The following is a 57,671-nucleotide window of genomic DNA, read 5'->3' as shown; positions in this document are numbered from 1 at the left end:
TCTATTCTTGTAGCAGGCCTAATTTATCTTATACTTCTCATCCTACTCAGGGTTGATGAGATAAGAGAAATTTTAAAACTTGTCCTTAAAAAGTAGAAATTTATTAAGGACCTTTCCTTTTTCTCTTTATTAGTGTAAAATATTATCTAATAAGGAGTGATACATATGAAGGTAATTTTTCACGTAGTAGAACAAGACAAGTGGACTTCTGTAATATCAAACGTAAGAGACTTGTTAGACAACTTTGATGACATCCAAGTAGAAATAATTGCAATGTCAAAAGCAGCTGCATTATTTAACAGGTACTCTGGAGTGGACTTCCAAGGTGTTATTGGTAATCCAAAGGTTAATATTACAATAGGAAAGAAAGCATTAGAAGAAAATAGACTTAAAAAAGAACTAATTCCTTCAGAAATCGAGATCGAAGACTTAGTTATAACAAAAATCGTAAGACTTCAAAACGAAGGTTACGCTTATATTAGACTTTAAAAAGAATTCTGCCTTTTGGCAGGATTTTTTTATTTAAAAACCTTGCAAAGTGTCAGCGGTAATGATAAAATACCTATTTGCATAATAATAATTAGAGTGGTGATTTGTACTCTAATTGGATACACTCATTTGAAAGGCTAGGGTGAGAAAATTAATGGTACATCCTGTTAAATATGGGAAACGTGAGAGAATGAGTTTTTCTCGTGTAGATGAAGTTATGTCACTTCCAAATCTTCTTGACGTGCAGACTTCTTCATACAAATGGTTGATTGAAGAAGGATTGAAAGAAGTTTTTGATGACGTATCTCCTATTGAGGATTACTCTGGAAATTTAATTTTAGAATTTGTGGACTATCATTTATCTGATGAAATCAAATATGATATAGACGAATCTAAACAGAGAGACACAAATTACTCTGCGCCATTAAAGGCAAAGGTAAGACTTATCAATAGTGAAACTGGCGAAGTAAAGGAACAGGAAGTCTTTATGGGCGACCTTCCACTTATGACACCAACTGGCACATTTGTAATAAATGGGGCAGAGCGTGTAGTTGTTTCACAACTTGTAAGAAGTCCTGGAGCATATTATAAGGAAGAAAGAGACAAGACAGGTAAGAAAATCTATTCGGCAACACTTATACCAAATAGGGGAGCTTGGCTTGAATTTGAAACTGATGCTCAAGGCGTTATCAATGTAAGAATTGATAGGACAAGAAAAATTCCTATTACTGTCTTATTAAGAGCTATTGGTGTTGAATCTAACCAAGAAATCATGGACGTAATTGGAGAAAGTGAAGCTGTATTAAAGACTCTTGAAAAAGATATTACTACTAACAAGAATGAAGCTTTACTTGAAATTTATAAAAAATTGAGACCAGGTGAACCACCTACTATTGATTCAGCTCAATCACTTTTTGAGAATATGTTTTTCGATGATAGAAGATATGACCTTGCAAAAGTTGGTAGATACAAGTTCAACAAAAAGCTTGGCATTTCTGCAAGACTTGAAGGTAATATTCCTGCTGAAGACATAGTTGACCCAATGACTGGGGAAATCTTGGCAGAAGCTGGCGAACTATTAAATAGGGCAAAGGCTGAAAAGATTGAAGCAGCTGGGGTAAATCAAGTTCTACTAAAAACTGACGAAAACTACGAACACGCAAGTGAAAACACAATAGTAATTGGAAACAACTTCTCCTTTGTTGATGCCTATGAATTAGACTTCGACATGGAAGAACTTGGTTTTAAAGAAAAAGTATATAGACCACTTTTCGATGAACTTTATGAAGAATATTCTGAAGACACAGAAAAGTTTAAGGAAGAGCTTGTAAAGGCTCATAGAGAACTATCTCCAAAGAATATTTTAATCGACGATATCATCGCTGGTATAAATTATGAATTTGGACTTATGAATAACGTGGGATCCGTTGACGATATCGACCACCTTGGAAACAGAAGAATTAGATCTGTTGGAGAACTTCTTCAAAACCAATTTAGGATTGGTATTTCAAGAATGGAAAGAGTTATCCGTGAAAGGATGACTGTCCAAGATGTTGATGCAACAACTCCACAATCACTGATAAATATTAGACCTGTGACAGCTGCGATAAAAGAATTTTTCGGTTCTTCCCAACTTTCACAATTTATGGACCAAAATAATCCTCTATCAGAATTAACTCACAAGAGAAGGTTATCTGCACTAGGACCTGGTGGGTTGAGTAGAGATAGGGCTGGATTTGAAGTGCGTGACGTCCATAACTCACATTACGGAAGAATGTGTCCTATTGAGACACCAGAAGGTCCAAACATTGGACTTATCACATCCCTTACAACTTACGCAAGAATCAACGACTATGGCTTTATTGAAACTCCATATAGGAAGGTTGTTGACGGAGTTGTAACTGATCAAATAGATTATCTAACTGCCGATGTTGAGTACGAACAAATCATTGCTCAAGCTGACGAAAGACTTGATGAAAATAATAAATTCGTTGAAGATAGGATTGCTGCCAGAGGTCATGGCGGTAATGCCGATATTTTCGACATAAGAGACGTAAACTACATGGACGTTTCTCCACAACAAATTGTTGCTGTAGGTACATCCATGATTCCTTTCTTGGAAAATGACGACGCCAACAGGGCCCTAATGGGTGCCAACATGCAGCGTCAAGCAGTACCACTATTAAAGACTGAGGCTCCTGTTGTTGGAACTGGTATTGAATACAGGGCAGCAAAGGACTCAGGTGTTGTAATTGTTTCTAAGAACAAGGGTAAAATTAAAAAAGTTGACTCTGTCCATATTGAAGTGGAAAGAGAATCTGACAAGGGAATCGACTCCTATAAACTTCACAAGTTTATGGGTGGTAACCAAGGAACTACAATTAACCAAAGACCTATTGTCAAGGAAGGCGATCTTGTAGAAGCAGGAGAAATCATTGCTGATGGTCCATCAACTGACCAAGGTGAAATGGCCCTTGGTAAAAATATCCTAATAGCCTTTATGAACTGGGAAGGATATAACTACGAAGATGCCATGCTTGTAAGTCAAGAGCTTGTTATTGACGATGTATTAACTTCACTTCACATTGAAGAATATGAATCAGAAGCAAGAGATACAAAACTTGGACCTGAAGAAATCACAAGAGACATACCTAATGTTGGGGAAGACATGCTAAAAGACCTTGACGACAGGGGTATTATAAGAATTGGTGCAGAAGTAAAACCAGGAGATATCCTAGTTGGTAAGGTAACTCCAAAGGGAGAAACTGAACTTTCTGCAGAAGAAAGACTTCTTCGTTCAATCTTTGGTGAAAAGGCAAGAGAAGTAAGAGATACTTCCCTTAGACTTCCTCATGGTGAACATGGAATTGTTGTTGATGTTAAAACATTTAATAGGTCTGAAGGAGACGAACTCCAACCAGGTGTCAACGAAATGGTAAGAGTCTTTGTAGCTACAAAGAGAAAGATTCAAGTAGGGGACAAGATGTGTGGTCGTCACGGAAACAAAGGTGTTATCTCTAGGGTTATGCCTAAGGAAGACATGCCTTACATGCCAGACGGTACACCAATCCAAATTGTTCTTAACCCACTAGGGGTTCCATCTCGTATGAACCTTGGACAAGTACTTGAAGTTCACTTGGGACTTGCAGCCAAAAAACTTGGATGGCACGTTGCAACACCAGTATTTGACGGTGCTAATGAAAATGACATTTTCGACACACTTGAAGAAGCTGGATATTCTAGAGATGGAAAAATTCAACTAAGAGATGGTAGAACTGGAGAAGAATTTGACCACCCTGTAACTGTTGGTTACATGTATATGTTAAAGCTTCACCACTTGGTTGATGAAAAGATCCACGCTCGTTCTACTGGACCTTACTCACTTGTTACACAACAACCTCTTGGAGGTAAGGCACAATTCGGTGGACAAAGATTTGGAGAGATGGAAGTTTGGGCTCTTGAAGCATATGGTGCTAGCCATACCCTACAAGAAATGCTTACAGTTAAGTCTGACGATATTGTTGGTCGTGTTAAGACTTACGAAGCTATTGTTAAGGGCGAAAACATTCCACAACCAGGAGTTCCTGAATCCTTTAAGGTTCTAATAAAAGAACTTCAAGCGCTAGCTCTTGAAATTCAAGTTCTTGATGACAAGGGCAATGAAGTTGACCTTGAAGTTGACGAAGATGAACTAACAAAGATTGATAACATCGATGATAAAAATACAAAATCAGATGAAGATGAATTAAAGGAACTTATCGAACAAACTGGAACTGCAAATATTGGAATCAGAACAATTTCAAATGATGAAGTTGAGTCTTTTGAAAAAAGTCACATCTATGAAGATGAAGACGGCGAGTACGAAGACGACGATGAATCCGATGAATCTGAAGATTAATTATTGTTTTAATTAATATGAAAGGAGAAGTGCTCCTTGAGCGAACATGAATTATTCCATTCAATAAAAATTGGACTAGCTTCACCTCAAAAGATCAGATCTTGGTCTTATGGAGAAGTTAAAAAACCGGAAACTATAAATTACAGGACATTAAAGCCTGAAAAAGAAGGTCTATTTTGTGAAAAAATATTTGGACCTACTAAGGATTGGGAATGTTCCTGTGGAAAATATAAAAGAGTAAGATACAAGGGAGTAGTCTGCGAAAAATGTGGCGTTGAAGTCACAAAGGCTAAGGTTCGTCGTGAAAGAATGGGTCATATTGAACTTGCTGCTCCAGTATCACACATTTGGTACTTCAAGGGTATCCCTTCAAGAATGGGTCTTGTTTTAGACATGAGCCCTAGGGCCCTTGAAAAGGTACTTTACTTTGCATCTTATGTAGTAACTTATGTTGAACCAGGCGAAACAACTCTTTATGAAAAACAACTATTATCAGAAATTGAGTATAGGGAATTCAAGAGAGAATATGGTGACAAGTTCACTGCAAAGATGGGTGCAGAAGCTATTAGGGACCTTCTAGAAAAAGTTGACCTTCAAAGGGAAAATGACGAACTTACAGAAGAGCTCCAAGATGCAACTGGACAAAAGAAAATTAGAATAACAAGAAGACTTGAAGTTATTGATGCCTTTATCCAATCAGACAACAAGCCTGAATGGATGATCCTTGATGCAATCCCTGTTATACCACCTGATCTAAGACCAATGGTACAACTTGACGGTGGCAGATTTGCAACAAGTGACTTAAACGACTTATACAGAAGAATTGTAAATAGAAACAACAGACTTAAGAAATTAATGGACATCAATGCTCCAGACATTATCGTTAGAAATGAAAAGAGAATGCTACAAGAATCTGTAGATGCTCTTATTGACAACGGTAGACGTGGAAGACCTGTTACGGGACCAGGAAATAGACCACTTAAATCCTTATCAGAAATGTTAAAGGGTAAACAAGGTCGTTTCCGTCAAAACTTACTTGGTAAGAGAGTTGACTACTCTGGCCGTTCTGTAATCGTAGTTGGACCAGAGCTTAAATTCTACCAATGTGGACTTCCAAAAAATATGGCGCTTGAATTATTCAAGCCTTTCGTAATGAAAGAACTTGTTTCTCGTGGCCTAACTTATAACATTAAATCTGCAAAGAGAATGGTTGAAAGAGGAAAGGAAGAAGTTTGGGATGTACTTGAAGAAGTTATCCAAGACCACCCAGTTCTTCTTAACCGTGCACCGACACTTCACAGACTTGGTATCCAAGCCTTTGAACCTGTCCTAGTAGAAGGTAAGGCTATTAAGCTTCACCCACTTTCTTGTACAGCATACAACGCCGACTTTGATGGTGACCAAATGGCAGTCCATTTACCACTATCTACTGAAGCACAAGCTGAAGCAAGACTACTAATGCTTTCAACTAACAATATCTTGGCCCTAAAGGACGGTAAGCCAATTACTACTCCTACACAAGATATGGTTCTTGGTTCATATTATCTAACTCTTATGAGAGAAAACAAGCTAAAGGGCGACGGATCAATTTATAGAAACTATGATGAAATGTTCCACGCTTATGAATCAGGATTCTTACACCTTCAATCTAAGGTATCTATTAGAAGATATGCAGATGAAAATGACAAGAGGGGAAAAATTGTATCATCAACTGTTGGTAGATTTTTAATGAACGAATTTATCCCACAAGACCTTGGATTTGTTAACAGGGATGAAGACAAGTATTCACTTGAAATCGACCAAGTTGTAGATAAGAAACTTCTTGGAAAAATAATTGAAAAAACTTACAAAAAACATGGAAATATAAAAACTGCTGAACTTCTTGACAACATCAAGGCAACAGGATATCACTACTCAACTATTGGAGCAGTATCAATTTCAATGGGTGACGTACAAATTCCTGCATCTAAACCAGAAATTTTAGCAGCAGCTGAAAAAGAAGTAGCTAAGTATGAAAAAGCCTTTAGAAGAGGTCTTATATCTGATGAAGAAAGATATGAAAAGGTAATTGAAATTTGGAACAAGGCCACAGATGACTTAACTGACGATGTAATGGACGGCTTTGATGCCCTAAACAACATCTACATCATGGCAGACTCTGGAGCCAGAGGTTCTAAGAACCAAATCAGACAACTTGCAGGTATGCGTGGACTTATGGCATCACCTTCAGGTAGGACAATAGAAGTTCCAATCACTTCAAACTTTAGGGAAGGTCTATCAGTACTTGAATTCTACATGTCAGCCCACGGTTCTAGAAAGGGTCTTGCCGATACAGCCCTAAGGACTGCCGACTCTGGTTACTTGACAAGAAGGCTAGTAGATGTTTCACAACAAGTAATCATTTCTGAAGAAGACTGTGGCACAGATGAATATCTTGTAGCTAAGGCCTTCAAAGATGGAAAAGAACTAATAGAATCTCTTGCAGATAGAATCGAAGGAAGATATTCCTTTGAAGATATTGTAAATCCAGAAACTGGAGAACTAATAGTTGGAGCTAACGAAACAATCACTGATGATGACGCAGTCCTAATTGAATCTCTAGGTATAGAAGAAGTTAAGGTTAGATCAATCCTTGGCTGTAAGAGTAAAAATGGAGTTTGTGCCCACTGCTATGGTAGAAACCTTGCAACAGGCTCCCACGTTGGTATTGGAGAAGCAGTTGGTGTAATTGCTGCCCAATCAATTGGTGAACCGGGTACACAACTTACAATGAGAACTTTCCACACTGGTGGTGTAGCGGCAGCTGCCGATATCACTCAAGGTCTTCCAAGAGTTGAAGAACTTTTCGAAGCAAGAAAGCCAAAGGGTCTTGCAGTAATTGCAGAACGTGCTGGTGTAGTTGACATTAAGGAAACTAACAAGAAGAGAGAAGTTCTTATTACAGCTGAAGATGGAACAGTTGACTCCTATAACATCGTTTATGGCTCAAGACTAAAGGTTAAAGCAGGCGATGAAGTTGAAGCAGGAGATGAACTTACACAAGGTTCTGTATATCCACAAGACTTACTACGTGTTAAGGGCGAAAAGGGTGTACAAGAATATATTGTAAAAGAAGTTCAAAGAGTTTATAGACTTCAAGGGGTAGACATTAACGACAAGCACATTGAAATCATTGTTAGACAAATGCTATCAAAGTGCAAGATAGAAGATGCAGGAGACACAGATTTACTTCCAGGATCTCTTGTAAATGTTGTTGACTACAAAAAAGCAAATAAGGACGCAATAGATGCAGGTAAAGAACCAGCAATTGGTCAAATTAATTTACTTGGTATCACAAAGGCTTCCCTTGCAACAGAATCCTTCTTATCAGCAGCATCCTTCCAAGAAACTACAAGAGTTCTTACAGATGCAGCAATCAAGGGTAAGGAAGATAAACTTGAAGGTCTAAAGGAAAATATTATAATTGGACAACTTATACCAGCAGGTACAGGAGCTCGTATTAATTCCAAGGTTCAAATTGGAATCGACGAAAGCTTGAAGGAAGATTACAATATCCTAGAAGACTCTGAAGTTATCACAAGTGATGATGTAAAAATTGAACTTGAAACAGTTGAAGAAGAATAAAATATTATAAATTAAGAGTAGGCTTAGAGATGAGCCTACTTTTTTTGTACAATTTTTTAAGGATGATTTTCTTATATGTTTTGTGAATAAAAATATTAATGAAAATTTAAAATTTTTAAAGATTCAAAAATTTTGCAAGTCTTAAGTTAATTATGATTTTGTGAAAAATTAAGACTTTTTAGTTAACTAGGTGCTTGTAAAAAATCATGACCTTCTAATAAACTTTGAGATTCGAAAAAACTATGAGTTTGTAATAAATTTTGGCTTTCTAAAAAAGAACGACCTTGTAATAAACTATGACCTTCTGAAAGATTATGACCTTGTAATAAGTTATGAACTTCTGAAAGATTATGACCTTGTAATAAATTATAAACTTCTGAAAAATTATGAACTTGTAAAAAATTATGACTTTATAAAAAACCATGACTTTTTATTAAATTATGACTTTATAAAAAACTTTAAGCTTCTTAATAATCATGACTTTATAAAAAGTTTTGACCTTCAAGTAAACTATGAGCTTGTAAAAAAATGACGCTGATTAAAAGTTTTTAAAATTAGATATAAAAGGACCTTTTAAAATTCAATTAAAGAATAGGTAATATGGTTAAAATAAAAAAATTTATTAAGTCTTGAGATAAATTATTTGGATTTTAAGTTTATAAAAATTTTAATTAATTATAGATTGTGAAAGGGACTACAAGAAAATTAAAAATTAGAAGTTTTATAACAATGATTCTTAATTAAAAAAATTTATTTAAACTCTCAAGCTAAATTATTTTTATTTTGAATTTCTAAGCAAAGTCTTTTTTTAATTTCAAAATAAATTCCTATTATCATATTTTGTGGAAGGGAGTAGAAGAAGCATAAAATTAAAAATTTTATAATAAAGAAATCAAAATCAAAAATCAAATAAAAAACTAAGAAATAATAAATTTTACATAAACTTTAATATTTATTTAACAAAAACAAATATTGCTGTTTTATAATATAAAAACCGGGTAACCTATTAGTAAGATGAAGTAATAAATTTTTTTAATTCTAATATTTGGGGAGGATAATATGACAATGAATTACAATGCTTGGAATGACATGTTCAAGATAAGCCAAGATATGATGAAAGCATGGGTGGATGCTCTGCCAAAGAGAGACCCTGAAAATAAAGAATCTGAAGATAATGCCTTTGATTTTACAAAATATCAAGATTGGGCAAAATTTCAACAAGCTTGGATGAGAAGTTGGGAAGATATGATGAAAAATGCAGGCCCACAAAATGTATTTTCCAATAATACTTACGAAGCTTGGACAAAAATGATGGAATTATACAATCCTCTTGATGCCAGCAAAATGATGGGGGCGGGTACAAGAGATGTCTTCGAAAAAATTCTAAATTCTAACAAATTGTATCTTGGAGCTTATGAACAATGGAAAAAATTTAATGACGACATTTTAAAGCCAGGAACTGATACTTATAAAGAAAACCTTGAACAACTAGTAAAGCAATTTAATGAAATATTCACAAATAATCTGATTCCACTTTTACCTAAAGAGATGCAAGGTTTGATGGTTAATTCTCAAAGCTATTTTAATACCTATTTAAAAACTTTAGAAAATTTCCTTGGCCCATGGTCTTTTGCTTACCAAAATATAGCTGAGATATATATGGAATCTATTTATAAGGATCCAATGAAGTTATCAGATGCCTTAAAAGAATGGAAGGATGCTTATAATAAGACTTTTGGAGTTTTAGTAAAGTCTCCTGTAGTGGGAAGTTCTAGAGAATTACTGGAACAAAATAACAGGGCTGTAGACTCTATGGTTGATATGCTTATTTCTGTTTCAGAATTTATAACAAAGGCCTTATCAGTTGGATACAAAAATTCTCAAGAAGTTTTTGAAGAATACTTCGACTCAGTTGATAAGGGCGAAGATCCAAAAACTTTCAATGAGTTTTATAAGATGTGGTCAAAACATGTTGAAAATGCCATTGAAAAGTACTTCTACACTGATGAATTCTCAAAGCTTATTGCCAAAGCAGCAGATTCATATATGATTTTTAAAATAGAATACGACAAGTTAATAGAAAAATCTCTTAGCGATTCTCCAATTGTTACAAAATCAGAAGTAGACAATGTTTATAAAAATGTTTACGAATTGAGACGTGAAGTTAGGGCTCTTAAAAAAGAATTGGAAGAACTTAGGGGAAAAGAAGACTTAAAAAGTGACAAATAATTATTTCCTATAATTTTGAAATAGTTAATTAAGGGAGGCAAAAATATGTATAATGATTTTTTCGATATAAAGACATCTATTGAGGAAGGAATAAAGGCTCAGGAAAAATTCCTAAAGAGTTATGAAAGTATGATTAGTGCAACTAATGATCATGCAAATCAAACTCCTAGAGAGGTTGTTTTTCAGGAAGATAAATTAAAACTTTATAACTATAAAAAGTCTACAAGAAGTGTAAGCAAGGTTCCGACACTAATTGTTTATGCCCTTGTTAACACTCCTTCTATGATGGATATTGGCCAAGACAAGTCTTTTATTAAAAAGTTAGTGGATAGTGGTCTTGATTTATATTTAATCGAATGGGGATTTCCAACTGCTGATGATAAATATATAAGTCTTGATGATTATATAAATATTTATATTGACGATTGTGTCGACCACATTAGAAAGGAAAAGGGAGTAGACAAGATAAATATTCTAGGCGTTTGCCAAGGTGGTACTTTTAGTTTAATGTACACATCTCTTCATCCAGAAAAAATTAAGAACCTAGTGACTATGGTTACACCTGTCGACTTTTCAACAGATGATGGACTTCTTTTCAAATGGGGGAAATATTTAAATCCAGATAGGATGGTAGAAGCCTATGGAGTTGTGCCAGGAGACTTTATGAATACTGGTTTCCTAACTTTGAAACCTCTTTCTTTAATGGTCAATAAATATGTAGATGTTATAAATGACTTAGATGATCCTGAACATCTTTCAAGCTTTATGACTATGGAAAAATGGATTTTTGACAGTCCAGGACAAGTTGGAATGGCATACAAGGAATTTTTAAATGCAATGTATAGGGAAAATCGCCTAATGAAGGGTGAAATGGAAATTGCTGGTAAAAAAGTAGATTTAAAGAAGATTACTCAACCAGTCCTAAACCTTTATGCAGAAAGAGACAATCAAGTTCCAAATGCTGCGTCAATTCCTATTGGAGATTGTGTAGGAAGCGATGACTACACAGCTAAATCTTTCCCTACAGGACACATTGGAATGTTTGTTAGTAGAAGAAGTCAAGAAGAAGTAGCGCCAACAGTAGTAGATTGGCTAAAGAAACGTTCAAAATAAATAGAGAAGGGATAGTGACTTATGGATAATACAAAGGGGAAAACTATTGATGAATTAAAAGTAGGACAAAGTGCTTGTTTTACAAAAACAGTTTCTGAGGCAGACGTTTATAACTATATCGGTGTATCTGGTGACTTTAACCCTGCCCATATAAACGAAGAATTTGCGAAAAAGACAAGATTTAAAAAACGTATTGCCCACGGTATGATTAGTGCAGGATTCATTTCTTCAGTACTAGGAACTCAATTACCTGGTCCAGGAACTATTTATTTGAATCAAGATCTTAAATTTACTCACCCAGTTCACTTTGGTGATACTATTACTGCAACTTGTACTGTTGAAGAATTATTCCCTGACACAAATAGGGTAATATTAAGTACAGTCTGCGAAAATCAACATGGACAAACTGTAATTGAGGGAAGGGCTTTAGTCTTAGCTCCTCTTCCAGATTAAAATAATAATAAAAATGATAGGGCGACCTTATATGAGGGTCGCTTTTTTATATTCAAAAAATTATTCTATTGGATAGAAAAATAAAATAAGATATTTTATCCTTGTGAAATTGAAAAATATTTTGATAAAAAAGAATTGCTTTTAAATTTAATCGCTTAATTTGCTCTTGAATAAATACGAAGAATTAAAATAGAGAGATAAAATAAAGTTTTTATTGGTCTTGTTTTTGATAAATGATATCAGAAACCCTATTTTAAGAATGACTAGATTTGAATGATGATAAAGATTTCCCAAAATGAATTTTTTCAGTAGAATAATGTACTTTAATAAAATTTAGTGTTATAATTATAACAAATGGTAAAAATATAGGCTAAAGCCAAATAAGGGGTGAAGTTTTATGAGTTCAAGAAATCTCACTTTTTCCGTAGGTGGAGTTCATATGGACGAACACAAAACTTTGACAGAAAAAATCGCAATTGAGAGGATGCCAAGTCCAAAGATTGCTTACATACCTATGTCACAACATATTGGAGCACCATGCTCACCTGTTGTTTCAAAGGGCGACTCTGTTAAAGTTGGCCAAATTGTTGGGAATTCTGATGCTTTTATTTCAGCAGCTATACACTCTTCTGTATCAGGTACAGTTAAAGAGATTAAAAAAATGTATACAGCTGATGGAAGGTATTGTGATTGCGTCGTTATAGAAAACGATGGCAAAGATGAAATGATTGAGGACCTTAAATCTTTCAAGGATTATAAGGATCATCCTATTGACGACTTAATTCCTTTTATTAAGGAAAAGGGAATCGTAGGAATGGGTGGAGCTGGTTTCCCTCTTCATGCAAAACTTAAGGGTGAAGATCCAGTTCTAGACGAATGTATAATCAATGGTGCAGAATGTGAGCCTTTCCTTACATGTGACCATAGAATTATGCTAGAAAAAACTGAAGAAATATTAGAAGGTTTAGATATCTTCTCACATTTTTACAATAAGGAAGCTTCTTACATGGCAATTGAGGAAAACAAACCTGATGCAATTGCTAAGATGGAAGAAGTTATAGGAAAAAATCCTAATTGGAATCACTTAAAGGTTGTTGGATGTCAAACTAAGTATCCACAAGGTGATTCAAAGAGACTTTCTGAAGCCGTAGTTGGTAGAATTGTTCCACAAAATGGTGTAACAAATGATGTTGGAGTTTTCCTAACTAATGTTGGTACAACTCTAGCTTTCTATGAAGCTATGATTGAAGGAAAGCCTTCTTATGAAAGAGTTATAACTGTTTCTGGTTCTGGTATTAAGGAACCTAAGAATATTCTCGTTAAAATAGGTACTCCTGTGGGAGATATCCTAGATTTCTGTGGCGGTCTTAAAGACAACTTCAAAGAAATCATCTGTGGTGGTCCTATGACTGGTAAGTCAGTATTTAATCTTGACTCTCCAATTACTAAGACTACTTCTGGTATTTTGGTTTTCACTGAAGAAGAAGTTACAGAAAGAATTGAATCTCCATGTATTAGATGTTCAAGATGTGTAGACCATTGTCCAGCCAATATAAATCCAACTGATATTAATCATGCGATTTTAAAGGGCGATGTAGACTTATGTATGGATCTTCACGCTGACCAATGTATGGAATGTGGTATATGTTCCTTTGTTTGTCCAGCCAAGAGACATCTTACAGCATCTGTTAAATTAGCTAAACGAGAAATCAGAGCTAATCAAAAGAGATAGGAGGGATCAATTTGGAAAATAATAAAATTAATAAGGATCCGATGACAGTAAATGAGGCACGCTTTGTTTCACTAGCTCCTCATATTAGGTCAAATGATACTGTTAGAAAGATTATGCTTGATGTTATTATCGCACTTGCTCCTGCAATGATTGCTTCTGTATATTTCTTTGGAACAAGGGCCATAGCACTTTTAGCAGTATGTATTGGTGCTTGTGTATTTACTGAACTTATTACACAAAAATGCCTAAAGAAAACTGTTCAAATAGCTGACTTATCTGCTGTTGTTACTGGAATTTTGATTGCACTTAATATGCCTGAGTCTTTTCCACTATGGATGGCAGCTTTCGGATCAGTTTTTGCAATATTAGTAGTTAAAGAATGTTTTGGTGGTATTGGTTTTAACTTTATGAATCCAGCTCTTGCAGCAAGACTTGTACTTATGACATCTTGGCCAAAACAAATTACAGATTATATTTCACCAGAATTGTTGAAGCAAGGTCTTACAACATCATCTGCAGCTATGGATGGTCTATCTTATGCAACACCTCTTCAAGTTATTGCATCTGGTGATCTTGCAAATCTTACTTCAATGGGAGATATGTTTATGGGAAATATTGGTGGTGTAATAGGAGAAACTTCTGCAATTGCACTTCTAATTGGATTTGTTTACTTAGTAGCAAGAAAGGTAATTTCTTGGGAAATCCCAGTAATTTATGTTGCATCAACTGCAATATGTCTATTTGTTCTTGGAATCCCAATGGAACTTATTCCTTATGAACTACTTGCAGGTGGTTTGTTACTTGGTGCTATCTTTATGGCAACTGACTACACTACAAACCCAATAAACAGAAAGGGAAGAATTATTTTTGCTCTTGGCTGTGGTATCTTAACTGCAGTAATTAGGGTTAAGGCATCTCTTCCTGAAGGTGTTTCATACGCAATATGTCTTATGAACCTCGCAACACCATTAATTGACAAACTTACTATATCAAGTGCATATGGGGAGGCGAAGTAAATGAAAGAACCAGTAAAATTTGGAATAATACTTTTAGTATTCTGTGCCCTATCAGCAGGTCTTCTTGCAGCTGTAAATAGTTTTACGGCTCCAGTAATTGCTGAAACTGAACTTAAAAATACACTTGCATCCTATGAAGTTATTTTTGGTGATGCTGCTGATAGTTTCGAAGAATACGATCAAGCTAAATTAGATTCAATAAAAGAAAAATATCCAAACATAGAAAAAATCTTCGTAGCCAAAAAAGGTGAGGATGTTGTTGGATATGGTGTAAACGTAAAATCAAATGGTTATGGTGGAGCTATGACCAACGCCCTTGGTTTCCTACTTGAAGGCGATACAATCGCTGGATTTAGAAATATCTCCAATGGAGAAACAAGTGGATTTGGTTCTAGAATCACTACTGATGAATATTATCCTTCCTATGAAGGAAAGTCTGCTGCTGGTCCACTAGAACTTTCTAAGGAACCTAAGGCTGAAAATGAAGTTATGTGGTTGACATCAGCTACAATCTCTTCTAAGGCAGCTCTTGCAGGCTCAAATGATGCCATTCAAGTTTACAACGAAGTTCTAAAGAATGAATAAGGGGGTTTAAAATGAAATTATCTAAAGTATTTTTAGACGGTGCTTTCAAAAACAATCCTGTATTCATGCAACTTATAGGTCTTTGTTCAGTACTGGCTATCACAAACAGCTTAACTAACTCACTAGCAATGGGTATGGCAGTTACTTTTGTACTTATAATGAGTAACACAGTAGTATCTGCTCTTAGAAATGTAATTCCTGATAAAATAAGAATTCCTTGTTTTATAGTAGTAATTGCAACTTTCGTAACTTTAGTACAAATGATCCTTCAAGCATATTTTCAATCAATTTATGCAGCACTTGGTATTTTCTTACCACTAATCGTAGTTAACTGCTGTATCCTTGGAGAAGCAGAAGGTTTCGCTTACAAGAACAAACTTGTTCCATCAATAGTAGATGGACTTGGAACAGGAGTTGGCTATACAATAGCAGTTCTTTCCATGGGTCTTGTGCGTGAATTTTTCGGCTACGGAACATTATTTGAAAAACAAGTCCTACCAGAATCCTATCCAGGAATTGGACTTATGGGAGCGCCAGCAGGTGCCTTCATACTTCTAGGATTCTTAATTGCAGGATTTAAACTACTACTTAATAGGAGGGCAGACTAATGTTAGAGAGTATTTTAACAATTTTAATTTCAACAATACTTGTAAATAACTATATATTTGCTCAGTTCTTAGGAATTTGTCCCTTCTTAGGTGTATCTTCCAAAACAGAAACTGCCCTTGGAATGGGAGTTGCCGTTACCTTTGTAGTTGTACTTGCATCTGCAATAACATGGCTAATTCAAAATTTCGTATTAAATAAATTTGGACTTGAGTACTTACAAACAATTGCCTTTATACTTGTAATTGCATCACTAGTACAATTTGTAGAAATGTTTATAAAGAAGTCATCACCTTCACTTTACCAAGCTATGGGTGTTTATCTTCCACTTATCACTACAAACTGTGTTGTACTTGGTGTAACAGTATTAAACGTGCAAAACGGATATAACTTAATAGAAACAATCTTTAGTGGATTTGGAGCTTCTCTAGGCTTTACACTAGCTTTAGTATTAATCGCAGCCCTAAGAGAAAAACTTATGCTTGCAGATGTACCTAAGGCACTTCAAGGTGTTCCTATTGCGCTTGTGAGTGCTGGTCTTATGGCCATAGCATTCTCAGGTTTCGGCGGATTGGTATAGGAGGTAATTATGGAAATTAGTGCAATACTTACCCCAATGGTGTTTTTGGGAATAGCGGGAGCTTTTTTCGGAATAATACTTTCCATTGCATCAAAGGTTTTTTATGTAGAAGTTGATCCAAAGGTAGCTGAAGTAAGAGATGCCCTTCCAGGAGCAAACTGTGGAGCTTGTGGTTTCCCAGGTTGTGATGGACTTGCAGAAGCAATTGCCAATGGTACATCACCAGTTAATGGTTGTGTTATTGGTGGTGCAGAAACTGCTGAAAAAGTCAGCCAAGTAATGGGTGTCAATGCAGAAAATGTTGATAGAAATGTTGCCGTAGTTCACTGTCAAGGTGACTGCGACAAGGCAAAAAATAAATATGACTACAATGACCTAGTTGACTGTAGACTTATAGCTGACTACCAACAAGGTGCAAAAGCTTGTAACTATGGTTGCTGTGGTGGTGGAACTTGCGTAAGCGTATGTGAATTTGACGCCATCCACATGGTTAATGGAGTTGCAGTCGTAGACAAGGAAAAATGCGTAGCTTGTATGAAGTGTATCAACATTTGTCCTAAGAAAATTATTTCACTTAGACCTTACAAATCAAAAACAGTTGTTGAATGTAAATCACTTGATTCAGGAAAAGTTGTTAGAAATAATTGTAGCATTGGTTGTATAGGATGTGGAATCTGTGAAAAGAACTGTCCTAAGGATGCAATCCATGTAGAAAATAACTTAGCATCAATTGATTACGACAAGTGTATCAACTGTGGAATCTGTGTTTCAAAATGTCCAACAGGAGCTATCTATTGTGAATATCCTGAAAGAGTGGAAAAGATGAAACAAAAGGAAAAAGAAAAGAAAGAAAAAGAAAGACAAGCAAAAATCGCAGAAGCTCAAGCTAAAAAAGCAGCTGCAGAAAAGACTAATGCTTAATCTTAAACTTTAAATCAAAACTGTCGCTTAAGGCGGCAGTTTTTTCTTGTACATTTTTTATAAAAAATACATAAAAACTATATTAAGATTTATTCAAGCTCTCTAAAATGTTTAAAACTTTTACAATATTTTGCACTTACATTTTCTTAATAATGTGATATTCTATTAATAGAATAAATTAAAGATAGTGCAAAAATTTAGAAGGAGGCTCTATTATGAAAAGAAAGTTTTATAATAAGATTGCTTATGCCTTACTTATAATGGTCCTATTAACTTCTTGTAAGTCTAAGGAGAAAGTAAGTGTTGAAAATACTTCCAATGGAAAAGAAGTAAGCCAAGAAAATGTAGACAAAGAAAAAAGGGCTGATACTAAAGATAGGGAACTCTTTGTGGAAAAAGAAAATCCAAGAATTGTTGCCATGTCAGTTAAGGCTGCAAAGGCATTAAAATTTTTGGCTTATGAAAATGTAGTAGGAGTTCCTAGTGGAGCAGAAGCTCTTTATCCTGATGCCAGCCTCATAGGTGATGAAATGGATCCTGATTTTAAGCTGGTAAAAAATCTTAATCCAGAATGTTTACTTACAGATTCAAGTGTGACTTATGATAAGTCTCTAGGACTAAAGGTGGAAGGCATGACATATGCTTCAGCTTCTTTTGAGACTTTAGAGGACACAAAAAATGGTCTTAAGTTCTTTGCCAAGGGTTTGGGTCTAGATGATGATTTGCTTGAAGAAAAAATAGATTCACTTACAGAAAATATTTAGTTTGATTTTTTGAATTTTATTTATGTTAAAAAAATTTCAAAAAAGTATTTGACAAGTTGATTTTTATTTCTTATAATAACATGCAAATCATAATTTTATTAATAAAAAATATTGGAAAAAACGAGTAGGTTTATTAAAGTTTTCAGAGAGTAGGCGTTTGGTGAAAGCCTATAATGGAGATAAATTCGAAAATCCTTTTTCTTATGCAAATCTGAACCTTAGTAAGATTTGCCGCTTTAGTAGGCGTTATCTATACTCGGCATTGATTGATGCTTGTTAAGAGAGCTTACATATTCGTAAGAACTAAGGTGGTAACGCGATAATTCGTCCTTTGTCTATTATTTAGACAAGGGACTTTTTTTATTTATAAAATTAAAAATTAGGAGGAAAGTATGAAAAAATTATCAAGAAGTCAGTTTACTCAAGTGAGCATAATGCTCTTTGGATTGTTCTTTGGAGCTGGAAATTTAATTTTCCCTCCATTTTTAGGAAACCAAGCAGGGAATAAGACTATTATTTCACTTTTGGCTTTTTCTGTTACCGCAATTATCTTCCCAGTCCTTGGAGCTATAGCCGTTGGCAAGACTGATGGACTTAAAAACTTATCTTCAAGAGTTGGAGAAAAGTTCGCCCTAGTTTTTACTACTGCAATATACCTTTCCATAGGACCTGGACTTGGAATACCAAGAGCAGGGTCAGTTCCCTTTGAAATGGCAATTGCACCCTACGTGCCTGAAAGCTTTAACCTATCACTTGCCAGATTAATTTATACATTTTTATTCTTTACAGTTGCAATGCTTGTTTGCTTAAAACCAAATAAGTTAGTCGCAAGAGTTGGAAAGTATTTAACCCCAACACTTTTGCTCTTAATACTTGTAATGTTTGCCAAGGTAATGACTTTACCAAAAGATTTAGCAGTGGCAAGTGGAAATTATAAGGACGCTCCAGTAGTTGCTGGTTTCCTAGCAGGTTATGACACAATGGATGCTGTTGCAGCACTTAACTTTGGTTTTGTTGTCACTCTTGCCATAAGGAGGTTTGGAGTTGAAGATAAGAAGCTTGTGACATCTTACACTGCTAAGGCTGGTCTAGTTGCAGGTTCAGTTTTATTTCTTGTCTACCTAATGCTTTCAACAATGGGTATGGTGACATCAGGGGCTTTTGCTGGAGCAGAAAATGGTGCAGTAGTTCTTACAGAAGCTGTTAAGCTTGTCTTTGGCAATGCAGGATTGGTTTTATTGGCATCAATATTTACTCTTGCTTGTTTAACAACTTGCATAGGTTTAATATCAAGTGGTTCAGAATATTTTTGTACACTATTTAACCACAAGATGTCCTATGGCAGATGGGTTTTCCTTTGGACCTTCTTCTCCTTTGTTATGGCAAATTTTGGACTTAATAAACTTCTTGCCCTATCAGTTCCACTACTAACTGTTATATATCCAGTTGCCTTAGTCTTAATAGTTTTAGGATTTACTCATGATTTTGTAGGCTACTCTAAGTATTCTTACAAGGCATCAGCTTTCTTTGCAGTAGGTCTACCACTTGTGGCAGTTGCAAAATCAAAGTTTAATTTAAACTTGCCACTTTTAACAAATCTTGAGGCAAGTTTGCCTATGGCATCAAGTGGTTTATCCTGGGTCCTACCAAGTCTTTGTGCTGTAGTTTTAGTTGAAGCCTACTCAAGACTTCTATCACCATCAAAGGCTAGTGTGAAAGCAGAAAATTATATGTAAGAAAAATTAGAAATTTTAAAACAGTCTCACGTGATGAATGTGGGACTGTTTTTTTTATGCTTTTTTGCAAATAAGTTATATAAAAATTTTGGAAGTTTGCGAATGAAAGAAAAAAATATGGCAAATAAATTCTAATTGAATATAATTTAAAAATTTTTTTGAATAGAAAAGTATTTTTGTTAAGAAATTAAGAAAAAGAAATATTATAATAATATCGATAATTGTTATCAGTTATTTTTTATTTAATAAAGAGAGGTGTTATATTTTGAAATTATACAAAAAATTATTTTCCTACATACCTGAGAGAAAACTTCACGGTATTCTTGCATGTCTACTTACAACGGTGGGCATTGTTTTAGAATTTTATGCTTATTATTTAATTTGGATTTTGCTAAAGAATGTTTTTAGTGGTGGGGTCTTGTCAGAAGGAAGAAGTCTTGCTATAAAAATTTTATTTTTATTTATCGCCTATGGTATTTTATACTTTATGGGACTATGGATGAGTCACTTGGCAGGATTTAGGCTTGAAACACGTCTTCGTGAAAGAGGTATAAGGCACCTTCTTGGGGCATCTAATACTTTTTTTGACCTACATAATTCTGGAGAAGTGAGAAAAATAATTGACAACAATGTGGAGCAAACTCACATGATTGTAGCTCATTTAATTCCAGATCAAACAGCTGCATTTTTGACTCCTATACTTATGATTATCTTGACCTTTGTATTGGATTTATACCTTGGAATATTTTTTATTGTCATTGTCCTAATAAGTTTAGTCCTTGTAAAAAATATGATGGGTGATCAGTCCTTTATGAAGAAGTATATGGATATGCTTGACGAAATGAATGCAGGTGCAGTTGAGTATGTAAGGGCCATGCCTGTAGTAAAGATTTTTAATGCACCCTTAATCGGTTTTAAAAAACTTTATGATTCGATTCTTGTTTATAAGGAGATGGTCTATAAGTATTCTATGTCTTGCAGGGTTCCCTATGTCATATTCCAATGGCTTTTAAATATTTTTATAATTACGCCAATATTTTTGGGAATCTTTATGGTTAATAGGGGAGCTGATCCTGGTCTTTGGGCGGCAAAAATTTTATTTTTTACTCTGTTCATGGGGATATTCTTTTCTAACACAATGAAAATTATGTATGTATCTATGTTTGTCTTCCAGGCAAATTCTGCTGTGGATAATCTTGAAAATTTGTTCAAGGAGATGAAGGCGAAGGAAATAGAATTTGGAAGCCAAAGGGAATTCTTAAACAAGAATATTGAATTTAAGAATGTAGACTTCTCCTATGACGGAGAAAATAAAATTTTAGATAACTTTTCTCTAAGTCTTGAAGAAGATAAGGTCTATGCCTTGGTGGGTAGTTCAGGCTCAGGTAAGTCAACTATTGCAAAATTAATTTCTGGTCTGTACCCTGTTGACTCAGGAGAAATTTTAATTGGAAACAAAAATATTTCTTCCTATGACAAGGAAAGTCTTATGAAAAACATAGGAATTGTTTTTCAAAACCCACAGCTCTTCCAGGGTATCTCCATTTTTGAAAATGTCAAGCTTGGGAAGAGTGATGCAAGTGATGAAGAAGTATTAAGGGCATTAAAACTTGCAAGGTGTGACGAGTTTATAGACAAATTCAAAGAAGGTTATGATGTAGTGATTGGAGCAGAAGGTGTAAATCTTTCTGGTGGAGAAAAGCAAAGGGTAAGTATTGCTAGGATTTTCTTAAAGGATCCAAAAATTATTATTATGGACGAAGCTTCAGCAGCTGCTGATCCTGAAAACGAGTATGAATTACAAATTGCCTTTAAGGAACTTATAAAGAACAGGACTACAATTATGATTGCCCACAGACTTACTTCTATAAGAGGAGTAGATGAAATTCTTCTAATTGAAGATGGAAGGCTAGCTGAAAGAGGAAGCCACGATAAACTTTACAATGAAGATAGCAAGTATAAGAAGTTTGTGGAAATGTATATGAAGGCAAATGAATGGAGGGTTGACTGATGAAAAATTATTTAAAAAATCACTTTGGACTAACTGACAAGGGGGCAGAGGGTGCCCTAGTTGCAATAAGATATTCCAGCCTAAAGACCCTTTCTTATATGCTTCCAATGTTTCTTCTTATGTATGTAATGCAAGGCTTGTTAAACTTAGGAGACTTTAGTCCAAGTATTTCAGTTATCGCCTATGTAATAATTGCCCTTCTTATGATTTTTGTAATTAATAGGGACTACATTACAACCTACAACGAAACCTATAAGGAGTCTGCAAATCTAAGGATAGAAATTTCTGAAATAATTAAGGACTTGCCTCTTAGCTTTTATTCAAGCAGAGATTTAACAGATCTTTCTCAAACAATAATGAAGGATGTAGAGGCAATTGAGCATGGACTTTCTCATGCAGTTCCAGGCTTTTATGGTTTTATAATAAATCTATTCATTATTTCGATTTTGTTACTAATTGGGAATTTAAAACTTGGGCTTGCAGTTATAGTGCCAATTTATATTTCTGCTATTTTGAATTTGCTTTCCAGCAAGATGCAAAAGAAGGGCGTAAGGTCTTACTACAAGGAGCAAAGGAAGTCCTCAAAGATGTTCCAAGAACTCATTGACCTATCTACAGAGATTAAGTCCTATAACTTGACTGAAGAAAAGGAAAAAAATGGAATTGACTTTGTTAGGTCCTTAGAAAAAAACCACATTAAGTCAGAACTGGGACAAGTTATACCCATTGTTTCTGCAACGGTTGTGGCAAACTTATCGCTTGCCCTTGCGATATATGTTGGATTAAATAGCTTGATAGATGGGGAAATAAATATTTTGTATTTTGCAGGCTATTTATTTGCTTCAGCAAGATTAATTGATGGCGTTGCTGCCTTCAACCAATTTTATGGAGAGTTAATGTATATTGATTCGCCAGTTGAAAAGATAAAGGCCCTAAGAAATGAAAAAATTCAAAGGGGAGATAGAGCAGACTTAAGATCCTTTGACATTAAGGGAGATAGGGTTTCCTTTTCTTATCTCGATGATAAAAAAGTTATAGATAATATTTCCTTTAAGGCTTTGCAGGGGAAGACTACTGCCCTTGTTGGTCCATCTGGTTGCGGTAAGTCTACCCTAATAAAATTAGTGGCAAGGCTATATGATTATGACTCTGGAAAAATTACAATTGATGGCAAGGAAATAAAAAACATTGGTACAAAAGACTTGTTCAAACACATTTCCATGGTCTTTCAAGATGTGACCCTATTCAATGGGTCAGTGATGGAAAATATTAGGCTGGGCAGGTCCAGTGCCAGTGACGAAGAAGTCCTTGAAGCGGCAAGACTTGCCAACTGCGATGACTTTGTAAAGAAATTGCCAAGGGGATATGAAACAGAAATCGGCGAAAATGGTTCAAACTTATCTGGAGGAGAAAGGCAAAGAATTTCCATAGCAAGAGCCTTCTTAAAGGATGCAGAAATAATTCTTTTAGATGAAATTGCCGCATCACTTGATGTGGAAAATGAAAAGTACATCCAGGAATCTTTGAATAAATTAACAAAGAATAAAACTGTCATAATAATATCCCACAGGATGAAGTCAATAGAAAATGTAGACCAAATAATTGTTATGAAGGACGGAAAGATCGAAGACTTTGGAAGACATGACGAACTACTAAAAAGAAGCAAGACTTACAAGAACATGATTGAGTCATCAAAGAAGTCAGAAGAATTTGTATATTAGGAGGAGATAAGATGAAAAAATTTGGAATACGGGATTTAGTAAATGCCGGTGTATTTTCGCTTTTAACTGTAATGGCAACTTGGTGTGGAGGTATGATAGGTTTTATACCTGTCCTTATGCCCCTAGTTCCCTTTGCTTGTGGTTTGGTTTCGGGGCCAGTCTTTATGCTTTATTCAACAAAGATAGATAAGTTTGGAATGGTCTTAATAATGGGAATAGTTTTTGGACTTGTATTTTCAATGTCAGGTCATGGGGCAATAGTTCTTCCTGCCATAATTGTCTTGTCTTTAATTTGCGAGATGATATTAAAAAAAGGTGGTTACAAGTCAATAAAAACTGCAAGACTAACTTATACAGTATTTATGATTTTTGCAGCTGCAAATTTAATACCAGTGTATTTTGCCAGAGATGCCTTTGTTCAATCTTTAATCGACCAAGATTACGGAGCAGAATATGCAGAAAAACTATTATCTGTTATGCCAACTTGGTCCTTTATACCTGTAGTCCTAGTAGGCATGTTAGGGGGATATTTAGGCTGTACTATTGGAATTAAAATCCTAAATAAGCACTTCAAAAAAGCAGGAATGGCTTAATGAAAATTGACTTTAGGACAAAAATATTTTTAACAAATGTAATAGGGATTGCTGCCATTGAGGGTTCTCTTGGAAGAAGATATTATTATCTTGGAATTTTGATAGCAATCTTTCCCTACTTACTTGCACTATTTGATAGAAAGTGGTCCCTTTTAATTAAGGGACTTTTATATACTTCTGTGGCAATCTTAGGGCAAGGTCTTTTGCTTAAGCTTCCGCAAAATTTCTTGACAATGATTTTAAACCTTTATGTTGGAATAATTATAAGAATCTTGCCTGGGGTTATGATGGGTTATTATGCTCTTGTTACAACAAAAATGAGTGATCTTGTTTATTCTTTGCAGAAAATACACTTGCCAAATTTTTTGATCATTCCAGTTTCTGTAATGTTTAGATTTTTTTATTCAATAAAGGAAGATTACAAGAAAATAAATGAGGCCATGTATATGCATGGACTAAGTATAAAAAATTTTTTCAAAGAGCCTGCTAAGATTTTGGAATATAAGTTTGTTCCACTTTTAATGATTACATCACAGACTGCTGATGATGTTGCCATATCAGCTATGACAAGGGGAATGAGAGTGGATGGAGAGAGGTCATCTATTTCTGATGCAAGCTTGAAGTTGCAAGATTATGTCTTAATAGCTTTTGGAATTTTTATAATTGTTTTATTCATCAGGGTGAAAATATGTTAGAGTTTAAAAATTTTTCCTTGGCCTATGAAAATTATGAGGGCAAAGAAAATACAATATTTGAAAATATTAATCTATCCTTTGAAGGGGGCAGTGTAAATGTAATAAGTGGCCAGTCAGGTTCAGGCAAGTCAACTTTTATAAAGCTAATTAATGGTATAATTCCAGAGGTAAATAATGCGAAAATTTCGGGCCAGCTTTTATTTAAGGGAAAAAATTTATTTGACCAGAGCATAAGCGATAGGAGTCAATATATTTCCACAGTTTTTCAAAATCCCAAAAATCAATTTTACTGCATCAATTCAAGTGATGAGGTGGCCTTTGCTCTTGAAAACAGAAATGTAAAAAGAGAGGAGATATTAAGTAAAATAGATTATTATACAAGGATTTTTGGGACAGATAAATTACTTGATAGAGATTTATTCAAATTATCGGGTGGGGAGAAACAACTTGTGGCTATTACATCTGTTGCCCTAATGGATAATGAAATTTATATTTTTGATGAACCCTCTGCCTCTCTTGATAATAACTCCATTGAAAGATTAAAAAATATTATTGAGATATTAAAGGAAAAGAAAAAAATTATAATCATTGCAGAGCATAGGCTCTACTACCTAAGGGACATAATGGATAAGCTCTTTGTCATTGAGGACAAAAAAATAAAGTCCTACGAAAGAGAAGAGCTTAATGATGAATTCATAAGAAATCATAAGCTGAGAAGCCTAAAGGAAATAAAAAAGGAAGATTTGAATAAGGATAAATACATAAAAAAATCTTTTTTTGATAAAAATTTTGATCATGACAAAATAATGGAGTGTCGAAACTTTTTTTGCAAGTATAGGGGAAGTGAGAAGGTAATTTTTGACTTCAACCTATCCTTTGACAGGGGAATTTATTTTATAATTGGAGCAAATGGAATAGGAAAGACCTCTTTTATAAGAAATATTTGTGGACTTAATAAGGGACAAAGGGGAGACTTATATTATGGGTCTGAGAAAATAAAGAGATCCTATGAAAAAATTTCTCTTGTAATGCAAGATGTGAACTATCAATTATTTACAGATTCAGTTTACTCAGAAATTTCAATAGTATCAGATGATGACCTCCTAAAGGAAAAAATCTTACGTGATTTAGGACTCTGGGACAAGAAGGGCAGACACCCCCAAGCCTTATCTGGAGGAGAGAAGCAAAGACTTGCCCTTGGACTAGCCCTTGCCAGCAAGAAGGAAATAGTTTTGTTAGACGAACCAACTTCTGGCTTGTGCCTAAAGAATATGACAAAATTAATTAGCTTCTTAAAGGAAATGAAAAAGCAAAATAAAACAATTATTATAATCACACACGATTATGAATTTATTAAGAGTGCAGATGAAAATATTTTGGAGTTTGTAAATGAAAAATAATAATTATTTAGCTTCCTGGGACTTTGAGGTCGTCGATGATAATGATGATTTTATAGAGTATCAAGGGATATGCCATCCTAAAAATAAAATGAAAAATTATAAACTTTTCCCAGGACTTATGCTAATGTATATTGACTTAAGAGAAAGGTATCAAGTGAAAGCTTCTGATAGCAAGGGAAATAAGGGCTATAGGATTTCCTATAGCTATGAAGGTAATTACTTTACCTATATCAATGATACAAAAATTTTAATAACGAGAGAAATTTTTATTGGCAAGGCCCTTCCCTATGCAAGAGAATCTTATACAACCAAGGACAGGGTTCAAGCTTTTAACTTTTTTATTGTTGAAGACCAGATAGATAAGGATTCTTTTCATGGTAAAATTTTAGGAGAATTTTTGAAAAAAATAAATTCCATAAAGGATATGGGTTTTGTTTATAAAAATGAAAGACTAATTCAAAGGGCCAATGAACTTATCCAAGTCCTAAAAAGTGAAGATATCTTGGGGATTTCTATAAAGGCTTTGGATTTTATTTACGATATTACAAGAGAAAAAACTTCTGAAATAAGAAAATCTTATCAGAAGGAAGAGGGAAGTGAGGAAATTATTTTAATTGAAGAGTTTATTAAAAATAATTTAGACAAGGATATTACTTTAGATTTGCTTACAAAAAAATTTAAGATTTCTAAGTCAAACTTAAACAATAAATTCATTAGAAAATTTCAGTACACTCCTATAAAGTATTTAAATAATTTGAGGATGATGAAGGCAGAAGAAATTTTAACTAATACAGATAAAAACATAACAGAAATTTCTATGGAACTTGGTTTCACAAGTCCATCAAATTTCACAAGGTCCTTTAAAAAATTTACGGGACTAAGTCCAAGTGAATACAGAAAAAAAGAAGCTCTAAGTGAATGAGCTTCTTTTTAATGTTTAAATTTTATAAAGTAAAGGAACCAATGTAATAATATTTGCCATAGTCCTTTAGGTCGATTGTCCATTTCTTTTCGATTCCCATAGTCTTTAGCATTTCTTCCATGTAGAAAAGGATAACGCCCATGTCTATTAGTGATCTTGAGTCTTCGTCAGATTTTAACATGTAAGCTTCAACAACTGATCCCTTTAGAACAAATCTCCAAGGTTGGAAGTTCTTGTGGCTTGGTGCATATCTAACAGATGAGAAGACATCAAAGACTCCGTAATTTTCTAGAGTTTCAATGGAAATTGGATTTCCTAATGTGTCAGCAAATACAATTTCATCTACATTAAGTCTTGAGCTTGTAACTTCTGGATCAAATAATTTTTTCTTTTGTCCGTAGCCAATTGCTATAAGATAGTCGATTCCTATTCCATTTTCGCCAAAGATTGCCTTCTTAGTTTCTGCATCAACATCATCTACTGTTATCCAGCAAGTATCTAAATCAAGGTCGACTATTTTTGTGTTTAGCTTTTCAAGGCAGTAGCCACCCTTTAAGATGTTAAGTGGTTTGTCGTTTGTGATGTCTAGTGCAATGTAGTGTGGAGCTTCGATCATAACTCCAGAATAACCAGCCTTGCCCCTTAGACCTTCTGCTACGATTTTTCCGTTTTCGTAAAGTGAAAAATTTATTTCTCCTTCTTCTTGGTCTAGTTCATCCATAAGTAATTTTATATTTTCTAAAGAATCCCTTGGTACTGTATCCTTCTTAAAATTTCTCACTGATTTTCTCTTTTGTAAAAAGTTTGTCATTAACATAGTAATCCCCCTTAAAGCTCTTTCATACTAAGATTATACCATAATGAAGAGCTTAAAAATAGATTTAAAATAATCGGCCTATAGTTTAAACTATAGGAGGAGGGATAAAGTGAATTTAACACCAAGTCAATTAAAAGCTGTAGACCACTTTGAGGGTCCTGCCATCGTATTGGCAGTTCCTGGAGCGGGAAAAACTACTATGATCCTTTACAGGACAAAAAAATTAATAGAGAGGGGAGTGGACCCAAAGAGCATCTTAACCATTACTTTTTCAAAGGCCCAAGCAGTGGATATAAAAAATCGTTTTGTAGGAATGGATGGGGACAGGACTGTCCACTTCTCCACTATCCATGCCTTTTGCTACTCAATTGTAAGGGATTATTCCAAAAAGTATGGCAAGTCCCTTAGCTTAATTGATTCTAATATGAAAAAGAAGTACGAGATCCTAAGAGACATCTACAGGTCTGTTAATAATTCTTATCCCACAGAAGAGCGAATTGAGACTGCAATCTCAGAAGTTGGCTATTGCAAGAATATGATGATGTCGCCCCAGTCTTTTGCCAAGACCAAGAGGTGTGACACAGATAATTTTGTGAAATTCTTTGAGACTTATGAGAAGTTTAAAAAAGACAAGAACTTAATAGACTTTGATGATATGATAAATCTTTCTTACTATGTCTTAAAAAATGACCCGGCAATAATGAAGAAGTACAGGGACAGGTTTAAGTTTATCCAACTTGATGAGGGACAAGACACTTCTAGGAGCCAATTTATGGTTTTAAAGCTCCTTGCCAAGCCTAGCAACAATTTATTTGTTGTTGCCGATGACGATCAGTCTATCTATGGCTTTAGGGGAGCCAATACAGAGGAACTTTTTAAGCTTCAAGATGAATTCGATGACATCAAGACTTTTTATATGGAAGACAACTTCCGTTCCACAAAAAATATCGTAAATATTGCAAATATTTTTATTGCTCAAAATGAAAAGAGGTTTGAAAAAACCCTTGTGACAGAAAATCCCTTTGACAAGCCTGTCAATATAATTAAGGTCAAGGAGCCAAGGGACCAGTACGCCCTAATAGAAGAGGAACTAAAGAAAGAAGATGGTGACATAGCCGTCCTCTATAGGAATAATCTATCAAGCATTGGCCTTGTGGAGTATTTTGAGAGAAAAAATTATGAATTTAATATTAAGGACAAGAAGACCAAGTTTTTCTCCCATTTTATAACACGTGACATCTTGGATATTTTAAATTTTGCCCAAGATTTGTCAGATATAGACCTTTATGAAAAATTTTATTTTAAGTTGAAGGGTTATATTTCAAAGAGACATATTGAATACCTAAAGAGACATAGGGGGAAAAATGTATTCAACATCCTAAAGGACTATCCAGACCTTCCTCCTTATTACAATAAAAATATCAATGGTCTACTTGTTGGCTTTAAAAAGATTGCAAGGATAAGTGTCTATGAAGCTATAGATTATATTGACAAGGAAATGGGCTATGGTGATTATCTAAGAGAAAATGCCAAGAGGTTTATGGAAACGGAATCCACATTAAATGAATACCTCTATTATTTAAAGATGATTGCCAAGTCAGCTAAGTCCTTAGACTTATTCATTGGAAGACTAAAGGAGTTGGAATATGACCTCTTAAAGGCCAGGGACACTGATGAAAGGCTTACCTTCTCCACAATCCACTCAGCCAAGGGGCTTGAATTCTCCAAAGTCTTTGTTGTAGACTTATATGAGGGAACTCTGCCCTCCACTTCAAGCATTGAGGACCTAAGAGAAGATCCAGACCTCTATGAAGAGGAGAGACGCCTATTTTATGTGGCCATGACCAGGGCAAAGAGGGAGCTCTTCCTCATGTATTCCCACTACACTAATGGAAAGAAAAATGAAATTTCTTCCTTTGTGACAGATTTAGAAACTTTAGCAGGAGGAAAAAGTGAACATAATAGATGAAATAAAAAATATAATTTTAGAAAGAGATGAGATAAAAGCAAATGAGCTCTTTGATGAATATCATCCAGTTGATATATCTCTAGAGCTAGAAGAATATGAAGACGATGAACTTGAAGTTTTTGTAAAATTACTAAACAAGGAAAATCTTGGACTCTTGTTAGAGTCATCTGAAGAAGATTTGGCAGTAGATATAATGAAGTTTTTCACCAATGAAGAACTTATTGAGGCCTTTGCCTTTATAGAAAATTCTATAGTGGCAGACCTTCTTGGATTTCTTTCAACAGTTAGGAGAAAGGAAATCTTGTCTAAGTTAAAAAGTGATAAACAAAATGTCCTAAAGATGATTCTCTCCTTTGATGAGGAATCTGCAGGTTCAATTATGGCTACAAATTTTATAGCCCTTAAGGAATATTTAACTGCTGACCAGGCTGTTAAGAAATTAATTGCAATTTCCCCAAAGACAGAAATTATAGACAAGATTTTTGTGACAGATGATAAGCACAGACTCAAGGGTATTGTAACAATGAGGGACCTCTTAGTTTGCCATGCAGATGCTCTTTTAAAGGATCTTATGGAAGGCTGCGATTTCTATGTCTATGGGACAGACGACCAAGAAGTTGCAGCCAATCTCTTCTCCAAATACGAGTTAGATATACTTCCAGTTGTAAATAATAACATGGCAATCCTTGGTGTTATTACATCAGACGACATCATCGCCGTTATTGACCAAGAGCACAACGAAGATATGTTGCAGATGCACGGGGTTAACGCCGATGAAGAATACGACTCAAGCATATTAGAATCCTTTAAGTCGAGAATTCCTTGGCTTATTGTAAATCTTGTGACAGCCTTTTTGGCTTCATCAGTTGTAAAGGGATTTGAATCAACAATTTCTCAAGTGGTTGTCCTATCAGCTGCCATGCCTATTGTAACGGGAATGGGTGGAAACGCAGGATCACAAACTCTTTCAATTATTATTACCTCCCTTGCAAGGGGAGAGTTGTCCCTAAAGAAGGACTTTAAGCTTATTTTTAAGGAAATTTTCTTGGGACTTACTGAAGGGGCAATAATTGGTCTCTTGGCGGCAGGAGTTTTTGTCTTCTGGCACCACAATCTTTACCTGGGACTAATACTATTTTTGGCAATGATTTTAAATATGATAATTGCTTGCTCCATGGGCTTTTTAATTCCACTAATCTTAGACAAGTTCAAGGTGGATCCGGCAATTGCATCATCAATATTTTTGACAACTTTTACAGATGTATTTGGATTTTTTATCTTCCTAGGTCTGGCAACAGTTTTTTTACCGAAATTAATATGAAAATAAAACCACAGTCTTTTAAGTATTAAACTTTTAGACTGTGGTTATTTTTTGCTCAAATATTTATATTCTTTCCTTGTAAGATGCGATTTCTCTTTGATTAGAAACAATAACTTTTCCCTCACCATCAAGAAGGGGAGTGATTCCCATGCCGTAACCGGCGCTTATATAGAGATAATTAACGCCAGTCTCTGTGTCCAAAAGAATTTTCATGGACTCAGTAAGAAATCCTTCTTTAAAAATCTCAATAAATCTTTTGTCATCCTTATTTTTAAACATTTTTAACCTCACAATACTTTTTCAAAGGCAAGTCTTTCATTCTTGCCAGAGAGATAAACTAGTCCAACGTAGTTATAATTTAGGGACTTTAAAAGTCCTTGCATTGTTTTATTTCCCCTGTGGGTGTCAATCCTCACAGACTTAAAACTATTTTCTCTTGCATAGGCTTCTGCCAGCTCAATGACCTTTCTTCCGTAACCTTTCTTTCCTTGGCTCTCAAGTGTCCCAATCCTATGAAGGGCCACATAGGGCTTTGGACTTTGCCAAGTTCCATCCAAGTTATTTTCATAATCGATGTCGAAGTCATAAATAATTACAGTGGAGACAACTTTACCATGGTCTTCTAAAACAAAAATATTATTATTGTCTATAAGGTCTTTAAAATTATCAAGATTTGGTTTGTCTTGACCCTGCCATTGGTCAAGTCCCAAGGACTTTAATTTCTTCGATCCATCATCATAAATCTTTAAAATTATTTCTCTATCATCTTCACTTGCAAGTCTTAATTCCATTTCTCCTCCAAAATAACAGGGACTTTCTTATTAAGTTCTATTGAATTTCTTGTGACTATTGAATCATAGGCGAGAACCTTGACTCCATTTTCACTTGCTTCCTTGAGTCCTTTAGAAAAATCTGGGTCAGTTAAATAATTTGGTGTAAAGAACTCAACATCTTCCATTTGGATTACAAAGAGGACAAAGGTCTTGTAGTCCTCATGGGATTTATCTAGTCCCTTGACGTGCTTAAGCCCTCTCTTAGTTGGAGCGTCAGGGAAGGCAACCACTCCGTCTTTTTCAAGGGTAACTCCCTTGACTTCCATGAGAGCTTTTTTGCCCTGGCCCTCAAGATAAAAGTCGAAGCGTGAGTCCCTGTAAGTGTATTCTCTCTTTATAGTTTTATATTTAAAACCCAGGTCGATTTTATTTTTAAGTAGGGCCTCTTCCACAACTTGGTTGGGAGCCTGAGAGTCAATATTTATAAGCCTATTGCCCTTCATAACTCCAATAAGTGTATAAGAAGTCTTTCTATTAGGATTATCGTTGTAGGTTAAAAAGACTGTTACTCCTTCAATAAGGAGCTCCTTGCAGCGGCCTGTGTTTGGTACATAGACCTCAAGGGTTTTGAAACCCTTCTTGCAATAGGATATAAATCTATTCTTTCTATATAAAAATTCTGCTTTAATTACGCTAGTGTATTTCATAAGTCACCCCAAAATATTATACAAGTAACTTTAATTTATGTAAAATTTGGAGTAAGATAGGGAAAAGGAGGGAGATAATGGACGTTTTAGTTGTTATTGATATGCAAAATGACTTTGTAACAGGATCTCTAAAGGCAAAGGACGGAGAAAATCTTTTAAAAAGAGTTGTAGAAAAAGTTGAAGACTTTGATGGGGAAGTGGTCTACACCCTTGACACCCATCATGATGATTATCTTTCAACAAATGAGGGAAAGAACCTTCCAATTGAACATTGTATTAAGGGAACTTGGGGTCACGATATTTCAAAAGAATTAAAGCTGACTAAGTCCTTTGAAGGAGCAAAGAAGTTCGAGAAAAATACCTTTGCTTCAGTTGAACTTGGAGAATATCTAAGAAAGTTAGACGAGGAAAAGGGAATAGGGGACATTTATTTTCTTGGTCTTGTTGCAGACATCTGTGTGGTTTCAAATATTTTATTAGTCAAAGGCTTTTTGCCAGAGAAAAACATTTATATCTATAAGGATTTGACAGAAGGCTTAACAGATGAAAAGAAGGCATCAGCCTTAGATGTTTTAGATTCTTGTCAGGTGAAGATAATTTAAGTCTTATAAGTTTACGAATTTATTATTATGGAGAAAATACCAGAAAATTTTTGGAATTTGATGAGTTCTTTCATGTAAGATTTGTAGACGAGAAAAATTATAAGTATGACTTGGACATGAAAGCCATAATAAAATATTGTAGGGAAAATAAACTTGATCCAGAAAAATTAAGTGAAAAAGAAATAGAAAAATTTAAAATTTTGAAATAGAAAAAGCACACGAGCTATAATGCGAAACTTGCATAAGCAGTGTGCTTTTTTATGTAAGAAATTCTTGTGGCAAAGAGTCGACAAGTAAAAATATTTCACAGGAGCCAACAAGTAGCCAACTTTTACAATAAAAAACCCTTGAAACCAAATGATTTCAAGGGTTATAAAAAAATGGTGCCCAGAGCCGGAATCGAACCAGCGACACGAGGATTTTCAGTCCTCTGCTCTACCGACTGAGCTATCTGGGCAAGTAAATGGTGGGCCTTCAGGGACTTGAACCCGGGACCTACCGGTTATGAGCCGGGCGCTCTAACCAACTGAGCTAAAGGCCCTCACCATTGGCGGAGAAAGAGGGATTTGAACCCTCGCGACCCTAATCGGGACCTACTCCCTTAGCAGGGGAGCCTCTTCAGCCACTTGAGTATTTCTCCAAATTGAAGGTCACTCTTTAGCAACTTACTCTACCTATTCTAAAGTAATAAGTTTGTTTTGTCAACCGTTTTTTAAAAGTTTTTAAAATTTAGTTAAAATTTATGTAAAATCTTCAAAAAACAATATCAAGGCTTCTCTTGCTTAAGTATTATCTCATAGATAATAAAAAAAATAAAGTCTTAATTGAAATCTATTGACAAAAATTTAAGAAGACATATAATGAATATATGAGCAAGTATCGAAGTATAAAAATGTAAAATAAAAAAGGAGGAATTTATGGATAAATATATTTTCCATTTAAGAGGTCTTACCTGTGCCAATTGTGCAGGCAAGATAGAGGAAGAACTTAAATCAAAAGATGAACTCAAAAACTTGCATTACGACTTCTTAAATGACGAACTTGTATTTGAATCAGAAGAAGATTCAATAAAACTAAAAAGAAAAATTCAGGATATTGTGGATTCCATTGAAGATGGAGTTATTGTAACAGAAGATATAGGTGAGGAGATTGAAGAGGAGGAAGAGGAAGAAAACTTTTCAATCTACAAGGCCATTCTTGTCTTCATAGGTCTTGTAGCCTTACATTTTGTAGATTTAAATGAGAAATTTACATTAATTTCTTATTTAATTCTTTACATCATAATTGGCTACGATGTTATCAAGGCTTCTATTTCAAAAATTTCTTCAGGTAATTTTATGGATGAAAAATTCCTGATGACAGTGGCTTCTCTCGCTGCAATTATTTCTGGCGAGTATGCTGAAGCCGTGGCAGTAATGCTCTTTTATAGTGTGGGAGAAATTATTCAAGATAGGGCAGTGGACTCTTCAAAGAAATCCATTAAAGAAGCCTTAAAGTTAAAACCGGACTTTGCCAACCTAAGACTCAATGGAGAGATTGTAAAAGTTGATCCAAGTGAAGTTTCTATTGGTCAAGTTATTTTAATCAGGCCAGGAGAAAAAGTTCCCCTAGATGGAAAAATTATAAAGGGTGCATCTAACCTTGACACATCAAATATTTCTGGAGAGTTTGCTCCAGTATCTCTCGAAGCAGGAGATGAAATTATATCTGGTTTTGTTAACTTAGATTCTTCTCTTGAAGTTGAAGTAACAAAAACTTATAAAGAAGGAACTATTGCAAAAATTATTGATATGGTAAAAAATGCCAGCGTCAATAAGGCTAAAGTGGAGAAATTTATCACTCGATTTGCAAAAATTTACACTCCAATAGTTATTGGCCTTGCAGTAATTTTATTCTTATTCTTAAATTTTGCAACAGATCATACTGCTAAGGAAGCACTTTACAGAGCGGCCATATTTTTGGTTATTTCCTGTCCATGTGCTCTTGCAGTTTCTGTTCCACTTACAATATTTGCAGGAATTGGATCTCTTTCAAGAAGGTCAATCTTCGTGAAGGGTGGTAACTCTATTGAAGCCCTAACAGATATTGATGGAATTGCCTTTGATAAAACTGGGACAGTCACTAAGGGAGAATTTACTATTGCAGAAGTGGAAGAAGTCTCTGGATCAAGAGATGAAGTTTTAGAAATTGCCTCTGTTGGAGAAGCTTATTCAACTCACCCTATAGCAAAGGCTATTGTAAAAGCTTTTGAAACCAATAAGACACCTGACCACTTAAATAACCTTGGCGGCAAGGGTATAGAATTTGATCTTGAAGGAAAATCTTATCTTGTTGGTAACAAAAAATTAATGGAAGATTTTAATATAAAACTTGATGGCAGCAAAGAGTCAAATTATGTAGATGTATTTGTGGCAGACAAGGAAAAAGTCCTTGGGATTATAAAATTAAAAGACCAAATAAAGGATGGAGTTAAGGAAAGTGTAGATGAGCTTCACAAAAGAGGCGTTAAGACTTACATGTTTTCTGGCGACAAAGACAGGGTAGTAGAAGAAATCGCAAAAGAAGTTGGCATTGACTACTATAAGGGCTCTCTTTTACCAGAGGACAAGGTAAGTGAAATTAAAAAAATTGAAAAAGACAAAAGAATTGCCTTTGTTGGTGACGGAACTAATGATGCACCTTCACTTGCATCAGCATATTTAGGTATAAGTATGGGTTCTGGATCAGATATTGCCATAGAAACTTCTGACATTGTTCTTTTAAAAAATGATATTTCTTCTATTGTAAGAGGAATTGATATAGCCAAGAGGGTAAAGAAAATTGCCTACCAAAATATTTTTATTGCCTTGTTCTTAAAAGTTGTAGTATTAGGACTTGGAGCAGTGGGATATGTTTCTATGCCTCTAGCAGTTTTTGCTGATGTAGGTGTTGCCCTACTTTGTATTGTCAATTCACTTAGGGTTTTTAAAGAATAATAAATCATAGTAAAATGCTATGATTTATTAGCTTTAATGAATACAATACTCATTTAAAAAAGATTTTTCAAAAAATAAAAAAATATAAATTAGTCTGAAAAGCTTGAAAATACTAAAGCTCATTAAAAAACCAAAAAATTAGAAAAAATTTATCATAAAAAAACAATAATAATGATTGAAATATTAAAAAGCTTATGTTAATATAATGACAGAAGATATGAATATAAAAATTCATAAATTTTGGTATAATTTTTATGGAGGTAATGAAAAATGGCATATGTAATTAACGATTCTTGCATCGCTTGTGGTGCATGTCAACCAGAATGTCCAGTTGGATGTATTAGCGAAGGAGACATCTATACAATTGACGAAGCTCAATGTATCGATTGCGGTAGCTGTGCAGCAGTTTGCCCAGTTGGAGCTCCAAATCCAGAAGACTAATTTACTTAAAAAGAAGATAGGTTTCGGCCTATCTTTTTTTATTTTATTATTAAGTTAAAGACTGTCCTTAGGTGGGCAGTTTTTTATTTTTCGAAAATCACCTTTTACTGTTATAAAAATCACTAAAGTAGTTTATAATAGAAGGAGCAATTACTAAGAAATGTCAAATATTTAAATAATAAACATCAAACTTTGGATATTTTTTTCTTGTAATTGCAAGAAGAAAGTGCAATAATTATTTATCTCAAAATGTTTATTAGATATCAAACATTTTTTAGATATTAAATTAAAAATACTTATATATAAAGTTTAGTGACTTTTATTTTGAAAGGAGAAAGTGACTATGCTAATTCATATGGGATTAGACGTTGGTTCAACTACTGTAAAGCTAGTAATACTAGATGAAAAATTAAATATTTTATATAAGACTTATAGGAGACATTTTTCTGATGTAAGAAAAACTGTCAAAGATGTAATAAATGAAGTTTATCCACAATTTAAATACGACACAGTAACTGTAAATGTAACTGGATCAGGAGGACTTTCTGTTCATGAATTCTTGGGTATTGATTTTGTTCAAGAAGTTGTTGCGGGCAGGGAAGCTATCTCTTGTTTTATTCCAAAGACTGATGTGGCTATTGAACTTGGTGGAGAAGATTCAAAAATTACCTATTTAAGAGGATCTGTAGAACAAAGGATGAATTCTATTTGTGCTGGAGGCACAGGGGCCTTTATTGATCAAATGGCATCCCTTCTTCAAACTGATGCTTCAGGTCTAAATGAAATGGCAAAGGACTATAAAAAATTATATCCAATCGCTTCAAGATGTGGTGTTTTTGCAAAGACTGATGTTCAAGCTCTAATCAACCAAGGGGCAAGCAAGGCCGATATTGCCATTTCAGTTTTTCAATCTGTTGTAAACCAAACAATCTCAAACCTAGCATGTGGTAGACCAATTAGGGGCAATGTTGCCTTCTTAGGTGGTCCCCTTCACTTCCTTCCAATGTTAAAGGAAAGATTTGTAGAAACTTTGGACCTAAGTGAAGATGAAATCATTGCACCAGAAAATTCACAAATTTTTGTTGCCCTAGGAGCAGCTCTTGCAAGTTTTGACTCTAAAGCTATGTCCTTTGTAGAACTTTATAATAAGGTAAACACAAGTGGAGATACTGTCATAAAAGAAAGTGACGTCATGCCAGCCCTCTTCACAAGTGATGAAGAAGTTAAGGAATTTAGGGAAAGACACAAGACAAAATCTTTAAAAAATATTGACCTAAAATCTTATGAAGGACCAATCTATCTTGGAATAGATTCTGGTTCCACAACATCAAAAGTGGTGGCAATTTCTGATAAAAATGAAATTCTCTATTCTTTTTATGGGTCCAACAAGGGAAATCCTCTTGACATTGCCATAGAAAATTTAAAGGAAATCTACAAGGAAAAAAATGACAAGGCCTACTTTGCTGGCTGCGGCACAACTGGTTATGGGGAAGAATTTTTGAAGGCTGCTTTAAACTTAGATTTTGGGGAAGTTGAAACTATTGCCCACTTCACTGCAGCAAAATATTTTGATCCAGATGTTGACTTTATCCTAGACATTGGTGGACAAGATATGAAGTCCATGAAGATTAGGGATGGAGTAATTGAGTCCATCCTTCTTAATGAAGCTTGCTCAGCAGGATGTGGTTCTTTCTTAGAAACTTTTGCTCACTCAGTAAATATGACAGCAGAAGAATTTGCTAACGAAGCGACAAAGTCAAGAGAACCAGTTGACCTTGGATCACGTTGCACAGTTTTCATGAACTCCAACGTTAAACAAGCACAAAAAGAAGGAGCATCTGTTCCAGATATTTCTGCAGGACTTGCTTACTCTGTAATAAGAAATGCCATCCAAAAGGTAATCAAGGTGAGAGACCCTAAGGACTTAGGTCAACACATAGTTGTTCAGGGTGGAACCTTCTTATCTGATGCAGTCTTAAGAGCTTTTGAAAACTTAACTGGAGTTGAAGTTACAAGACCAGAGATTGCCGGACTTATGGGTGCCCTTGGTATGGCTTTAATCTCAAAGGAAAAATCAACTGGCAAATCAAATATAATTTCTAAGGAAGACTTAGAATCTTTTGAATATAAATCTATTTCAACAAATTGTAGACAGTGTACTAACCAATGTGCCCTTTCTGTAAATGTATTTCCTAATGGAAAGAGATACATCACTGGAAATAGGTGTGAAAAAGGAGCAGGTCACGTTAGAAACAAGGAAGACCAACTTCCAAATATGTATGCTTATAAGTATGAAAGAGTCTTTGACTACAAGGCTCTTCCAGAAAAAGAAGCACCAAGGGGCATTGTTGGTATCCCAAGAGTTTTAAATATTTATGAAAACTATCCTTTCTGGCACAGCTTCTTTACAGAGCTGGGATATTCAGTTGTCTTATCATCAAAGTCATCAAGGGAAATTTATGAAAAAGGAATTGAGACAATAACAAGTGAAACTGCTTGCTATCCTGCAAAAATTTCTCACGGTCACATTGAAGACTTAATCGAAAAGGGCATAGATTTTATTTTCTATCCAGCAGTCTTCTATGAAGAAAAACAATTTAAAAATGCTGACAATACATTAAACTGCCCTGTAGTTGCAGGTTACTCTGAAGTTATAAAAAATAATGTGGATGACATAATTGATGGAAAAGTTAAATTTATGAATCCCTTTATTTCCTTTGACAACAGGAAGAAACTAGAAAAGAGATTGGCTGAAGTCTTTGATTTTATTCCAAAAAATGAAGTTAAAAAAGCAGTTCGTGCAGGCTACGAAGAACAAGATAGGTATAGGCTTGATGTCTTAAATGAAGGAAATAGGATTCTCGAAGAAGTTAATAAGAAAAATCAAAGAGCTATTGTCCTATCAGGCAGGCCTTATCACATTGACCCAGAAATAAATCACGGTATACCTGAACTTATAACAAGCCTTGGTCTTGCTGTTATCTCTGAAGATGGGATTGCCAATAATGTAGAAATTGATTCAAGACTTAGGGTCCTTGACCAATGGAACTACCATTCAAGACTTTATAGGGCAGCTAAATTTGTTGGAGAGCATGAAAACTTAGAGCTTGTACAACTTAACTCCTTTGGATGTGGGATTGATGCAGTGACAACTGACCAAGTCCAACATATCTTGGAGTCCTACAATAAAATTTATACGGCCCTAAAGATTGATGAAGTTTCTAATCTTGGTGCAGTAAAAATTAGGATTAGGTCTCTAATAGAAGCAGCTGAGAAGAGAGAGTTCGAAAAAATCGATGCAGAGCTTGAAGGTCTAATTGACGATGATCCAGTAATCTTTACAAAAGAAATGAAAAAGGATTATACAATCTTGATGCCACAAATGGCGCCCCTTCACTTTAGCATCTTTGAACCAATCCTAAGACAAGAGGGAATTAACATTGAAGTCCTTCACGATACAGGACACAAGGTTGTCAATGAAGGTTTAAAATATGTAAACAATGACGCTTGTTATCCATCAATCTTTGTCGTAGGACAATTTATTGACGCTGTTAAATCTGGCGACTACGACACAGACAAGTTGGCCCTTTTAATGAGTCAAACTGGTGGAGCTTGTAGGGCATCAAATTACGTTGGATTTATTAGAAAGGCCTTAAAGGATGCTGGCTATGGTCACGTTCCAGTTATTGGACTTTCCTTCCAAGGAATAGAAGAACACCCAGGTTTTGAGTTTGACAAGAGACAAATGGTGAGAATTGGAAGAAAGTTAATCCAAGGCATGCTTTACGCTGACTTAATAATGAGGCTTACTCAAGCAACAAGACCTTATGAAGTAATAGAAGGCTCAACAAATATCCTTCGCGACAGATGGATAGATATTACTACGTCAGAAAACTTGGTTTACAACAAGAGAAACTTTATGAAAAATGTAAATCAAATGGTAAGTGAATTTGATAGACTTGAAATCACAAAGGAAAAGAAGCCAAAGGTTGGAATTGTTGGAGAAATTTTAGTTAAATATCATCCAGCTGCCAATAATCACCTTGCAGAATTACTTGAAAGGGAAGGGGCAGAAGTTGTAATCCCAGACCTAACTGACTTCATGATGTATTCCTTCAAGAATGCGAGGGCTAAGGCAGATAAACTTTCTAAATCACAAGTAAGTGCCTTTGTCTGTGAAATGGGAATTTCTTACATTGAATCTTATAGGAAATTTGTTAGAGAAGCCCTAGCAGGTACTAGATTTATTGTTCCAGAAAAAATTGAAGAGATTATAAAGTACGCAGAAAAATACGTTGACCTTGGAAACCAATATGGAGAAGGTTGGCTCTTAACTGGCGAGATGGTTGAGTTAATTGAATCAGGTGTTGAAAATATTATTTGTGTTCAACCTTTCGGTTGCCTTCCAAACCACATCACAGGTAAGGGAGTAATAAAGGCCATTAGGTCTTCTTATGAAAAAGCAAATATAATTCCAATTGACTACGACGCATCAGCTTCTGAAGTAAATCAATTTAACAGGATCAAGCTTATGCTTTCACAAGCAAAGAAAAATATGGAACAAGGCGAAGACAAATACAACAGAGGATACCTAAAGAAAAAGGCAAGTATTAAAAATTAAATAAATTGATATAAACAAAACCCCTCAAATCAATGAGGGGTTTTTTGATGGATAAATTTAATTTTAAATCAAAAAATAAAATTTAAACAAAAGAAATTAAAGTTTATTAAAAATATTTTTTAAAGTTTTGTCTTGTAACAAGTTATCTGTTGAATCTTGTTTTTCCTTTTGGTCCTTGTAAACTTCAATGTCCTTTTGAGCTTTGTAGTCCTCTCCCTTAAGAGCTGCCTTAAAAGAATCTGTTGCTTCTTGCATCTTAACTTGGAAGTCAGTTAATTCTCTTATAAAAGATTTTGCAGCTTCTTCGTCCTTAGCCATAATAGAATTCTTTAGGCCTGGAAGAATTTCTAGGGCCTTCTCACTTGCTTCTAAAGTATATTGGTGAGAAGATTTAAATTTTTCTGGAACATCAAGGGCTTTTATCTTATCAACAGTAGATCTGATTTCTCCATCTGCTTTTTCATAGGCATTAGCAAGTTCAGCGTCACTTAGCTTAGCAGCATTGTCAAAGAAAGATAATTTTAAATCTTTAATAGACTTATTCAAATCACCTTGTAAAGATGTTATTTCTTTTACATACTTATCTTCATCTGATGACAAATCTACAATTGAAGATCCTTGTCCTTTATTGTCATTAATAATAACCTTGAAGTTCTTATTATCCCACTTAACTTCTGCCTTTAGATTTTCAGCAACAAATCTTAGGGGAACAAAAGTACGTTCCTTTTTAATTGAAGCAGGAGCATCAAGTTTTAATTCTTTTCCATTAACTTTTGCCTTTGTTGAATCAATTGTAAGAGAAATGTTTGTGTCCTTGCCACTAATTCCAACTTCTCTCTTGTCATTATCCCAAGTAACCTTGTAGCCAAGAGTTTCTGAAATAAATCTTATGGGAACCATAGTCCTTTCATTTTGAATGTAGGGATTAACGTCTGATTTTATAATTTTTCCATTGTACTCAATAAGAGGACTTCTGCCTGCAAAAACATTTGAAGTCACAAAGATCATAAGTACAAGAGAAAATAGAATAGATCTAAATTTTTTCATTCTCATCTTCCTCCTTATTTGCTCTTTAATGATGAAGTGTAAGAGTTTGGATCAAATTGTTTTTCAATATAAATTAAGTTTGAGTCCTTGTCTCCTTGTAGCTCAATAAAAGCTCCGTCTCTTGTAGTAGGAGAAACTTCTCCCTTTTCATCGTCCCTATAGAAAATTAAATATTCCTTGTTAGGGCTTAGATTCTTTGGAACATCTACTTTAATTTGAGATAGGTCTCCCTTATAATCCTTTAAGAAGGAAACAGACATACCTTCAGCAGTAGATGTTGAAATTCTAATTCTTGAAATATAATCAGAGTTTTTGATTAGTTCGTTAACAGCTTCCTTATCAAAGTTTGAAGTAGTAACTTGCTCTTCATCAGTCTCTTTATCAGTGACTTCTGATGTAACTTTTGCTTCATTAGCTTCAGCAGGAGCTTGGTCTTTTTTGCCACAAGCAGAAAGACTTAGGCTAAGAAGCAATGACATTGAAATAATAAAAATCTTTTTCATGTTATACCTCCAATTTTAGTTCATTATATCACAAGAGAAGGGCTTAATTATATAATTTTAAATTAAGAACAAGAATGTTATAATGAAAAGGGTGATAGAATGCCAAAGGATGTCCTATTTATATTAAATAAACTAAGAAAAAGTGGCTTTGAAGCCTATATAGTTGGTGGGTCTGTGAGAGACAAACTCATGGGCATAGAGCCACACGACTACGACATAACAACTTCTGCAAGACCAGAGGAAATTAAAAGAGTATTTAAAGACTATAAGACTGTCTTAGTTGGTGAAGACTTTGGAACAGTTGGCATTTTACTAGACAAGACCCTCTACGAAGTTACAACTTTTAGGATTGACGGCGACTATGTAAATAACAGGAAGCCAGAAAAAGTTATTTTTTCGGATAATTTAACAGAAGACTTAAAAAGACGTGACTTTACTATTAATGCCATGGCTATGGATGGGGGTGGAAGACTTTATGATCCCTTTGATGGCCAAGCTGATATAGAGAATAAAATAATTAGGGCAGTTGGCAATCCTAATGAGAGGATAAGAGAAGATGCTCTTAGGATGATGAGGGCAATAAGATTTGCTGGAAGGTTTGGATTTTTTATCGAAGAAGAACTTTTTGATGCCCTATCATTGAATGCAGGACTCTTAAAAAACATTGCTCCAGAGAGAATTTTTGATGAGTTTTCAAAGATGATTACAGGAGAAAATCCATCAAACTACTTGCTCTTAATGGAAGAGACGGGAATCCTCGATGTGATTTTCCCAGACCTCAAAAGAACAGTTGGCTTTGTTCAATTTTCTCCCTACCACGACAAGACTCTCTTTGATCACTTGCTTTGCGTAATGGATAATGTGAAACCAGACTTGAGTCTTAGACTTGCTGCGCTTTTCCATGACATATCAAAGGTGGACACCTTGACAATAGGAGAAGATGGCATGGGACACTTTTACGGACACGAAGTTCTTGGTGGAGATAAGGTAGAAGAAATTTTAAAAAGATACAGACTTCCCAATAAAACTATAGAAAAAGTTAAAATCTTAATCTTAGACCACATGAAGGTCCATGCTGAGATGACAGATAAGGCCCTAAGAAGGCAGATAAAAAGAGTTGGAAGGGATAATGTTCTTGACCTCTACGACCTATTAATTGCCGATTGCATGTGCACAAGAATAGATAGAGATGCATCTTTTATTATAAATAGAAAAAATAGGGTAAAAGAACTATTAGACGAAAAAGAAATGAAAGCTGAAAAGTTTTTAGAAATAAATGGAAATGACATTAAGTCCTTGGGATTCTCTCAAGGGAAAATTATTGGAAAGATTCTAAAGGACCTAGAGGAAATGGTCTTAGATGATCCAGAGAAAAATACCAGGGCTTATTTATTAGAATATATAGATAAAAATTACAGGTGATAAAATGACAAGATTGTTTGGAACAGATGGAGTTCGTGGAATTGCAAACAAAAAGCTAACTCCAAAACTTTGTTACGATATAGGAAGGGCTGCAGCTTATGTACTTGCCAAGGGCAAGAAGGGCAAGGTCCTAGTTGGAAGAGACACAAGACTTTCAGGAGACCTAGTTGAGTCTTCTCTTGTGGCAGGTTTTATGAGCATAGGGCTTGATGTAGACCTAGCAGGAGTAATCCCAACTCCAGGTGTTGCCTACTTGACAAGGACTGGCGACTACCTATGTGGAGTTTCTATCTCTGCGTCTCACAACCCTTATGAACACAATGGGATCAAATTTTTCTCCTCAGAAGGGCTTAAGCTTGATGATGAGGTTGAAGATGAAATAGAAGAAAAGATTCTTTCAACTACAAAGATATATAAGGACGTAACAGGCCATGAAATTGGAAGGCTAAATAGGTCTCATGAATTCACACAAAGATATGTTGACTACTTAAAGGGACTTGTTGATCTTGACTTTTCTGATTTTGAAGTTGCAGTAGATGCAGGTCATGGTGCCCAATCACATATAGCTGAAGAAGTTTTAAAATCTTATGGTGCTAAGGTTAAAATTATTAACAATGAGCCAAATGGAAAAAATATAAACGACTCCTGTGGTTCAACAAATCCTAGTTTAATTCAAGAACTTGTAAAAAAAGAGGGAGCAGACATTGGAATGTCCTTTGATGGTGATGCCGACAGGATTATTGCCGTTGATGAAGAGGGAAACATTGTTGATGGTGACCATATACTTGCAATAGTAGCAACTTATTTAAAGGAAGATGACAGACTCAAAAATAATGCTGCTGTTGGAACTATTATGTCCAACATGGGACTTAAGAAGTATCTTGAAAAAATCGGTGTTGATTTTGTTGAGACAAAGGTTGGGGACAGGTATATTCTTGAGAAGATGTTATCTGATGATTATATAATTGGTGCAGAACAATCTGGCCATGTAATCTTCCTGGACCACAATACAACAGGAGATGGACTTGCAACAGGCATCCACCTCTTAGAAATTATGAAAGAAACTGGCAAAAAATTATCTGAATTAAATAAATTGATGAAGGATTATCCTCAAGTTCTAAAAAATGCAAAAGTTCGTGATGACTTGAAGAACAAGTACCAAGAGTTTCCAGAAATTATGGATGCAATAAAAGAAGTGGAAGAAAACTACCATGGATCTGGAAGAGTTGTAATAAGACCATCTGGTACAGAAGCTCTTGTTCGTGTAATGATTGAAGGGGAAGACCAGGATAAACTTTCAAGTGATGCTGACAAAATAGTAAAGCTTATTGAAGATAAATTGAATTAGGAGCAAGTAATGTACAAGATTATATCAGACACAAGTTGTGATTTAAGAAAAGATGAGATAAGGGACCTGGGTATTGAGTATGTACCATTTAAAATTTCAATTGATGGAAAAGATTATACAGATGATGAGAATTTAAAGATAGATGAATTCTTAGAAGCCATGGAAAAGACAGAACATCCAATAAACACAGCCTGTCCATCTCCTTATGATTATCTTAAGATTATTGAAGAAAATAAGGACAAGGATATTTATATTTTGACAATATCTTCTAAGCTTTCTGGATCTTATAACTCTGCAAAAGTAGCAGAAGCTGAAGCTAAAGAAAAGTTTGATGGAATTAATATTCACGTTATTGATTCCAAAGCTGCATCAGCAGGGACAACTAGGATTGCTTTAAAGTTACTTGACCTTGTAAAGGAAAGAAACTTTGATGAAGTTGTTGAAGAAATTGAAAAGGAAACAAATCTTGAGACTACAATGTTTGTCCTAGAATCCATGAAGAACCTAATAAAAAATGGGAGAATAAAAAAGACAGCAGGCCTTATTGCCAATGTTTTAAATATTAGGCCAATTATGATTTCCAATGACGGTGAAATCGAACTTTTTGAAGTCAATCGTGGAATGAAAAAGTCCCTTGATAAAATGGTTAAGGCAATTGAGACTAAGTGCAAGAGAGAAAATCCAGACCTAATTACAATTTCTTATGTAAAGGACAAGGATAGGGCAGAAAAACTAAAGGAAAGAATTGAAGACCTCTATGAGGGTGCAAAAGTACACCTTAGACATACTAACGGCTTGTCTTCTGGATATGCCGACATAGGAGGAATTGTCATAGCTTTTTAAGTAGAAGATGGCTTTTTGAGGTGAAGAATGAGAAAAAATAGGGAAAATAATTTTCAAGACAAGATAAACGACGCCTTCAGAGATGAAAACTTTAAAGAAATTGGAGAAATAATTGGAGAGGGAATTGACACAGCAATAGATGTTACAAAGAGATCAATTTCTAACTTTGTTAATAAGAATAAGACTAAACTCCCTTACTCTATACAAAATGATGACAGGATAATAAATCAAAATCCAAAGACTGTAAACAGGGTAAAAACATGGGGATTTGTCGCAAAAGTTTCAATTGTGGGTCATCTTTTTGCTTTGTTTGGTTTTCTTATGGATATGTTTGATACTTATGGATCAATAAGAGAAGATTTGCCAGCCTTAATTTTTTGGATAATTCCTGCCCTTGTTATTTCTTTTTATGCAAACTTTAGAATAAAAAAATTAAAAGACCAAATAATTAGGTTTAGAAAATACAATCGTGAAATTGGAAATAATACAGTGATTCCAACTCAAGATCTTGCAGCAGTAACTGCCAAGCCTCTTGATTTTACAATAAATGATCTTTTAAATATGATAGAAAAAGATTACTACAGGCAGGCAAGGATTGTTGAAGATGGCAAATTATTTATCTTAGATTCAAAAACTTATAAATTATACAAGGAAGAAGCCCTAAGAGATCCTAATGAAAAGATGGAAGAACTTGAAAATCAAGAAAATAGTGAGAGGGCAGAAGAACTTCTCTTGAGAGCCAAGTCTTACGTGACGGAGCTAACTAAAATCGAGGGAAAAATTTCTTCTCCAATGGATGAAAAAATTAGAGAACTCTTAAAAATAATTGGAAAGATTTTTGAACTCTTAAAGGAAAATCCAAGTACAGCGTCAGATTTAAATAAGGCAATAAATTATTATCTGCCAACTACTCTTAAGCTTTCAAATTCATATTTAGAAATGAAGGAGAAGCCAACAGAATCTGTAAAGGGTTCTCTAAGAGATATTGAAAATACCATGGACATTGTAATAGATGCTTTCATGAAGATTTTGGACAATATTTACCAGGAAAAAATAATGGACTTATCTTCAGACATGAGCGTTTTGAAGTCCATGCTAAAGCAAGAAGGACTTTTAGATAAGGATGAATTTAAAATTGGGAGGTAAAAGTGGATAGAGAAATAAAATTATCACTATCAGATGACTTTGATGAAATTCAAGATGATGAAAAAATTATCTTGAAGGAAGTTGAAGAAGACAAGGAGCTTAAGCTAAGCCCAGAGGAAGAAAAACAAGTTAATGATTTTGCAAAACAAATTGATATAACAAATTCAAATATAGTCCTTCAATATGGAGTTGGTGCTCAAAGAAAAATTTCAAACTTTTCTGAGAAGACCCTAGAGTCTGTTAAGACAAAGGATCTTGGAGAAGTTGGAGACTTATTATCTGGAGTAGTAAATGAACTAAAGACCTTTGACCTTGATGAGGAAGACAACAAGTTCCTTGGATTTTTCAAAAAACAAGCCAATAAGATGACTTCTATAAAAACTAAGTACGACTCTGCAGAAAAAAATGTCAATAATATTATAAAGACTCTTGAAGACCACCAAGTTACACTTATGAAAGACATTGCCATGCTGGACCAAATGTATGATTTAAACGAGTCATATTATAAGGAACTTAGTATGTATATCTTGGCCGGCAAGAAAAAACTTGAAGAGGCAAGGAATGTAGAGTTGCCAAGACTTCAAGAGAAGGCTCAGGAGACCAACCTTCCAGTTGATGCACAACGTGCCAACGATTATGTGAATATGATTTCTAGGTTTGAGAAAAAGCTTCACGACCTTGATCTAACTAGGATGGTTTCAATCCAAATGGCACCACAAATTAGGATGGTTCAATCTTCTAACACAGTTATGGTTGAAAAGATTCAATCAACTATTGTAAACACCATTCCACTTTGGAAGTCTCAAATGGTTATAGCTCTTGGAGCAAATCATTCTAAGGAAGCTGCCAAGGCGACAAAAGAAGTGACTGACTTAACCAATGAACTTTTGAAGAAGAATGCAGAAACCTTAAAGCAAACTACTGTTGAAACTGCAAAATTATCTGAGAGGGGAATAGTTGATATGGAAACAATAAGACACACTAATGATCAACTAATATCTGCCTTAAATGAAGTTCGTGAAATTCAAATTGAAGGTCATAAGAGACGTGAAGAAGCTTCACAAGAACTTAGAAGGATAGAAGAAAATTTAAAGTCTTCTCTAGTTGAAATTGCAAATAAATAAGAATTTAAAAATTAATAAGATAATAAGAGCCGAGAGAAATCTCGGTTTTTTTATTGGGAAATTTATGAGAAGAAGAGATGGGTTTATGAAATTGAATTATAATTCAAAAATCTAAAAAAATTGTTGAATTATTTTCTTGGAAAACTTTTAAGAGTGAACAAATAAAAAAAGCTCCAGCCAATGTCGAAAGGACAAAAGCAGGAGCCTTAAATTTTATAGATTATTTTATAAATTTATCTATAGATTTATCTAAAAGAAATTTTTCCATCTTCAATGGAATCAATAATTGCAAGAGAGAGAAGGTCGTAACCCATGTCTCTAATTATCTTGCCACCATCTTGGAAGCCCTTTTCAATGGCAACAGAGACTCCAGACACATTTGCACCAGCTTGCTTAGAAACGTCAATCAAACCCTTAAGGGCATTTCCTTCAGCAAGGAAGTCATCAATAATAAGTAAGTTGTCATCGGGAGATAAAAATCTCTTGGAAACAGTTATAGTGTAATTTTTCTTTGTAGTGTAGGACTCAACCTTTGACTGGTATACATCGTCTCCAATATTTAGAGTTTTTTGCTTCTTGCAAAATACCACCATGGCATCGTTAAAGTGTTTTGAAGCAACAGTTGCAAGGGCTATACCACTTGCTTCTATAGTTAGTATCTTGTTAATTTTTTTATCTTTGAAATAAAGAGCCATCTCTTCAGCAAGCTTATCCAAAAATTTTATGTCAAGTTGGTGATTTAAAAATGAATCTACCTTAACAATATTTCCATCTAAAATTCTTCCGTCTTTTATAATTCTATCTTCTAATAATTTCATTTTACACCTCTAGATTATTTTAAGGCAAAAGGATCAAGTTATCAAGTTGAGGCCTGGGATTTATAAAAAATATTGTGGTCATCTTTTATAAAGTAAAAGTAGCTAAGGGAAGCTTTATTTGATAAAATTAATTTATCAAGGTAAATAGAGAAAGGAGAAAATTATGAAGAAAACTTTAATTTTACTTGGCTTGCTTCTTAGTTTAATAATTCCAACAAATATTTTTGCTGAAAAAGCTATGCCAAACAATTCATCAAAGATGGATATTATTGCAGAGAACGGAGACGTATCCAACTATACTTTTTCAACCTACATAATAAAGGATTACAACTATTTTAAACTTCGTGACTTTGCATCCTATATGAATGGAACTATTAAAAACTTTGATGTCGATTATAATAGGGACAAGGATGCCATTGAAATTACGACAAAAACATCTTATGGGGACTTTACTGGACTTCCAAGTGATAATATAGTTGGGGCGAAGAAAGCTGTAACAACAAGACAAAAGATTTTTATTGATGGGAAAGAAGTTCAAATTTCTGGCTATAATATTGATGGAAATAATTATTTCAAGCTAAGAGACTTGGCTAGTGCCTTGGATATAAAAATTTATTACGATTCCTTGAGAAAGTCTGTAATCCTCAATCCAAACCTTTCAAGTGATGAAAAACTTATGGAAGATTTAAACAAGGAAATAAAAGAGGTAATCGGCTTAGAAGAAGGAATGGCAAAAGTAAATTCAAGTGCAGGGACTTCAGATCTTATTGGAGCTGAAGAAAATCTTATTTATCTTCCTCCAAAAAATATTGATAGAAAAATTAATTTAAAACCTGGTTATGTCGCAGAGATTAGAAATTCTAAAATTCAAAACTTTAAAAAGATTTCCTCCCAAGTAAATATTCCAAAGGGAACAGGACTTTTATATCTTGATTTTGACAACTTAAAGACAATGACCATTTATATTGATGGTAATGACACAAACATCAGTCAGGCTTACTTAAATAAGTGGATGAAGAAAAACATCTTAGTTCCCCTTATTCGTGGAGAAAAAATTTCAGGTCAAGAAGATGCCTATAAGGTCGCTTATGTAACTTTTGTTGATACAGCACCAAAGGTAAATGGAGTTAGTGAACTTGTTAGTGTAAAGGCTTCTGAAGTTAGAAATTACCTCTATGGACCGTCATCAAATCTCAAGGATTTTACAGCCGATAGGGGACAAATTTATTCTCTTGCAAAGAAGGGAGAAAACATTGGATGGTCCTGGTGGTACTTCACTGGTCCAAATTCTTATAATGAAAAAATTGACCATATGATTAACTATGCCCTAAGTGTGCAAGGTTTTTCTTATGAGCAATTTGACTGCTCAGGACTTGTTGGGACAGCAGCAGAATTTGCAGGTTTTCCTCTTGCACCAGCTTACTCATGGCTCATTGAAGGATCACCTATGGTTGAGGAGATTCCAATGAATCAGCTTAGGAGGGGAGACCTCCTCAATAAGGCAGGAGAACACATTATGATTTATATTGGAGATGGAAAGGTTGTTGAGTCTGTTCCAAGGAATGGAGTAAGAGTTGCCCCAGTGAGAAAAGCAGGCTACAAGGCCTTAAGAATTAAAAATGTGTAAAAAATTAAGGAGCTTCGGCTCCTTTTTGATGAAAATTTTTAAATTTTGAATAAGAAATTCTTATATATTTTTGGAATAAAATTTGGAAAACAATTGAGATATAAAAAACAATAAAACTTGTAATAGCTTATAAACTGAAAAAATTTATAAATAATTAAATATGTAAAGCTAAGTTTTATCAAATGAATTATTTTAGGATTAAAACTGACAACTTATAGTCTTATTTTGAAAATAATTAGAAAGTTATAAAATAAATAAAAAAAGTGCCAAGACTTGGCACAAAAATTAAGCTTTTTTAACAACAGAAGACTTAAGATAAATCCCACCGAACTCTTTAGTCTTAGCGTCAATATCATGACCGTTAACTTCTTCATCGAGAATCCTAATATTAGTAATCTTAGTTCCCCTCTTCATAGTGTTCTTGCCAAACTTTAAGTCCTTAATAGTTACAACACTATCTCCAGTCTTAAGTTCGTTGCCATTGGCATCAAGAACCTTGTCCTCTTCAAGAGAAAGATCAGTCCACATATGTCCACATTCAGGACAGTTATAAGCAACATTATCAAAATAGCCATATTCTGACCCACAATTTGGGCATTTATACATTTACCTCATCCTTTCAAATTTTTTATCTTAAGTATAATTGAAAATAATTTATAATACAATTCAAATAAAGTATTTGTGATATAATAATTTATTAGTAAAGAAGAAATATACAATTTTCTAATGTTATTCTTGTTTTGTGGTGATAAAATGATTTTAGAAGCCTTAATACTTGCACTTATAAGTATGATTTTTATTAGGGAAAAGGACCTAAATAATTTAATAAATTTTAAATTTAAAAGATTTTATCTGGCTTTTATTGGAATTTTTATAATGGTTTTTATAAATTTTATTACGGGAAGAGATTTTGGAAGTCTTACTGACTTTTTTGTAAGAAACTTCACTTTGTTTCATATTCTGTCTCTTCTTCTCATTAGTATTTCCTTTTTTTCAAATTATGGGAACAAGGGCCTTTTAATTTGTGGACTTGGTACTTTTTTAAATGCCCTTCCAGTAATGGCCAATGGAAAGATGCCAGTCTCGCCATCTGCCCTTATGAAAATAGAAAATGAGAGAATTATAAAAATTATTTACATGGGAGCAAGCCTAAGTCATGGTGTATTTGACAAGGCAAAATTATATTTCTTGTCAGACTTTATATACTTGAAGAGGTTTATTGGACCTTCTAAGGTCATTAGCCTTGGAGATATTTTAATTGCCCTTGGCTTATATATTGCACTTATTATTATTGTTAGAAAGAGAGGTGCTTAGGATGGATAAGTTTAGCAACCTATTAAATATTATTAACTTGAGAGATGTTGTTGACATATTAATTGTCACTATCTTAATTTATTATGTTTTAAAATTAATTAGAAACACGAGAGCAGAGCAAGTTTTTAAGGGAATTCTTTTTATCCTATTATTTATTAAAATTTCACAATTTTTCCAACTTTACACAGTGAACTGGATTTTCACCAGGTTTATCAATGACGGTATTGTGGCCATTATTGTCTTGTTCCAACCTGAAATTAGGAGGGGTTTACAATATCTAGGCCTTACTTCAAATATAAAGAATAGTTTCAGTCAAAATAAGGACAATGTTCCAGAGACTGTTGAGGAAATTACTTCTGCAGTTGCCTCTCTTGCTAGACAAAAAATTGGTGCCTTAATAATTATTGAAAATGAAGTTGGCCTTACAGAAGTTATTGAAACTGGAACTGAAATTAATGGAAAGGTTAGCAGTGGACTTCTTATAAATATTTTTATTCCAAATACGCCACTTCACGATGGGGCTGTTGTTATAAAGGGATCAAAAATTAAGGCAGCAGCTTGTTTCTTGCCTTTATCTGATAACCAAAAGATTTCCAAGGAATTGGGGACAAGACACAGGGCAGGAATTGGAATTTCTGAAAGGGCTGATTGTCTTTCTATAATGGTTTCAGAAGAAAATGGAACTATTTCCACAGCTGAAAATGGAGTTATCTCAAGATACTTGGATATAGAAACTCTAGAGGCAAAACTTTTAGAAATTTATAGTCCAGACTACAAGGCAAAAACTTTTTTCTCAAAGCGTGGTGAAAAAAATGAAGAAAATAAATTTTAAAAATGATAGGACCTTGATGATAAAAATTATGTCCTTAATTTTTGCTATCATCCTATGGTCATATGTTAAGGGTGAAGCAAACTTCATTACTTCTACAAACTACAAAAATATAGAGGTTTCTTATGAAGGCTTGTCTGATCTAAAGGCCAAAGACCTAACGATTATTTCTCCTAAGGAGTCTACCGTTGATGTTAAACTCCAGGGTTATAATTCTTACATGAGAAATGTAACAAAAGATGGAATTGTTGCCAAGGTTGATGTTAGTAAGTTAACTGAAGGAGAACATTCTGTTCCTATTAATGTGTCTTATATTGATCTTGGGATATCTGTAACTAACACTACACCAAGAAGGATACCTTTTAAAGTTGATAAGGTTTTAAAAGAGAAGCATGAAGCCAATATTGTTTTCTTAAACAAGTTGGAAAAGGGACTTAGTCTAGGTGATCTAAATAAGAAAGTAGACGTTGAAGTCAAGGGTCCATCAACTTATATGAATAAGATTAATAAGGTTGATGCTTATATTGATCTTACTGATATAACTCAGTCAACGAGCCTTGAGGCAGAGATATATGCCTACGATGATGGAGGGAAGATAATTAAGGAAGTTGAAGTCAATCCTTCAAGTGTAAAAGTTGACCTTCCAATATTAAAGAGTAAAACTGTCCCAATTAAAATAAAATTTAATGAAAATACTAGCAAAAATATTGTGACAAGTGACTTTTCAATTGAGCCATCTTCTGTTACAATTAGAGGAAATTCTGATGTAATTGATTCTATCGACTTTATAGAAACTAAACCAGTTAATTTTTATAACTATAAAAGTGGAAATGATTTAGTGGAATTAAGCCTGCCAGATAAGGTTACATTGGTTGATGAGAATATTGATTTCAGGATGAAGTCAATTGCAAATGAAGATTAAGATGTATTAATAATCAGGAGGGAATATGGAATTTTTTGGAGAAGGACTAACATTTGACGATATTTTACTTGTACCAGCAAAATCGGAAATTTTGCCTAACGAAGTTGATTTATCTACAAACCTAACGGAAAAGATTAAATTAAACATTCCTCTTATGTCAGCAGGTATGGATACTGTAACAGAACACAGGATGTCTATTGCCATGGCAAGAGAAGGTGGTATTGGTATTATCCACAAGAATATGTCAATTGAAGAACAAGCCCTAGAAGTTGACAAGGTTAAGAGATCTGAACACGGAGTTATAACTGATCCATTCTCACTAACTAAGGATCATTCTATTAAAGATGCTTCTGAACTTATGGATAGGTACAGAATTTCTGGTGTTCCAGTTGTTACAGAAAAGGGTGTTTTAGAAGGAATTATTACAAATAGGGACATAAGATTTGAAACAGATCTTTCTAAAAGAATTAGCGATGTAATGACTTCAGAAAAACTAATCACAGGAGATCCTGATATTAATTTAGACCAAGCTCTAAATATTTTAAAGAAATATAAAATTGAAAAGCTTCCTCTTGTTGACAAAGACAATGTACTAAAGGGTCTTATCACTATTAAGGATATTGAAAAACACGAACAATATCCAAACTCTGCAAGAGATAAATCAGGAAGACTACTCGCTGGTGCTGCAGTTGGTGCAACTAATGATGTTATGGATAGGATCGAAGCTCTTGTTAAGGCAAAGGCTGACGTTGTTGTCATTGATACTGCTCACGGACAATCTAAGAACGTATTAAAGACTATAAAAAATATTAAGGATGCCTTCCCAGATCTACAACTTATAGCAGGTAACGTGGCTACTTATGAAGGAACAGAAGACCTAATTAAGGCTGGAGCCGATTGTGTTAAGATTGGTATTGGACCTGGTTCTATTTGTACAACAAGAGTTGTAACAGGTATAGGTGTTCCACAAATTACTGCCATTATGGAAGCCTACAGAGCTGCCAAAAAATACGGCGTTCCAATAATTGCCGATGGTGGTATTAAATTCTCTGGTGATGTTGCCAAGGCTCTTGCAGCTGGTGGTAATGTTGTTATGATGGGTTCACTATTCGCAGGAACTGACGAATCTCCAGGAGAAGAAATCTTCGTTGAAGGTAGAAGATTTAAGGCTTACAGGGGCATGGGTTCTCTTGGTGCCATGAGTGCCGGTTCTTCTGATAGATACTTCCAAACAGGTACAACTAAGTATGTTCCTGAAGGAGTTGAAGGCAGGGTTCCATACAAGGGACTAGTAGGCGACATTGTATTCCAACTTGTTGGTGGAGTTAAGTCTGCCATGGGTTATATGGGTGCAAAGAACCTTGAAACTCTTAGGGCAACTGCTAAGTATGTTAAAATCACACAAGCTTCACTTACAGAATCTCACCCTCACAACATTACAATTACAAGAGAAGCTCCTAACTATTATTAAGACATTAATAAATCCACTTCAATTGAATTTGGAGTGGATTTTCTTTATAATTACAAGATAGAGGTGATATTTTGAAAACAAAAGTCTTGCTCGTTGAAGACGAAGAATCAATAAGAAAATTTGTTAAGATAAATCTTGAAAGAGAAGGCTACACAATTTTTGAAGCTGGCAGCGGAGAAGAAGGTATCGAAATTGCGAGAAGCGAGCTTCCAGATATTGTAGTCCTTGATATTATGCTACCTGGCATAGATGGTTTTGAAGTCTGCAAGACCTTGAGGGGAGAGTTCCCAAGCCTTGGTATCATTATGTTAACTGCAAAGGCAGAAGACTATGATAAGATTATGGGCCTTCAATATGGAACAGATGATTATTTGACTAAACCCTTTAACCCAACTGAGTTAACTCTTAGGATAAAATCCATTGAGAGAAGACTTGAAATTGGTGAAGAAAATGAAAGCAACTTAATCACAGACCCACCTTTTAAAATAGATTCTTACTCAAGAAAGTTTTATAAGGATGATGTGGAACTAGAACTCACTCCTACAGAATATCAAATTATAAAAATATTTATGACAAATCCTGGCAAGGCCATGACAAGAAATGAAATTTTAAAACTAGTTTGGGGCGACGACTTCTTAGGCGACTCAAAAATTGTTGATGTAAATATAAGAAGACTTAGGTCAAAAATCGAAACAAACCCAGCAAAGCCAGACTATATTGAAACAGTTTGGGGAACTGGTTACAGATGGAAGTAGGTTTATAATTGAAAAATAAAATTGGAAAAAGACTTGTCAGAAGTTTTTTAATAATAATTTTAATTACAATTTCAATTATAGATATATTCTTGCTTTTTGCCTTTAGCTCCTACTATTACAACAACATATCCAAGGAATTAATCCAGAGGATGGAGGTTTCTTTAGAAATTTACAGGAGAGACTATTCCGACAAGTCCATTGAAGATTTGATCTATGAGGACAGTGACATCTTCTTGTCTAACACTAATGCAGAAGTTCAAATTCTTGATAAGGATAAAAACCTCTTGTCAGATTCCATTGGAAGGCTAGCTTCTAACCCAATAGAAACTATAGATGTAATGGCCGCTGAGAAGGGTGAGATAAAGACTTGGAGGGGAGAAGATTCACAAACAGGTGAAGCCATAATGTCCGTTGCAGGTCCTATAAAAAATAATGAAGGAGAGACCATTGGATACCTTAGATTTATTTCATCTATTGAAGGAGTCAAGTCTGCAATTTTAAAAACTATTATAAGTTTGTTTGTTTTCACTCTATTTGTAGCCCTAGTGACAACTATGGTTTCACTACTTATTTCCAAGTCTATTGTAAGGCCAATCCTAGAACTTACAGAAGTTGCCAAGACTATGCTAAAGGGCAATTATGAGGAAAAGGCCAAGATTTTTGAAGATGACGAGATAGGAGAGCTTGCCAAGACTCTTAACGCCATGAGTGATGAAATTATAAACAAAGATAGGATAAAAAATGATTTTATATCTTCAATTTCTCACGAACTTAGGACTCCTCTTACATCAATAAAGGGATGGACCGTTGTACTCAAGGATGCCAAAGAAGATGAAACAGAACTAATAGAAGATGGCTTAAATATAATAGAGAATGAGGCAGACAGGCTTGCCAAAATGGTTGAAGAACTCTTAGACTTTTCTAGATATATTTCAGGAAGGATCACCCTTGATAAAGATGTTTTTGATATAACACAAACTTGCCTGGACATATCAAAACAAATGAGACCTCGTGCCAAGTCCAACAATATTGAACTTATTACAGAGCTCCCAGAAGAGTCTATACTTATTAATGCTGATGAAAATAGGATCAAACAGCTGCTCATTAATCTCTTGGACAATGCAATTAAATTTACATCAGACAAGGGATGGGTTAAGTTCCAAATGATAAGAGAAGCTGATCTTGTTC

Annotated in this window: 49 protein-coding genes, 3 tRNA genes and 1 other annotated feature (2 of these 53 running past the window's edge); of the genes, 41 read left to right on the top strand and 11 right to left on the bottom strand. The window is 34.5% G+C overall.

Translation table 11 applies throughout. The features are described 5' to 3' along the window. From murJ to HMPREF3023_RS07085, 22 genes are all read left to right on the top strand, one after another. Positions 1-96, top strand: partial view of a murein biosynthesis integral membrane protein MurJ gene (gene murJ / locus HMPREF3023_RS07190; RefSeq protein WP_070702103.1) — the 3' end only. It extends 1,404 nt beyond the left edge of the window; only the last 96 of its 1,500 coding nucleotides appear in the window; the start codon falls outside the window, past its left edge; its stop codon occupies positions 94-96. Positions 97-165: 69 nt separating this feature from the next. After that, positions 166-489 carry a DsrE family protein gene (locus HMPREF3023_RS07185; protein WP_070702101.1) on the top strand — a complete coding sequence of 108 codons (324 nt, stop codon included), beginning with the start codon at positions 166-168 and terminating at the stop codon, positions 487-489. Between the two features lie 154 nt (positions 490-643). After that, positions 644-4,387 carry a DNA-directed RNA polymerase subunit beta gene (locus HMPREF3023_RS07180; RefSeq protein WP_070702099.1) on the top strand — a complete coding sequence of 1,248 codons (3,744 nt, stop codon included), beginning with the start codon at positions 644-646 and terminating at the stop codon, positions 4,385-4,387. Positions 4,388-4,423: 36 nt separating this feature from the next. Continuing rightward, complete coding sequence (rpoC, locus tag HMPREF3023_RS07175; protein WP_070702097.1) at positions 4,424-8,011, top strand: DNA-directed RNA polymerase subunit beta'; 3,588 nt, start codon at positions 4,424-4,426, stop codon at positions 8,009-8,011. Positions 8,012-8,201: 190 nt separating this feature from the next. Beyond that, on the top strand, positions 8,202-8,543 hold the full coding sequence (locus HMPREF3023_RS07170) for a hypothetical protein (protein WP_070702095.1): 342 nt from the start codon (positions 8,202-8,204) through the stop codon (positions 8,541-8,543). A gap of 527 nt (positions 8,544-9,070) precedes the next feature. Further along, positions 9,071-10,240, top strand: coding sequence for a poly(R)-hydroxyalkanoic acid synthase subunit PhaE (locus HMPREF3023_RS07165; protein ID WP_070702093.1), 1,170 nt, complete (start codon positions 9,071-9,073; stop codon positions 10,238-10,240). Between the two features lie 45 nt (positions 10,241-10,285). After that, the gene (gene phaC / locus HMPREF3023_RS07160; protein ID WP_070702091.1) at positions 10,286-11,353 is read left to right on the top strand and encodes a class III poly(R)-hydroxyalkanoic acid synthase subunit PhaC; all 1,068 of its coding nucleotides are present in this window, start codon (positions 10,286-10,288) and stop codon (positions 11,351-11,353) included. A gap of 21 nt (positions 11,354-11,374) precedes the next feature. Beyond that, positions 11,375-11,806, top strand: coding sequence for a MaoC family dehydratase (locus tag HMPREF3023_RS07155; RefSeq protein WP_070702089.1), 432 nt, complete (start codon positions 11,375-11,377; stop codon positions 11,804-11,806). 397 nt (positions 11,807-12,203) lie between these two features. Next, a complete protein-coding gene (rsxC, locus tag HMPREF3023_RS07150; protein WP_070702087.1) occupies positions 12,204-13,538 on the top strand; it encodes an electron transport complex subunit RsxC in 1,335 nt (444 codons plus the stop codon). Between the two features lie 11 nt (positions 13,539-13,549). Beyond that, entirely contained in the window at positions 13,550-14,554 is a 1,005-nt protein-coding gene (locus HMPREF3023_RS07145; RefSeq protein ID WP_070702086.1) for an RnfABCDGE type electron transport complex subunit D, read from the top strand. Then, positions 14,555-15,139 (top strand): RnfABCDGE type electron transport complex subunit G, encoded by a 585-nt coding sequence (locus tag HMPREF3023_RS07140; RefSeq protein WP_070702084.1) that lies wholly within the window; start codon positions 14,555-14,557, stop codon positions 15,137-15,139. It abuts the gene before it with no gap. An 11-nt stretch (positions 15,140-15,150) separates the two neighbouring features. Next, entirely contained in the window at positions 15,151-15,747 is a 597-nt protein-coding gene (rsxE, locus tag HMPREF3023_RS07135) for an electron transport complex subunit RsxE (RefSeq protein WP_070702082.1), read from the top strand. After that, positions 15,747-16,325 carry an electron transport complex subunit RsxA gene (gene rsxA / locus HMPREF3023_RS07130; protein ID WP_070702080.1) on the top strand — a complete coding sequence of 193 codons (579 nt, stop codon included), beginning with the start codon at positions 15,747-15,749 and terminating at the stop codon, positions 16,323-16,325. The genes rsxE and rsxA overlap by 1 nt, the downstream gene beginning before the upstream one ends. Positions 16,326-16,334: 9 nt before the next feature. Further along, positions 16,335-17,246 carry an RnfABCDGE type electron transport complex subunit B gene (locus HMPREF3023_RS07125; protein WP_070702078.1) on the top strand — a complete coding sequence of 304 codons (912 nt, stop codon included), beginning with the start codon at positions 16,335-16,337 and terminating at the stop codon, positions 17,244-17,246. A 215-nt stretch (positions 17,247-17,461) separates the two neighbouring features. Beyond that, complete coding sequence (locus HMPREF3023_RS07120) at positions 17,462-18,010, top strand: substrate-binding domain-containing protein (protein WP_070702076.1); 549 nt, start codon at positions 17,462-17,464, stop codon at positions 18,008-18,010. 103 nt (positions 18,011-18,113) lie between these two features. Further along, positions 18,114-18,345, top strand: a binding site (T-box leader). Between the two features lie 57 nt (positions 18,346-18,402). Beyond that, positions 18,403-19,746, top strand: coding sequence for a branched-chain amino acid transport system II carrier protein (gene brnQ, locus HMPREF3023_RS07115; protein WP_070702074.1), 1,344 nt, complete (start codon positions 18,403-18,405; stop codon positions 19,744-19,746). A gap of 265 nt (positions 19,747-20,011) precedes the next feature. Further along, a complete protein-coding gene (locus HMPREF3023_RS07110; protein WP_070702072.1) occupies positions 20,012-21,757 on the top strand; it encodes an ABC transporter ATP-binding protein in 1,746 nt (581 codons plus the stop codon). Continuing rightward, complete coding sequence (locus HMPREF3023_RS07105; RefSeq protein ID WP_070702070.1) at positions 21,757-23,478, top strand: ABC transporter ATP-binding protein; 1,722 nt, start codon at positions 21,757-21,759, stop codon at positions 23,476-23,478. The genes HMPREF3023_RS07110 and HMPREF3023_RS07105 overlap by 1 nt, the downstream gene beginning before the upstream one ends. 11 nt (positions 23,479-23,489) lie before the next feature. After that, a complete protein-coding gene (locus HMPREF3023_RS07100) occupies positions 23,490-24,071 on the top strand; it encodes an MptD family putative ECF transporter S component (protein ID WP_070702068.1) in 582 nt (193 codons plus the stop codon). Further along, on the top strand, positions 24,071-24,766 hold the full coding sequence (locus tag HMPREF3023_RS07095; RefSeq protein WP_070702067.1) for an energy-coupling factor transporter transmembrane component T family protein: 696 nt from the start codon (positions 24,071-24,073) through the stop codon (positions 24,764-24,766). Before HMPREF3023_RS07100 ends, HMPREF3023_RS07095 begins: the two co-directional genes overlap by 1 nt. Beyond that, positions 24,760-26,166, top strand: coding sequence for an ATP-binding cassette domain-containing protein (locus tag HMPREF3023_RS07090; protein WP_070702065.1), 1,407 nt, complete (start codon positions 24,760-24,762; stop codon positions 26,164-26,166). Before HMPREF3023_RS07095 ends, HMPREF3023_RS07090 begins: the two co-directional genes overlap by 7 nt. Further along, positions 26,156-27,088, top strand: a complete 933-nt coding sequence (locus HMPREF3023_RS07085; protein WP_070702063.1) for a helix-turn-helix domain-containing protein — start codon at positions 26,156-26,158, stop codon at positions 27,086-27,088. The genes HMPREF3023_RS07090 and HMPREF3023_RS07085 overlap by 11 nt, the downstream gene beginning before the upstream one ends. A gap of 22 nt (positions 27,089-27,110) precedes the next feature. On the opposite strand, the gene HMPREF3023_RS07080 is transcribed toward HMPREF3023_RS07085, so the two are convergent. After that, the gene (locus tag HMPREF3023_RS07080; protein WP_070702061.1) at positions 27,111-27,905 is read right to left on the bottom strand and encodes a nitroreductase family protein; all 795 of its coding nucleotides are present in this window, start codon (positions 27,903-27,905) and stop codon (positions 27,111-27,113) included. Positions 27,906-28,014: 109 nt separating this feature from the next. Between HMPREF3023_RS07080 and HMPREF3023_RS07075 the strand changes: the two genes are divergently transcribed. Together HMPREF3023_RS07075 and mgtE are read left to right on the top strand one after the other, a co-directional pair. Beyond that, positions 28,015-29,874, top strand: a complete 1,860-nt coding sequence (locus HMPREF3023_RS07075; RefSeq protein ID WP_070702059.1) for an ATP-dependent helicase — start codon at positions 28,015-28,017, stop codon at positions 29,872-29,874. Next, positions 29,858-31,195 (top strand): magnesium transporter, encoded by a 1,338-nt coding sequence (gene mgtE / locus HMPREF3023_RS07070; protein ID WP_070702057.1) that lies wholly within the window; start codon positions 29,858-29,860, stop codon positions 31,193-31,195. Before HMPREF3023_RS07075 ends, mgtE begins: the two co-directional genes overlap by 17 nt. Positions 31,196-31,258: 63 nt before the next feature. Here mgtE and HMPREF3023_RS07065 read toward each other — a convergent pair whose 3' ends face one another. The 3 genes from HMPREF3023_RS07065 to sfsA are packed head-to-tail and all read right to left on the bottom strand — an operon-like array spanning position 31,259 to position 32,675. Next, positions 31,259-31,474 carry a DUF6440 family protein gene (locus HMPREF3023_RS07065; RefSeq protein ID WP_070702055.1) on the bottom strand — a complete coding sequence of 72 codons (216 nt, stop codon included), beginning with the start codon at positions 31,472-31,474 and terminating at the stop codon, positions 31,259-31,261. A gap of 8 nt (positions 31,475-31,482) precedes the next feature. Beyond that, on the bottom strand, positions 31,483-31,986 hold the full coding sequence (locus tag HMPREF3023_RS07060; RefSeq protein WP_070702053.1) for a GNAT family N-acetyltransferase: 504 nt from the start codon (positions 31,984-31,986) through the stop codon (positions 31,483-31,485). Further along, positions 31,977-32,675, bottom strand: a complete 699-nt coding sequence (gene sfsA, locus HMPREF3023_RS07055; protein ID WP_070702051.1) for a DNA/RNA nuclease SfsA — start codon at positions 32,673-32,675, stop codon at positions 31,977-31,979. Before sfsA ends, HMPREF3023_RS07060 begins: the two co-directional genes overlap by 10 nt. A gap of 77 nt (positions 32,676-32,752) precedes the next feature. Here sfsA and HMPREF3023_RS07050 point away from each other — a divergent pair, with 77 nt between their 5' ends. Together HMPREF3023_RS07050 and HMPREF3023_RS09475 are read left to right on the top strand one after the other, a co-directional pair. After that, positions 32,753-33,277, top strand: a complete 525-nt coding sequence (locus tag HMPREF3023_RS07050) for a cysteine hydrolase family protein (RefSeq protein WP_070702049.1) — start codon at positions 32,753-32,755, stop codon at positions 33,275-33,277. 50 nt (positions 33,278-33,327) lie between these two features. After that, complete coding sequence (locus HMPREF3023_RS09475; protein WP_168165803.1) at positions 33,328-33,486, top strand: hypothetical protein; 159 nt, start codon at positions 33,328-33,330, stop codon at positions 33,484-33,486. A gap of 172 nt (positions 33,487-33,658) precedes the next feature. Here the strand turns inward: HMPREF3023_RS09475 and HMPREF3023_RS07040 are convergent. The 3 genes from HMPREF3023_RS07040 to HMPREF3023_RS07030 form a co-directional block, all read right to left on the bottom strand. Then, positions 33,659-33,734: transfer RNA gene (locus HMPREF3023_RS07040), tRNA-Phe, on the bottom strand. A 7-nt stretch (positions 33,735-33,741) separates the two neighbouring features. Further along, positions 33,742-33,818, bottom strand: a tRNA-Ile gene (locus HMPREF3023_RS07035). Between the two features lie 7 nt (positions 33,819-33,825). Beyond that, positions 33,826-33,917: transfer RNA gene (locus HMPREF3023_RS07030), tRNA-Ser, on the bottom strand. A gap of 277 nt (positions 33,918-34,194) precedes the next feature. Between HMPREF3023_RS07030 and HMPREF3023_RS07025 the strand changes: the two genes are divergently transcribed. From HMPREF3023_RS07025 to HMPREF3023_RS07015, 3 genes are all read left to right on the top strand, one after another. Further along, positions 34,195-36,252, top strand: coding sequence for a heavy metal translocating P-type ATPase (locus HMPREF3023_RS07025; protein ID WP_070702045.1), 2,058 nt, complete (start codon positions 34,195-34,197; stop codon positions 36,250-36,252). A 270-nt stretch (positions 36,253-36,522) separates the two neighbouring features. Beyond that, the gene (locus HMPREF3023_RS07020; protein ID WP_019124611.1) at positions 36,523-36,693 is read left to right on the top strand and encodes a DUF362 domain-containing protein; all 171 of its coding nucleotides are present in this window, start codon (positions 36,523-36,525) and stop codon (positions 36,691-36,693) included. Positions 36,694-37,036: 343 nt separating this feature from the next. Beyond that, positions 37,037-41,314: a 2-hydroxyacyl-CoA dehydratase gene (locus HMPREF3023_RS07015; protein WP_070702043.1), complete on the top strand. Its 4,278-nt coding sequence runs from the start codon at positions 37,037-37,039 to the stop codon at positions 41,312-41,314. A gap of 96 nt (positions 41,315-41,410) precedes the next feature. On the opposite strand, the gene HMPREF3023_RS07010 is transcribed toward HMPREF3023_RS07015, so the two are convergent. Then, complete coding sequence (locus HMPREF3023_RS07010) at positions 41,411-42,361, bottom strand: copper amine oxidase N-terminal domain-containing protein (protein WP_070702289.1); 951 nt, start codon at positions 42,359-42,361, stop codon at positions 41,411-41,413. Between the two features lie 14 nt (positions 42,362-42,375). Further along, positions 42,376-42,864: a hypothetical protein gene (locus HMPREF3023_RS07005; RefSeq protein WP_070702041.1), complete on the bottom strand. Its 489-nt coding sequence runs from the start codon at positions 42,862-42,864 to the stop codon at positions 42,376-42,378. 99 nt (positions 42,865-42,963) lie between these two features. Here HMPREF3023_RS07005 and HMPREF3023_RS07000 point away from each other — a divergent pair, with 99 nt between their 5' ends. From HMPREF3023_RS07000 to HMPREF3023_RS06980, 5 genes are read left to right on the top strand one after another with little or no spacing between them, the layout of a single operon-like run. Next, positions 42,964-44,286 carry a CCA tRNA nucleotidyltransferase gene (locus tag HMPREF3023_RS07000; protein WP_070702039.1) on the top strand — a complete coding sequence of 441 codons (1,323 nt, stop codon included), beginning with the start codon at positions 42,964-42,966 and terminating at the stop codon, positions 44,284-44,286. Between the two features lie 4 nt (positions 44,287-44,290). Continuing rightward, on the top strand, positions 44,291-45,634 hold the full coding sequence (gene glmM / locus HMPREF3023_RS06995; protein ID WP_070702037.1) for a phosphoglucosamine mutase: 1,344 nt from the start codon (positions 44,291-44,293) through the stop codon (positions 45,632-45,634). 9 nt (positions 45,635-45,643) lie between these two features. Continuing rightward, a complete protein-coding gene (locus HMPREF3023_RS06990) occupies positions 45,644-46,477 on the top strand; it encodes a DegV family protein (RefSeq protein ID WP_070702035.1) in 834 nt (277 codons plus the stop codon). Between the two features lie 27 nt (positions 46,478-46,504). Next, positions 46,505-47,623 carry a 5-bromo-4-chloroindolyl phosphate hydrolysis family protein gene (locus HMPREF3023_RS06985; protein ID WP_070702033.1) on the top strand — a complete coding sequence of 373 codons (1,119 nt, stop codon included), beginning with the start codon at positions 46,505-46,507 and terminating at the stop codon, positions 47,621-47,623. Positions 47,624-47,625: 2 nt separating this feature from the next. Continuing rightward, positions 47,626-48,747: a toxic anion resistance protein gene (locus HMPREF3023_RS06980; protein WP_070702030.1), complete on the top strand. Its 1,122-nt coding sequence runs from the start codon at positions 47,626-47,628 to the stop codon at positions 48,745-48,747. A 245-nt stretch (positions 48,748-48,992) separates the two neighbouring features. Here HMPREF3023_RS06980 and HMPREF3023_RS06975 read toward each other — a convergent pair whose 3' ends face one another. After that, on the bottom strand, positions 48,993-49,565 hold the full coding sequence (locus HMPREF3023_RS06975) for a xanthine phosphoribosyltransferase (protein WP_070702028.1): 573 nt from the start codon (positions 49,563-49,565) through the stop codon (positions 48,993-48,995). 163 nt (positions 49,566-49,728) lie between these two features. Between HMPREF3023_RS06975 and HMPREF3023_RS06970 the strand changes: the two genes are divergently transcribed. Next, positions 49,729-51,192: a C40 family peptidase gene (locus HMPREF3023_RS06970; RefSeq protein ID WP_070702026.1), complete on the top strand. Its 1,464-nt coding sequence runs from the start codon at positions 49,729-49,731 to the stop codon at positions 51,190-51,192. A 285-nt stretch (positions 51,193-51,477) separates the two neighbouring features. Here HMPREF3023_RS06970 and HMPREF3023_RS06965 read toward each other — a convergent pair whose 3' ends face one another. After that, positions 51,478-51,798 (bottom strand): zinc ribbon domain-containing protein YjdM, encoded by a 321-nt coding sequence (locus HMPREF3023_RS06965; protein WP_070702024.1) that lies wholly within the window; start codon positions 51,796-51,798, stop codon positions 51,478-51,480. A gap of 147 nt (positions 51,799-51,945) precedes the next feature. Between HMPREF3023_RS06965 and HMPREF3023_RS06960 the strand changes: the two genes are divergently transcribed. The 6 genes from HMPREF3023_RS06960 to HMPREF3023_RS06935 form a co-directional block, all read left to right on the top strand. Beyond that, entirely contained in the window at positions 51,946-52,506 is a 561-nt protein-coding gene (locus HMPREF3023_RS06960) for a DUF5317 domain-containing protein (protein ID WP_070702022.1), read from the top strand. Position 52,507: 1 nt separating this feature from the next. Further along, positions 52,508-53,338 carry a diadenylate cyclase CdaA gene (gene cdaA, locus HMPREF3023_RS06955; RefSeq protein ID WP_070702020.1) on the top strand — a complete coding sequence of 277 codons (831 nt, stop codon included), beginning with the start codon at positions 52,508-52,510 and terminating at the stop codon, positions 53,336-53,338. Then, positions 53,319-54,257 carry a CdaR family protein gene (locus HMPREF3023_RS06950; protein ID WP_070702018.1) on the top strand — a complete coding sequence of 313 codons (939 nt, stop codon included), beginning with the start codon at positions 53,319-53,321 and terminating at the stop codon, positions 54,255-54,257. Before cdaA ends, HMPREF3023_RS06950 begins: the two co-directional genes overlap by 20 nt. Positions 54,258-54,282: 25 nt before the next feature. Next, a complete protein-coding gene (guaB, locus tag HMPREF3023_RS06945) occupies positions 54,283-55,728 on the top strand; it encodes an IMP dehydrogenase (RefSeq protein WP_070702016.1) in 1,446 nt (481 codons plus the stop codon). 71 nt (positions 55,729-55,799) lie between these two features. Beyond that, positions 55,800-56,483: a response regulator transcription factor gene (locus tag HMPREF3023_RS06940; protein WP_070702014.1), complete on the top strand. Its 684-nt coding sequence runs from the start codon at positions 55,800-55,802 to the stop codon at positions 56,481-56,483. Between the two features lie 8 nt (positions 56,484-56,491). Beyond that, positions 56,492-57,671: the 5' portion of a sensor histidine kinase gene (locus HMPREF3023_RS06935; RefSeq protein WP_070702012.1), read on the top strand. 242 nt of this gene lie beyond the right edge of the window; the window shows 1,180 of its 1,422 coding nt (coding positions 1-1,180); its start codon is at positions 56,492-56,494; the stop codon falls past the right edge of the window.

Source organism: Peptoniphilus sp. HMSC075B08, from assembly GCF_001815405.1.
GTDB classification, from domain to species: Bacteria; Bacillota; Clostridia; order Tissierellales; family Peptoniphilaceae; genus Peptoniphilus_A; species Peptoniphilus_A harei.
The sequence above is the reverse complement of the archived record's forward strand: the minus strand, read 5'-3'. Positions and strand labels throughout refer to the sequence as shown.

Coding starts and splice junctions, on each gene's coding strand:
- HMPREF3023_RS07185 (WP_070702101.1), top strand. CDS start 166: ATGAAGGTAATTTTTCACGTAGTAGAACAAGACAAGTGGACTTCTGTA.
- HMPREF3023_RS07180 (WP_070702099.1), top strand. CDS start 644: ATGGTACATCCTGTTAAATATGGGAAACGTGAGAGAATGAGTTTTTCT.
- HMPREF3023_RS07165 (WP_070702093.1), top strand. CDS start 9,071: ATGACAATGAATTACAATGCTTGGAATGACATGTTCAAGATAAGCCAA.
- phaC (WP_070702091.1), top strand. CDS start 10,286: ATGTATAATGATTTTTTCGATATAAAGACATCTATTGAGGAAGGAATA.
- HMPREF3023_RS07155 (WP_070702089.1), top strand. CDS start 11,375: ATGGATAATACAAAGGGGAAAACTATTGATGAATTAAAAGTAGGACAA.
- rsxC (WP_070702087.1), top strand. CDS start 12,204: ATGAGTTCAAGAAATCTCACTTTTTCCGTAGGTGGAGTTCATATGGAC.
- HMPREF3023_RS07140 (WP_070702084.1), top strand. CDS start 14,555: ATGAAAGAACCAGTAAAATTTGGAATAATACTTTTAGTATTCTGTGCC.
- rsxE (WP_070702082.1), top strand. CDS start 15,151: ATGAAATTATCTAAAGTATTTTTAGACGGTGCTTTCAAAAACAATCCT.
- rsxA (WP_070702080.1), top strand. CDS start 15,747: ATGTTAGAGAGTATTTTAACAATTTTAATTTCAACAATACTTGTAAAT.
- HMPREF3023_RS07125 (WP_070702078.1), top strand. CDS start 16,335: ATGGAAATTAGTGCAATACTTACCCCAATGGTGTTTTTGGGAATAGCG.
- HMPREF3023_RS07120 (WP_070702076.1), top strand. CDS start 17,462: ATGAAAAGAAAGTTTTATAATAAGATTGCTTATGCCTTACTTATAATG.
- brnQ (WP_070702074.1), top strand. CDS start 18,403: ATGAAAAAATTATCAAGAAGTCAGTTTACTCAAGTGAGCATAATGCTC.
- HMPREF3023_RS07105 (WP_070702070.1), top strand. CDS start 21,757: ATGAAAAATTATTTAAAAAATCACTTTGGACTAACTGACAAGGGGGCA.
- HMPREF3023_RS07100 (WP_070702068.1), top strand. CDS start 23,490: ATGAAAAAATTTGGAATACGGGATTTAGTAAATGCCGGTGTATTTTCG.
- HMPREF3023_RS07095 (WP_070702067.1), top strand. CDS start 24,071: ATGAAAATTGACTTTAGGACAAAAATATTTTTAACAAATGTAATAGGG.
- HMPREF3023_RS07090 (WP_070702065.1), top strand. CDS start 24,760: ATGTTAGAGTTTAAAAATTTTTCCTTGGCCTATGAAAATTATGAGGGC.
- HMPREF3023_RS07085 (WP_070702063.1), top strand. CDS start 26,156: ATGAAAAATAATAATTATTTAGCTTCCTGGGACTTTGAGGTCGTCGAT.
- HMPREF3023_RS07080 (WP_070702061.1), bottom strand. CDS start 27,905: ATGTTAATGACAAACTTTTTACAAAAGAGAAAATCAGTGAGAAATTTT.
- HMPREF3023_RS07065 (WP_070702055.1), bottom strand. CDS start 31,474: ATGTTTAAAAATAAGGATGACAAAAGATTTATTGAGATTTTTAAAGAA.
- HMPREF3023_RS07060 (WP_070702053.1), bottom strand. CDS start 31,986: ATGGAATTAAGACTTGCAAGTGAAGATGATAGAGAAATAATTTTAAAG.
- sfsA (WP_070702051.1), bottom strand. CDS start 32,675: ATGAAATACACTAGCGTAATTAAAGCAGAATTTTTATATAGAAAGAAT.
- HMPREF3023_RS07050 (WP_070702049.1), top strand. CDS start 32,753: ATGGACGTTTTAGTTGTTATTGATATGCAAAATGACTTTGTAACAGGA.
- HMPREF3023_RS07025 (WP_070702045.1), top strand. CDS start 34,195: ATGGATAAATATATTTTCCATTTAAGAGGTCTTACCTGTGCCAATTGT.
- HMPREF3023_RS07020 (WP_019124611.1), top strand. CDS start 36,523: ATGGCATATGTAATTAACGATTCTTGCATCGCTTGTGGTGCATGTCAA.
- HMPREF3023_RS07015 (WP_070702043.1), top strand. CDS start 37,037: ATGCTAATTCATATGGGATTAGACGTTGGTTCAACTACTGTAAAGCTA.
- HMPREF3023_RS07010 (WP_070702289.1), bottom strand. CDS start 42,361: ATGAAAAAATTTAGATCTATTCTATTTTCTCTTGTACTTATGATCTTT.
- HMPREF3023_RS07005 (WP_070702041.1), bottom strand. CDS start 42,864: ATGAAAAAGATTTTTATTATTTCAATGTCATTGCTTCTTAGCCTAAGT.
- HMPREF3023_RS07000 (WP_070702039.1), top strand. CDS start 42,964: ATGCCAAAGGATGTCCTATTTATATTAAATAAACTAAGAAAAAGTGGC.
- glmM (WP_070702037.1), top strand. CDS start 44,291: ATGACAAGATTGTTTGGAACAGATGGAGTTCGTGGAATTGCAAACAAA.
- HMPREF3023_RS06990 (WP_070702035.1), top strand. CDS start 45,644: ATGTACAAGATTATATCAGACACAAGTTGTGATTTAAGAAAAGATGAG.
- HMPREF3023_RS06985 (WP_070702033.1), top strand. CDS start 46,505: ATGAGAAAAAATAGGGAAAATAATTTTCAAGACAAGATAAACGACGCC.
- HMPREF3023_RS06975 (WP_070702028.1), bottom strand. CDS start 49,565: ATGAAATTATTAGAAGATAGAATTATAAAAGACGGAAGAATTTTAGAT.
- HMPREF3023_RS06970 (WP_070702026.1), top strand. CDS start 49,729: ATGAAGAAAACTTTAATTTTACTTGGCTTGCTTCTTAGTTTAATAATT.
- HMPREF3023_RS06965 (WP_070702024.1), bottom strand. CDS start 51,798: ATGTATAAATGCCCAAATTGTGGGTCAGAATATGGCTATTTTGATAAT.
- HMPREF3023_RS06960 (WP_070702022.1), top strand. CDS start 51,946: ATGATTTTAGAAGCCTTAATACTTGCACTTATAAGTATGATTTTTATT.
- cdaA (WP_070702020.1), top strand. CDS start 52,508: ATGGATAAGTTTAGCAACCTATTAAATATTATTAACTTGAGAGATGTT.
- HMPREF3023_RS06950 (WP_070702018.1), top strand. CDS start 53,319: ATGAAGAAAATAAATTTTAAAAATGATAGGACCTTGATGATAAAAATT.
- guaB (WP_070702016.1), top strand. CDS start 54,283: ATGGAATTTTTTGGAGAAGGACTAACATTTGACGATATTTTACTTGTA.